48 protein-coding genes, 2 pseudogenes and 1 riboswitch (1 of these 51 running past the window's edge) are annotated in these 57671 nt (G+C 62.8%); of the genes and pseudogenes, 24 read left to right on the top strand and 26 right to left on the bottom strand.

Translation table 11 applies throughout. The annotated features are described in order from the left end of the window. Positions 1-166, top strand: the 3' end of a protein-coding gene (gene hutZ / locus PG896_RS00250) for a heme utilization protein HutZ (RefSeq protein ID WP_010673228.1). Its footprint begins 392 nt before the window's first position; the window shows 166 of its 558 coding nt (coding positions 393-558); its start codon lies beyond the left edge, outside the window; it ends in the stop codon at positions 164-166. Between the two features lie 65 nt (positions 167-231). Here hutZ and PG896_RS00245 read toward each other — a convergent pair whose 3' ends face one another. The 3 genes from PG896_RS00245 to PG896_RS00235 are packed head-to-tail and all read right to left on the bottom strand — an operon-like array spanning position 232 to position 2213. Continuing rightward, on the bottom strand, positions 232-639 hold the full coding sequence (locus PG896_RS00245) for a hypothetical protein (RefSeq protein ID WP_041211184.1): 408 nt from the start codon (positions 637-639) through the stop codon (positions 232-234). 39 nt (positions 640-678) lie between these two features. Next, on the bottom strand, positions 679-1230 hold the full coding sequence (locus tag PG896_RS00240; protein WP_039040040.1) for a cysteine hydrolase family protein: 552 nt from the start codon (positions 1228-1230) through the stop codon (positions 679-681). A gap of 14 nt (positions 1231-1244) precedes the next feature. Continuing rightward, positions 1245-2213: a ChaN family lipoprotein gene (locus PG896_RS00235; RefSeq protein WP_270835283.1), complete on the bottom strand. Its 969-nt coding sequence runs from the start codon at positions 2211-2213 to the stop codon at positions 1245-1247. Positions 2214-2408: 195 nt separating this feature from the next. Between PG896_RS00235 and PG896_RS00230 the strand changes: the two genes are divergently transcribed. From PG896_RS00230 to PG896_RS00215, 4 genes are all read left to right on the top strand, one after another. Next, the gene (locus PG896_RS00230) at positions 2409-4502 is read left to right on the top strand and encodes a TonB-dependent hemoglobin/transferrin/lactoferrin family receptor (RefSeq protein WP_043152608.1); all 2094 of its coding nucleotides are present in this window, start codon (positions 2409-2411) and stop codon (positions 4500-4502) included. Positions 4503-4763: 261 nt separating this feature from the next. Continuing rightward, a complete protein-coding gene (locus tag PG896_RS00225; RefSeq protein WP_010673233.1) occupies positions 4764-5906 on the top strand; it encodes a 3-phenylpropionate MFS transporter in 1143 nt (380 codons plus the stop codon). Between the two features lie 63 nt (positions 5907-5969). Further along, positions 5970-9431, top strand: a complete 3462-nt coding sequence (locus PG896_RS00220) for a hybrid sensor histidine kinase/response regulator (protein ID WP_270835282.1) — start codon at positions 5970-5972, stop codon at positions 9429-9431. Positions 9432-9632: 201 nt separating this feature from the next. Beyond that, positions 9633-9719, top strand: a riboswitch (cyclic di-GMP riboswitch). Positions 9720-9830: 111 nt separating this feature from the next. Further along, positions 9831-12428 carry a glycosyl hydrolase family 18 protein gene (locus tag PG896_RS00215; protein ID WP_270835281.1) on the top strand — a complete coding sequence of 866 codons (2598 nt, stop codon included), beginning with the start codon at positions 9831-9833 and terminating at the stop codon, positions 12426-12428. Between the two features lie 140 nt (positions 12429-12568). Here the strand turns inward: PG896_RS00215 and PG896_RS00210 are convergent, their stop codons facing one another. Beyond that, on the bottom strand, positions 12569-13369 hold the full coding sequence (locus PG896_RS00210) for a putative RNA methyltransferase (protein ID WP_041211190.1): 801 nt from the start codon (positions 13367-13369) through the stop codon (positions 12569-12571). Between the two features lie 127 nt (positions 13370-13496). After that, positions 13497-14135, bottom strand: a complete 639-nt coding sequence (crp, locus tag PG896_RS00205) for a cAMP-activated global transcriptional regulator CRP (protein WP_010673237.1) — start codon at positions 14133-14135, stop codon at positions 13497-13499. Positions 14136-14509: 374 nt separating this feature from the next. On the opposite strand from crp, the gene PG896_RS00200 reads away from it, so the two are divergent. Both PG896_RS00200 and PG896_RS00195 read left to right on the top strand, forming a co-directional pair. Beyond that, positions 14510-14914, top strand: coding sequence for an OsmC family protein (locus PG896_RS00200; RefSeq protein WP_041211191.1), 405 nt, complete (start codon positions 14510-14512; stop codon positions 14912-14914). A 48-nt stretch (positions 14915-14962) separates the two neighbouring features. Continuing rightward, on the top strand, positions 14963-15262 hold the full coding sequence (locus PG896_RS00195; RefSeq protein ID WP_010673239.1) for a hypothetical protein: 300 nt from the start codon (positions 14963-14965) through the stop codon (positions 15260-15262). Between the two features lie 69 nt (positions 15263-15331). Here PG896_RS00195 and PG896_RS00190 read toward each other — a convergent pair whose 3' ends face one another. The 3 genes from PG896_RS00190 to PG896_RS00180 all read right to left on the bottom strand — a co-directional run bounded on the left by PG896_RS00190 (position 15332) and on the right by PG896_RS00180 (position 17232). Further along, positions 15332-15865 (bottom strand): hypothetical protein, encoded by a 534-nt coding sequence (locus PG896_RS00190; protein ID WP_270835280.1) that lies wholly within the window; start codon positions 15863-15865, stop codon positions 15332-15334. Positions 15866-15881: 16 nt separating this feature from the next. Continuing rightward, a complete protein-coding gene (locus tag PG896_RS00185; protein ID WP_010673241.1) occupies positions 15882-16751 on the bottom strand; it encodes a phosphoribulokinase in 870 nt (289 codons plus the stop codon). Between the two features lie 235 nt (positions 16752-16986). Then, positions 16987-17232 carry a YheU family protein gene (locus PG896_RS00180; protein ID WP_010673242.1) on the bottom strand — a complete coding sequence of 82 codons (246 nt, stop codon included), beginning with the start codon at positions 17230-17232 and terminating at the stop codon, positions 16987-16989. A gap of 89 nt (positions 17233-17321) precedes the next feature. Here PG896_RS00180 and PG896_RS00175 point away from each other — a divergent pair, with 89 nt between their 5' ends. Next, positions 17322-18473 carry a GGDEF domain-containing protein gene (locus PG896_RS00175; protein ID WP_270835279.1) on the top strand — a complete coding sequence of 384 codons (1152 nt, stop codon included), beginning with the start codon at positions 17322-17324 and terminating at the stop codon, positions 18471-18473. On the opposite strand, the gene PG896_RS00170 is transcribed toward PG896_RS00175, so the two are convergent. The 3 genes from PG896_RS00170 to PG896_RS00160 form a co-directional block, all read right to left on the bottom strand. Beyond that, positions 18455-19438, bottom strand: a complete 984-nt coding sequence (locus PG896_RS00170; RefSeq protein ID WP_270835278.1) for a hydrolase — start codon at positions 19436-19438, stop codon at positions 18455-18457. The two genes, PG896_RS00175 and PG896_RS00170, sit on opposite strands and share 19 nt — an antisense overlap. Before the next feature lie 60 nt (positions 19439-19498). After that, a complete protein-coding gene (locus PG896_RS00165; RefSeq protein ID WP_045523724.1) occupies positions 19499-20398 on the bottom strand; it encodes a chemotaxis protein in 900 nt (299 codons plus the stop codon). Positions 20399-20536: 138 nt separating this feature from the next. Next, positions 20537-21223, bottom strand: coding sequence for a hypothetical protein (locus tag PG896_RS00160; RefSeq protein ID WP_270835276.1), 687 nt, complete (start codon positions 21221-21223; stop codon positions 20537-20539). A 39-nt stretch (positions 21224-21262) separates the two neighbouring features. Between PG896_RS00160 and PG896_RS00155 the strand changes: the two genes are divergently transcribed. Together PG896_RS00155 and PG896_RS00150 are read left to right on the top strand one after the other, a co-directional pair. After that, the gene (locus PG896_RS00155; protein ID WP_010673247.1) at positions 21263-21469 is read left to right on the top strand and encodes a YheV family putative zinc ribbon protein; all 207 of its coding nucleotides are present in this window, start codon (positions 21263-21265) and stop codon (positions 21467-21469) included. A gap of 146 nt (positions 21470-21615) precedes the next feature. After that, positions 21616-22242, top strand: a complete 627-nt coding sequence (locus PG896_RS00150; protein ID WP_268451790.1) for an FKBP-type peptidyl-prolyl cis-trans isomerase — start codon at positions 21616-21618, stop codon at positions 22240-22242. Between the two features lie 62 nt (positions 22243-22304). On the opposite strand, the gene PG896_RS00145 is transcribed toward PG896_RS00150, so the two are convergent. Further along, positions 22305-22520 carry a SlyX family protein gene (locus PG896_RS00145; protein ID WP_010673249.1) on the bottom strand — a complete coding sequence of 72 codons (216 nt, stop codon included), beginning with the start codon at positions 22518-22520 and terminating at the stop codon, positions 22305-22307. 14 nt (positions 22521-22534) lie between these two features. Next, entirely contained in the window at positions 22535-23503 is a 969-nt protein-coding gene (locus tag PG896_RS00140; protein WP_270835273.1) for a WD40 repeat domain-containing protein, read from the bottom strand. 119 nt (positions 23504-23622) lie between these two features. Between PG896_RS00140 and fkpA the strand changes: the two genes are divergently transcribed. Together fkpA and PG896_RS00130 are read left to right on the top strand one after the other, a co-directional pair. Further along, on the top strand, positions 23623-24432 hold the full coding sequence (gene fkpA, locus PG896_RS00135) for an FKBP-type peptidyl-prolyl cis-trans isomerase (protein WP_029313875.1): 810 nt from the start codon (positions 23623-23625) through the stop codon (positions 24430-24432). A gap of 148 nt (positions 24433-24580) precedes the next feature. Continuing rightward, positions 24581-25985 (top strand): annotated as a pseudogene (locus PG896_RS00130) (sigma-54-dependent transcriptional regulator). Between the two features lie 69 nt (positions 25986-26054). On the opposite strand, the gene PG896_RS00125 reads toward PG896_RS00130, so the two are convergent. From PG896_RS00125 to PG896_RS00115, 3 genes are all read right to left on the bottom strand, one after another. Continuing rightward, a complete protein-coding gene (locus PG896_RS00125; RefSeq protein WP_270835272.1) occupies positions 26055-26921 on the bottom strand; it encodes a tetratricopeptide repeat protein in 867 nt (288 codons plus the stop codon). 98 nt (positions 26922-27019) lie between these two features. Next, positions 27020-27355 carry a hypothetical protein gene (locus PG896_RS00120; protein WP_010673254.1) on the bottom strand — a complete coding sequence of 112 codons (336 nt, stop codon included), beginning with the start codon at positions 27353-27355 and terminating at the stop codon, positions 27020-27022. A 115-nt stretch (positions 27356-27470) separates the two neighbouring features. Continuing rightward, complete coding sequence (locus PG896_RS00115) at positions 27471-27809, bottom strand: DUF2956 domain-containing protein (RefSeq protein WP_010673255.1); 339 nt, start codon at positions 27807-27809, stop codon at positions 27471-27473. Positions 27810-28057: 248 nt separating this feature from the next. On the opposite strand from PG896_RS00115, the gene ushA reads away from it, so the two are divergent. Continuing rightward, a complete protein-coding gene (gene ushA / locus PG896_RS00110; protein ID WP_041211202.1) occupies positions 28058-29728 on the top strand; it encodes a bifunctional UDP-sugar hydrolase/5'-nucleotidase UshA in 1671 nt (556 codons plus the stop codon). Between the two features lie 193 nt (positions 29729-29921). Here ushA and PG896_RS00105 read toward each other — a convergent pair whose 3' ends face one another. Then, positions 29922-30776, bottom strand: a complete 855-nt coding sequence (locus PG896_RS00105) for a Tim44 domain-containing protein (RefSeq protein WP_270835269.1) — start codon at positions 30774-30776, stop codon at positions 29922-29924. A 421-nt stretch (positions 30777-31197) separates the two neighbouring features. Here PG896_RS00105 and dnaB point away from each other — a divergent pair, with 421 nt between their 5' ends. Together dnaB and alr are read left to right on the top strand one after the other, a co-directional pair. Beyond that, positions 31198-32592, top strand: coding sequence for a replicative DNA helicase (gene dnaB, locus PG896_RS00100; RefSeq protein WP_039040054.1), 1395 nt, complete (start codon positions 31198-31200; stop codon positions 32590-32592). 138 nt (positions 32593-32730) lie between these two features. Beyond that, a complete protein-coding gene (gene alr, locus PG896_RS00095) occupies positions 32731-33804 on the top strand; it encodes an alanine racemase (protein ID WP_069651807.1) in 1074 nt (357 codons plus the stop codon). Positions 33805-33954: 150 nt separating this feature from the next. Here alr and putA read toward each other — a convergent pair whose 3' ends face one another. Continuing rightward, complete coding sequence (putA, locus tag PG896_RS00090) at positions 33955-37902, bottom strand: trifunctional transcriptional regulator/proline dehydrogenase/L-glutamate gamma-semialdehyde dehydrogenase (RefSeq protein ID WP_270835266.1); 3948 nt, start codon at positions 37900-37902, stop codon at positions 33955-33957. A gap of 399 nt (positions 37903-38301) precedes the next feature. On the opposite strand from putA, the gene PG896_RS00085 reads away from it, so the two are divergent. After that, entirely contained in the window at positions 38302-38739 is a 438-nt protein-coding gene (locus PG896_RS00085; RefSeq protein WP_270835264.1) for a VOC family protein, read from the top strand. A 131-nt stretch (positions 38740-38870) separates the two neighbouring features. Here the strand turns inward: PG896_RS00085 and fumC are convergent, their stop codons facing one another. Then, a complete protein-coding gene (fumC, locus tag PG896_RS00080) occupies positions 38871-40262 on the bottom strand; it encodes a class II fumarate hydratase (RefSeq protein WP_270835262.1) in 1392 nt (463 codons plus the stop codon). A 362-nt stretch (positions 40263-40624) separates the two neighbouring features. Between fumC and nosR the strand changes: the two genes are divergently transcribed. The 8 genes from nosR to PG896_RS00040 all read left to right on the top strand — a co-directional run bounded on the left by nosR (position 40625) and on the right by PG896_RS00040 (position 49067). After that, a complete protein-coding gene (gene nosR / locus PG896_RS00075; protein WP_234823639.1) occupies positions 40625-42733 on the top strand; it encodes a transcriptional regulator NosR in 2109 nt (702 codons plus the stop codon). A 65-nt stretch (positions 42734-42798) separates the two neighbouring features. After that, complete coding sequence (gene nosZ / locus PG896_RS00070; RefSeq protein ID WP_202211617.1) at positions 42799-44706, top strand: TAT-dependent nitrous-oxide reductase; 1908 nt, start codon at positions 42799-42801, stop codon at positions 44704-44706. Between the two features lie 55 nt (positions 44707-44761). Beyond that, positions 44762-46096 carry a nitrous oxide reductase family maturation protein NosD gene (locus PG896_RS00065; protein WP_223930485.1) on the top strand — a complete coding sequence of 445 codons (1335 nt, stop codon included), beginning with the start codon at positions 44762-44764 and terminating at the stop codon, positions 46094-46096. Next, positions 46093-47019: an ABC transporter ATP-binding protein gene (locus tag PG896_RS00060; RefSeq protein WP_111896409.1), complete on the top strand. Its 927-nt coding sequence runs from the start codon at positions 46093-46095 to the stop codon at positions 47017-47019. Before PG896_RS00065 ends, PG896_RS00060 begins: the two co-directional genes overlap by 4 nt. Next, positions 47016-47846 (top strand): ABC transporter permease, encoded by an 831-nt coding sequence (locus PG896_RS00055; protein WP_111896408.1) that lies wholly within the window; start codon positions 47016-47018, stop codon positions 47844-47846. The genes PG896_RS00060 and PG896_RS00055 overlap by 4 nt, the downstream gene beginning before the upstream one ends. A gap of 24 nt (positions 47847-47870) precedes the next feature. Continuing rightward, positions 47871-48410, top strand: a complete 540-nt coding sequence (locus PG896_RS00050; RefSeq protein WP_111896407.1) for a nitrous oxide reductase accessory protein NosL — start codon at positions 47871-47873, stop codon at positions 48408-48410. Positions 48411-48473: 63 nt separating this feature from the next. Beyond that, positions 48474-48623, top strand: a complete 150-nt coding sequence (gene tatA / locus PG896_RS00045; RefSeq protein ID WP_042074916.1) for a twin-arginine translocase TatA/TatE family subunit — start codon at positions 48474-48476, stop codon at positions 48621-48623. A gap of 126 nt (positions 48624-48749) precedes the next feature. Next, positions 48750-49067 (top strand): c-type cytochrome, encoded by a 318-nt coding sequence (locus PG896_RS00040; protein ID WP_042074913.1) that lies wholly within the window; start codon positions 48750-48752, stop codon positions 49065-49067. Between the two features lie 379 nt (positions 49068-49446). On the opposite strand, the gene pepE is transcribed toward PG896_RS00040, so the two are convergent. The 7 genes and pseudogenes from pepE to PG896_RS00005 all read right to left on the bottom strand — a co-directional run bounded on the left by pepE (position 49447) and on the right by PG896_RS00005 (position 57460). Next, positions 49447-50175: a dipeptidase PepE gene (gene pepE, locus PG896_RS00035; protein ID WP_042074906.1), complete on the bottom strand. Its 729-nt coding sequence runs from the start codon at positions 50173-50175 to the stop codon at positions 49447-49449. A gap of 216 nt (positions 50176-50391) precedes the next feature. After that, positions 50392-52200 (bottom strand): carbon starvation CstA family protein, encoded by a 1809-nt coding sequence (locus PG896_RS00030; protein ID WP_104454666.1) that lies wholly within the window; start codon positions 52198-52200, stop codon positions 50392-50394. A gap of 187 nt (positions 52201-52387) precedes the next feature. After that, complete coding sequence (gene btsR / locus PG896_RS00025; RefSeq protein ID WP_111896406.1) at positions 52388-53125, bottom strand: two-component system response regulator BtsR; 738 nt, start codon at positions 53123-53125, stop codon at positions 52388-52390. Next, complete coding sequence (locus PG896_RS00020) at positions 53119-54813, bottom strand: sensor histidine kinase (protein WP_111896405.1); 1695 nt, start codon at positions 54811-54813, stop codon at positions 53119-53121. The genes btsR and PG896_RS00020 overlap by 7 nt, the downstream gene beginning before the upstream one ends. Positions 54814-54967: 154 nt before the next feature. Continuing rightward, positions 54968-56273 (bottom strand): annotated as a pseudogene (locus PG896_RS00015) (endonuclease/exonuclease/phosphatase family protein). 82 nt (positions 56274-56355) lie between these two features. Next, a complete protein-coding gene (locus tag PG896_RS00010) occupies positions 56356-57087 on the bottom strand; it encodes an EAL domain-containing protein (protein ID WP_111896420.1) in 732 nt (243 codons plus the stop codon). 100 nt (positions 57088-57187) lie between these two features. Beyond that, a complete protein-coding gene (locus PG896_RS00005; RefSeq protein ID WP_010673275.1) occupies positions 57188-57460 on the bottom strand; it encodes a hypothetical protein in 273 nt (90 codons plus the stop codon). Positions 57461-57671 lie beyond the last annotated feature (211 nt).

Genomic DNA, 57671 nt, shown 5'->3' with positions numbered 1-57671 from the left:
CGTGCTGTTTAGGCTCAAGCCCGAGCAGGGACTGTTCGTCAAGGGATTCGGTCAGGCGTTCCGTGTCTCCGGCGACGAACTGGTGGACTTCGTTCACCTGGTGGAAGGGCACAAACGCATCGACAATGGCGCCGAGCTGACCAGCCCGGCGGATGAACCCGTTTGAGGGAACAATTAGCGAGATGAGAAAACGGGCAGCCTGGGCTGCCCATTTTGTTGTTATGTCCCGGGTTACTCTTGCCAGCCTGCCTGGTTGGGGAAGGCATCGCGATCGGCCTGGGTGGCGCTCTCGTTGCATTCCCCGCGGATCTTCCAGGAGGTCTGGCTGAGGACGATATAGCCGCTTCGGCAATACTTGCGCGTGGCCAGCATCTGGGTGAGCTGCTCGTCCTGCAGGGCTTCCCGGCGTTCCAGCAGGCTCTTGTCGCGGCGGCTCAGCCGGTTGTCATCTCCCTCCTGCAACCGGGTGGGCAGGACGTCGAGAGGGGCGGCCTCGAAGGTGAAGCGCTTGCTCCCGTCGTCGCTGATATGGGTGTGGAACAGGGGGGCCGGGCCATCGGGTGCTGCCCCCGGCAAGCCGGAGCAGGCGGTGAGCGCCGGTAACAGCAGCGTGAGGGCAACGGCAGAGAGTAGACGCACACAAGACTCCAATCGGGTGTTCACATCAGGACGGGCAGCTTAACACGCCCGCTCGGGTTGAATGGTGGCCAGCAGCTCATCCGTCGTGAGCAGGGTCACGCTTCTGCCTTGAGGCAGGCTCAGATGCCGCCACATGAAGTGGTGGTGCTGGATGATCTGCTCCGCACTCAGGTGCGGCCTGTCCGCCGTGGTATGGGCGTCGGTCACCGCAAAGGCGTCAAAGCCCCTGGCGGCGGCGCTGCGCAACGTGGTATCGACGCAAAAGTCGGTGGCACAGCCGCAGATGAGCAGTCTGTCTACCGACTGCTCTGCCAGCAGGAAGCCGAGCTCGGTGTCGAGGAAGCTGTCACAGGCGGTCTTGCGCACCCGGCTGTCGTGGGGAGACGGGGCCAGATCGGCGTGCAGTTGCCAGCCCGCACTGCCAGGTTCCAGCTCGGAACCCGGTTCGTCGTGTTGCACATAGATGACCCGTCCGTGTTGGCCCCGCACGCGATCGGCCAGACGATTGATGTTGGCGATGACCTGGGCATCCTGATGGCGGGGGTTATCGAACAACCCCTGTTGCATGTCGATGACGAGTAACACATCCATATGAAATCCTTGGGCTATTTTGAGGGTTGCAACCATTGGCTGCAGTCACGGCTTCGGGATTGATGCAGTGCGCCCATATCTTGCTTCATTTCCTTTGCATTTAGCCAGCGTTCCGGCAGGGGAGCGATGTGGACCCTGACGTCTGCGTCTCTCCCGGGGGCTGTCTCGTCACTGGTTTGCGGCACGATGAGTGCCACCTTGAGTGCCGGATTGCGGCTGGCGATGCGACTGGCGATCCCGAGTCCCCCCTCCACGTGGAAGTTGCCTGCGATATGCATGATGCGCCTGCCGGGATGCTTGCCCAGATAATCCACCATGCTTTCGGCCATGGTGTCGTCCCAGCTGGTCTGGGCGGCGAAGCGACGGGCGTTGCCGTCCGCATCCCCATGGTGCATGGAAGCCATGAACTTCTGGCGGTAGCCGTCATCCCCCAGAGTCAGCTCGCGGGCAAGCTGGCTGCGGCGATTGGCCGGCAGTTTGTCGAGCCAGGCCGGTCCCTCCTGACCGACGCAGCTCACCAGGGGTTTGGGGGCATTGGCGGCGATCACTGGCAGGTGCTGCGCCTTGGCAAACTCCACCAGAGGGCGGTAATCACTCTGGTAGTTGGGCCAGGCATGGCCATCTCGAATGAGGGCCGATTCGCCGATGCGTCCGGCCAGGTAGGCATCCAGCACCGGCTGATCGGCGCGGCTGAACTGCTCCATGGAGAGTACCAGGGCCCGGCCATCGGCTTGCGACATCTCGTCAAGCCCCGCCAGCAGACGTGCCTGCAACAGATGGATGGCCGGGTGAGTGTGAAGCTCCCCCACCAGCACGATGTCGGCATCCGCCACCCGCGCCACCGCCTGCTCGAAGGTCAACGCCTGCCCCTGGGCCGTATCGAGCCGTGCGTCATAGAGGGTCTCGGGTGGGGTGTTCTGCGGCGTGGTGGCACAGGCGACCAGCAGCAGGGGCAGGGCGAGCAGGGGGAGTCGTCGGATCATGGTTACTCACTCACGAAACAGGGGATGGGAAAAGGCTGCACCATGGGATGGCGGCATGGCGAGCAAAAAGTGGCGCCAGTGTAAGGGGGAATGACGATAAAGTGAAATGAGAATGATTCACTTTATTATTGATCTTTGTCTCTGGCGGGGTAATATGCCTTCCGCTTGATAATAATTCTCAATAAGGACTTTGCAGTGGCGCACAACAACACCCCCTCCCTGATAGCCCTCGCCGTGGCGGCCGGGCTGATCTCCCCCACTTTCGCCGCAGACAAGAAAGCCGATGAAGTCATGGTCGTCAGCGGCTCCCGGATGGAACAGAAGCTGGAAGATGTTTCCGGTCCCATCGCCGTCATTACCTCGGAGCAGATTGAAGAGCAGGTCGTCAGCAACGTCGCCGATCTGTTCCGCTATGAGCCCGGGGTGAGCGTGCAGGGAGGAGCAGGAGATGCCCAAACCTTCACCATTCGCGGCATGAGCGAAAACCGGGTCAAGGTGGTGCAGGACGGTGTGCGCCAGAACGATGCCTACAAGAATGGCGGCGTGGGTCAGACCTACTTCGACACCGACATGATCAAGCAGGTGGAAGTGGCCAAAGGGCCGGCCTCGGCCGCTTACGGTTCCGATGCTCTGGGAGGCGTCATTGCCATCACCACCAAGGATGCAGGCGACTTCCTCAAGGGCCGCGACAGCTATCTGGATGCGACCACGGGTTATGCCTCCAGCAGCCACCAGAGAATGGCCGGCATCACGGGGGCGCTGCGCACCGGGGAAGTCGAGAACCTGCTGCGCTACACCTGGCGCGATGGCGGTGTCACCCAGAATTATGACGGCGACAAGAACGAGTTCGACATCGTCAGCCAGGCCGTGCTGTTCAAGAGCAAGTGGAATCTCTCCGATGATCAGTTCCTGAAACTGACGGTGGATTACTTCACCGAGGGGCAGGATCCGGATGCCATCGATCTGACCAAGGCGGGCTCCGTCTTCAACCAGCCCATTACCGACAAGGAGACCGACAACCTCTCCCTGGTACTGGATCATGGCCTCGCCCTGAACGCCCCCTGGGCGGATCGCGTGGACAGCAAGATCTACTACAGCCGCGCCAAGCAGACCCTGGATCAGTACGCTTCGTCCAAGTATCCGGTCATGCCGGGCAACCCCTATGTGACCAAGAACTCCCTGGATCACAACGGTTTCGAGCAGGAGAGCCTGGGCGCCCAGGTGAAGTTCAACAAGGCGCTCGCCAGCCAGCGTCTGGCCTGGGGCCTGGAATACGAGCACACCGACAACGAGCGCACCCGCTTCAAGGGGCCGACCGTTCCGGGTGACTTCGTCGGCTACAACGAGCTGAGCTTCCCCTCCACCACCAGCGAGCGCAGTGCGCTCTGGGCCTTTGACGAGATCAAGTTCGGCGAGCGCTGGGTGCTGACCCCGGGCGTGCGTTACGACTACTACAAGATGACCCCGGACGAGGATCCCGCCTACACGGGCGAGAACATGAAGAAGATCTCCGAAGGGGAGTTCTCTCCCAAGCTGGGGCTGGTGTTCAAGGCGCACGAGGCGGCGAACCTGTTCGCCCAGTACAGCCACGGCTTCAAGGCGCCCATGTATGACAACGCCTTCTCCACCCTGAACCACCAGGCGTATGGCTATCGCATCGAGCCCAACCCGAACCTCAAGCCAGAGAGCAGCGACGGCATCGATCTGGGGGTGCGCGGCAGCCGTGGCGGGTTCAGCTATGAAGTGGCCACCTTCTACAACAAGTTCGACGACTTCATCGAGCTGACGGCCGTGGGCACCGAAGGCCGTACCGCCCTCTATCAGTACCAGAACCTGGACAAGGCGACCACCAAGGGGGCCGAGGCCAAGGCGGACTACTGGTTGAACGAGCTGGTCAACGTCTGGGGCAACCTGGCCTACATCGAGGGCAAGGATGGCGAGGGCAACTACATCAACAGCCTGAGCCCCCTGAACGGCAGCGTCGGAGTGCGTCTGGAGCAGCCGAACTGGAACATCAACACCGCATTGCGCTTTGCCGACGACATGGACAAGGTGGGCAAGGATGCGCGAGGCAACGACAACATCAAGAGCGCAGGCTGGGGCGTGGTGGATCTCTATGCCCAGTTCAAGCCGGTGCAGGACCTGCAGCTCAACGTGGGGGTGTTCAACCTGTTTGACAAGGAGTACGTGAGCTACGAGAGCATCACCGGCCTTGCCGCCACCGCAGATACCAGCAAGCAGACCAAGCCTGGCCGCAACCTCAGTGCACGGGTCAAGTACGTGTTCTGATGGTCGTGGACCAGCATGAAGGAAAAGGGGCCCTCAGGCCCCTTTTGTCATGAAGGTCGGCGTCTGCAAAAAAGAAACCCGCCAGGGGCGGGTGGAAGGATTGCAACACTCATCAGGAAGCGGTGTTACCCAATAGACAGGGGGATGTGACAAAGGTTCAACTTTATTGATATTTATGGTTTTTATCTGTCATGCCGCCTGGGGATCCCCGCCCCGAAATCGGTTATCATTTGTGCCCCTTGTCATGCAGCCCGAGCCTCTATGCCCGCGTTCTCCTGGTTAGCCCTGTTTTTTGGTGCCTTCTACTTCGTTTATGGCGCCTACCTGCCGTTCTGGTCGCTCTGGCTGGAAGGCATCGGGGTGAGTACTGAACAGATAGGGCTATTGCTAGGGGTGGGCATGGCCATCCGCTTTGCCGGCAACCTGATGGTGATGGGGCGAGTCAAGGGAGCCGGCCAGTTGCTGCCCGTCACCCGGCTGCTCTGTCTGCTGAGTCTGCTGGCCTTCCTCGGTTTCTATCTGGGCCACAGCCTCTGGTGGCTGGTGGTGCTGACCCTGGCGGCCAACTTCATCTACCCGACCCTGATGCCCATGGGAGAGGCGCTTGCCACCCGTATGGTGGTGCAGACCCACCTCGACTACGGCAAGGTGCGGCTGTGCGGCTCCTTTGCCTTTATCGTCGCCTCCACCCTGGTGGGGGCCCTGGTGGGCAACTTTGGCAGCGACTGGGTGCTGCACACCATGGTGGCCGGGCTGCTGATCATGCTGGGGCTCAGCCTGCTGCCGCTGCGACCCGCCCCCCGGGAGCTGCAAGGGGAGCGGGCCAAGGCCTCGCTGCTCGTCACGCTCAGGTCGGCCCCGGTGCGCCGCTTCCTGCTCATCACCGCCCTGCTGCAGGGGAGCCACGCGGCCTACTACGGTTTCAGCGCCATCTACTGGAAGAGCGCCGGCTACAGCGGCACCCTGATCGGGTATCTCTGGGCTCTGGGAGTGGTGGCGGAGATCGCCATGTTCGCCGCGGACAAGCGCTTCCTCCAGCGCTTCGGCGCCCAGACGCTGTTTCTGGTGGGGGCCCTTGGCTGCGTGGTGCGCTGGGTGCTGCTCGGCAGTTCTACCGACCTGGCGGTGCTGGTGCTCGGCCAGCTGCTGCACGGGGTCACCTTCTGCGTCAGCCACCTCGGCGCCATCCGCTTCATGACCCGCCAGTTGCCCGCGGAGCAGCAGATCCCCACCCAGGCGCTCTATGCGGCCCTGGGCCTCGGCATGACGGTGGCGGCCCTGATGGCGATCTGCGGCGTGCTGTTCGAGCCGCTGGGGGGCGGCATCTTCTTTATCATGGTGCTGGTAGTGCTGCCGGTCTTCGTGTTGCGGCTGCGTGAAGAGAGCCCTGAACAGGGCCGATGACACAGGTCTGCCGGTCTCTGGCGCGGCAGGCCTCCGACTTATCTGGAAAAGGGAAGTAGAGAGATGCACCAAGGATGGCTGCTGATCGGGTTGTCGCTCGCCTATCTGGGCTTGCTGTTCCTCATCGCCTATGTGGCGGACAAGAACAAGCGCCGTCGCCCCAAGGGGCAGCCTCTGCTCTACAGCCTGTCGCTGGCGGTCTATTGCACCTCCTGGACCTTCTTCGGCACCGTGGGCCAGGCCAGCGAATCCCCCTGGTCGCCGGTGCCCATCTACCTGGGCCCCATGCTGGTGTTCCTGTTTGGCTGGCGCCTGCTGGCCCGCCTCATCCTGGTGGCCAAGCGCGAGCACATCACCTCCATCGCCGATTTCATCGCCGCTCGTTATGGCAAGTCCCAGCGCCTGGCCATGGTGATCAGCCTCATCGCCGTCATGGGGATACTTCCCTATCTGGTGCTGCAGCTCAAGGCGATCGTCACCGGGCTCGATCTGCTGATGGCCAACAGCACGGGGGTCAGCCCCACCAGCAACATGGCGGAGCTGGCGCTGGGGGTCACCCTGCTGCTGGCCCTGTTCAGCATTCTGTTCGGCACCCGCAACCTGGATGCCACCGAGCACCACAGGGGCATGGTGGTGGCCATCGCCTTCGAGTCCGTGGTCAAGCTGCTCGCCTTCATGGCGGTGGGGGGCTTTGCGCTCTGGCTCATCATCGCTAGACCGAGCGAGGCGCGTACCCTGGTGGCGGGCGACTTCCTCGATGCGGTGGTGGCGGTGACGCCGGGCAGTCTGCTGGAGCTCGCCATCTACACCCTGATCGCCATGTGTGCCGTCATCTGCCTGCCGCGCCAGTTTCACGTGACCGTGGTGGAGAACAACCAGGGGCAGGATCTGCACTGGGCCCGCTGGATCTTCCCCCTCTATCTCTTCCTGATGGGGCTCTTCATCTGGCCGCTGGCGCTGGCAGGCAAGCAGTGGGTCGGGGCAGACATGGCCTCGGACACCTATGTGATAAGCCTCCCCATGTCGCTCGGCTACGACGGCATGGCGATGCTGGCATTTCTCGGCGGTACCTCGGCGGCCACCGGCATGGTGATCGTCTGCACCATCGCCCTGGCCATCATGGTGAGCAACGATCTGGTGTTGCCGGTCCTGCTGCGCCGGGTCTGGCAACAGGGGCGGGACGAGCGCCTGATGCGGTTGCTGCTGCAGGTGCGTCGGGGCGCCATCTTGCTGATTTTGCTGGCGGCCTGGGCGCTCTATCTCTGGCTCGGGGATCTCACCAGTCTGTCGCGCATCGGTTACCTTTCGTTCGGGGCCGTGGCCCAGTTCTCGCCAGCCCTGCTGCTCGGCCTGTACTGGCGTCATGGCAATCGCAAGGGCGTCTATCTCGGGCTCGCCCTCGGGGTCAGCCTCTGGTTCGTGACCCTGCTGGCGGAGAGCGGACTGCTGGCTGGCTCCCCTCTCGAAGCCCTGCTGGCGCCCCCAGACTGGCCGGCGGTGCGGGATCTGAGTCTGGGGGCCTGGTGCCTCTTCCTGAGTCTTCTGCTCAACCTCGCCGGCTATGTGGCGGGCTCCCTGCTGTCACGGGCGGCGGTGAGCGAGCGGCTGCAGGCAGCCAACTTCGTCGGCAAGACGAGCCGGGACACCTCGGCGCTTTATCATGCGCGGGTCTCGGTGAAGGAGCTGGAGATGCTGGCGGCCCGCTTCGTCGGTTCCAGCCGCGTCAAGCGGGCCTTCGGTCGCTTCGCCGGCGAGCGGGGAGGCACCCTGGCGCCCCAGATGCAGGCCTCCGCCGAGCTCATCGCCCACACGGAGCGACTGCTGGCGGGGGTATTCGGTACCTCGTCCGCCCGCCTGGTGCTGGCCTCTGCCCTGCAGGGACGCAACATGCAGCTCGAGGAGATCGCCACCATAGTGGACGAGGCCTCCGACATGTTCCGCTTCAACCGCGGCCTGTTGCAGGGGGCAATCGAACACATGGGCCAGGGGATCTCCGTGGTGGACAGGGAGCTCAGGCTGGTGGCCTGGAACCGACGCTACATCGAGCTGTTCTCCTATCCCCCCGGTCTCATTCAGGTGGGCCGTTCCATCGAGGAGATCATCCGCTACAACGCCGGACAGGGGTTGTGCGGTCAGGGAGACATCGAGGCCCAGGTGGCGCGGCGGGTTGCCTTCATGAAGCGTGGCAGCCCCCATGTCTCGGCGCGGGAGCGTCCCGATGGCCGGGTCATCGAGATGCAGGGCAACCCCATGCCTGCGGGGGGCTTTGTCATGACCTTCACCGATATCACCCCGTTCAGGGCGGCGGAGCGGGTGCTGCGGGAAGCGAACGAGCACCTGGAGGCGCGGGTGGCCGAGCGCACCCACGAGCTCTCCGAACTCAACCGTCAACTGCTGCTGGTAAACCAGCAGGTGGAGCGGGCCAACCAGTCCAAGAGCCGGTTCCTTGCGGCGGTGAGCCACGACCTGACCCAGCCGCTGAACGCGGCCAAGCTCTTTACCTCCTCCTTGCTGGAGATGCTGCCCCCGGAGGACGAACCGGCCCGCATCGCTCGCCACATCGACGACGCCCTGGGGGCGACCGAGGATCTCATCACGGATCTGCTGGACATCTCGCGCCTCGAGGCGGGCAAGTTCAAGGCGAAGAAGCTCGATTTCGCCCTGAGCGATGTGCTGGACAATCTCAAGGCGGAATTCGGCGTGCTGGCCCAGGCCGGTGGGATCCAGTTCTCCGTGGTGGAGAGCCGCCTTGCGGTCTACAGCGATGTGCGCTTGCTGCGGCGGGTGTTGCAGAACTTCCTCACCAACGCATTTCGCTACAACCCCGGCGGTCGGGTGCTGCTCGGCTGTCGCCGCATGGGGGAGAAGGTGCGCATCGAGGTGTGGGACAACGGCCCCGGCATCCCGGAGGGCAAGCAGGAGGCGATCTTCGACGAGTTTTCCCGCCTCGATCACTCCCGCACCGCCAGGGAGCAGGGGCTTGGCCTCGGGCTCGCCATCGCCCGCGGCATTTCGCTGGTGCTGGGTCATCAGCTCTCCCTGCGCAGCTGGCCCGGAGCGGGGTCCGTCTTTGCCATCACCCTGAACCTCGCGACCCGGCCCGTCATCCCCAGCCAGGTGACGACCCCGGCCCTGCGAGACAGTCAGCTGGAAGGGGTCAGGATCCTCTGCATCGACAACGAGGAGGATATCCTCATCGCCATGGCCTCGCTGCTGGGACGCTGGGGCTGCGAGGTGCGCTGTGCCCAGAGCCAGGAGCAGGCGGAAGAGATCATCGGCGGCGGCTTCCTGCCTGCGCTGGTGCTGTCGGATTATCACCTGGATGACGGCAAGACAGGGTTGCAGGCGCTGCACATGATCAGGCTGGCCCACGGCAACGGTATCGGCGGCATCATCATCAGTGCGGATCGCAAGAGCGAGTTGCAGGCACAGATCCGTGAGCACGGCTTCGGCTACGTGAGCAAACCGGTCAAACCTCTCAAGCTGCGCGCCCTGATGAACAGCCTGCTGATGCCGGTTCAGTGACTGGTCTCACAGAATCGAGCATTGGCTGAACATTTTCTGGATGCCATCCAGACGTCATGATCGACGATGATGATGCCTATTTCGTCGCCATTTTCCAGATTTGGTGATAATTGAGTCTTGTTGGGTGTCACTTTTGGCAGGTGGCACCCGGGCGACTCTCCTCTATAGTCATTCGGCGATTATTTTTGTCGCAAATCAAGTTGTGCAAAAAGGCAAACCGGATGAAAGTCCGGGACGCAAAGCTTCCGGTCTAAGGGTCTGCGTACCTAGGATAGCGGGGCCACCACAGGTTGTATCGTCCATGGGCCAAGCCATGGTTGCGATGTTGTCTGCGTTACCTGGCAGGTTGCGTTGCCTTTTTCGTTGTTAATTCCAATAACGAAATAAGGAAGTTCAAATATGTTAAGTCCAAAACTTTCCCTGCTGGCGCTTCTGGTCGGGGGGCTTTGCACTACCTCCGCCTTCGCCGCTGCCCCGGGCAAACCCACCATTGGCTCCGGCCCCACCAAGTTTGCCATCGTTGAAGTCAATCAGGCCGCTTCGGCCTACAACCAGCTGGTGACCGTCCACAAGGATGGCGCTCCCGTCAGCGTGGCCTGGAACCTCTGGTCCGGTGACGTCGGACAGACCGCCAAGGTACTGCTCGACGGCAAGGAGGTGTGGTCAGGCCCGGCCTCCGCCGCGGGTACCGCCAACTTCAAGGTCACCAAGGGGGGGCGTTACCAGATGCAGGTGGCCCTGTGCAACGCCGACGGCTGCACCCTCTCCGACAAGAAGGAGCTGATGGTCGCCGATACCGACGGCAGCCACCTGGCGCCGCTCAATGCGCCCCTCAAGGAGAACAACAAGCCCTACGCCAACAAGTCCGGCAAGGTGGTGGGGGCCTACTACGTGGAGTGGGGTGTCTATGGTCGCAAGTTCACCGTGGACAAGATCCCGGCCCAGAACCTGACCCATATTCTCTACGGCTTCACCCCCATCTGCGGTGGCAACGGCATCAACGACAGCCTCAAAGAGATCTCCGGCAGCTTCGAGGCGTTGCAGCGCTCCTGTGCGGGCCGCGAAGACTTCAAGGTCTCCATCCATGATCCCTGGGCGGCGATCCAGATGTCCCAGGGCAACCTCAGCGCCTGGGATGAGCCCTACAAGGGCAACTTCGGCAACCTGATGGCTCTCAAACAGGCCCACCCGGACCTCAAGATCCTGCCGTCTGTCGGCGGATGGACCCTCTCCGATCCCTTTTACTTCCTGGGTGACAAGACCAAGCGCGATACCTTCGTCGCCTCGGTCAAAGAGTTCCTGCAGACCTGGAAATTCTTCGACGGCGTGGACATCGACTGGGAGTTCCCGGGCGGACAGGGGGCCAACCCCAGCCTGGGCGGCCCGAATGACGGCGCCACCTATGTGGTGCTGATGAAGGAGTTGCGAGCCATGCTCGATGAACTGGAAGCCGAGACCGGCCGCCAGTATGAGCTGACCTCGGCCATCAGCGCCGGCGGTGACAAGATTGCCAAGGTGGATTATCAGGCGGCCCAGCAGTACATGGACCACATCTTCCTGATGAGCTACGACTTCAGCGGCGCCTTCGACCTGACGAATCTGGCCCACCAGACCAACCTCTTTGCCTCCAGCTGGGATCCGGCCACCAAGTACACCACCGACAAGGGCGTCAAGGCGCTGCTGGGTCAGGGGGTGACACCGGGCAAGATAGTGGTGGGGGCAGCCATGTATGGTCGTGGCTGGACCGGAGTGAAGAACTATCAGGCCGGCAACCCCTTCACCGGCACCGCCACCGGACCGGTGAGCGGTACCTGGGAAAATGGCGTGGTGGATTACCGTGACATCGTCAACAACCGCATGGGCGCAGGCTGGGAGCAGGGCTATGACGAGTCGGCCGAGGCCCCCTATGTCTTCAAGGCCAGCAGTGGCGACCTCATTACCTTCGACAACGACCGCTCGGTCAAGGCCAAGGGGCAGTACGTGCTGGCGAACCAGCTCGGCGGTCTGTTCGCCTGGGAAATTGATGCGGACAACGGCGACATCCTCAACGCCATGCACGAGGGGCTGGGCCACGGCGAGGGTACGCTACCGCCGGTCAACAAGCCGCCGGTTGCCAATGCCGGCAGCGATCTGAGTGCCACCGGTCCGGCCGAGGTGACCCTCAACGGCAGCGCCTCCCATGATCCGGAAAACGGGGCGCTGACCTACAGCTGGAAACAGGTCTCCGGACCCCAGGCCAGCCTGCTGGATGCCACCCAGGCCAAGGCCCGTGTGGTACTGGATGCCGTCAGCAGCGACATCAATCTGGTGTTCGAGCTGACCGTGATCGACGATCAGGGGCTCTCGGCCAAGGATCAGGTGGTGGTCACCAACAAGGCGCCGCAGCCGAACCTGCCCCCCGTGGTCAGCGTACCGTCCAGTGCGACCGTCGAGGCCGGCAAGCAGGTGAGCATCAAGGCCACCGCTTCCGACCCCAATGGTGATGCCCTGAGCTATCAGTGGACAGTGCCGGCCGGGCTCAGCGCCACCGGACTGGACAGCGCGACCCTGGTGGTCACGGGCTCGAACGTGACCAGTGATACGGCCTACGATCTGACCCTGGTGGTCACCGACGGGGCGCTGGATGCCACAGGCGTTACCCGCCTGACCGTCAAGCCGGCCAGTACAGGTGGTGGCTGCGAGGCCAGCGATCCGGATGCGGCCAACCATCCTGCCTGGAGTGCTGGTACCGTCTACAACACCAATGACAAGGTGAGCCACAAGCAACTGGTGTGGCAGGCCAAGTATTGGACCCAGGGCAACGAGCCGAGCCGCACCGCCGATCAGTGGAAACTGGTGAGCCAGGTGCAACTGGGTTGGGATGCCGGAGTGGTCTACAACGGCGGTGATGTCACCAGCCACAACGGCCGCAAGTGGAAGGCCCAGTACTGGACCAAGGGCGATGAGCCCGGCAAGGCCGCTGTCTGGGTCGATCAGGGCGCGGCGAGCTGCAACTGATCTGCCGTGATGAGAAATGGGGCCGAGGGCCCCATTTTTGTCTTGCTGCGTGGTCGGGTGTCTCTTCCCTGTCAGAGGAAAGGCGCACTCGCTTTGTCAAAAAGGCCCGTCAGGGCCTTTTTTCATGGTATGTCACCGGTTCACAGCGGTTTTTGCCACAGGCTGAGCAGCAGATCCTGCTCGAGGGCGTCGGGCCCCTGGTGGGTGAAGGCGTGGCGCTGCTCACCGCTGGCACGCCAGCCGAGGCGACTGGTCTCCAGAATGTGCTCGCGCAGGCCCTGATCCAGCGCCGTACTGAACTGGGCGCGTTGCTGGGCAACATTGACGAGCCCGGTGAGGGCGGGCCAACTCAGGGGATGTTCCATGCTCACCGGATTGAGGCTGACGCGCAATTGCCACTGATGACGAGGGCCTGGCTGCACGTGGAGCAGATAGCCGCCCGGCGCCAGCCAGCTGACCAGGAGTTCCGTCTTGACCTTGAGGTCGTTGACCAGCAGCACCTGGGCCGTGCCAGGCAGCAGCGGGGCGCGCGCCGGGTCGGCGATGACGAACTGGCCTTCCGGTTGCGCCTTGTTGGCGGCGAAGATGGCATTCTTGGCCAGATCGAAACCGCCGACCTGCCAGCCGGGCAGCCGCTCAGCCAGGGCACGGCAGTAGTACCCCTCGCCACAGCCGAGGTGGACAAGCTCGCGCTCGCCAAGAGGAGCGAGCAGGTTCGCCATGGCGTCCACCAGAGGCAGCTGGTGGCCTTGTTCCAGGAAGCGGCGCTTGGCGCGCAGCAGGGCCCGGCTGTCGCTGTCCTTGGGGTTCTTCTTGCCGGGGATGAGGTCCAGATAGCCTTCCGGTGCGGGATCGAAGTGGTGCTTGTTGTCGCAATAGACCCCGCGGGAGGCGGCATGAAGGTGCAGGGGGCTGCGGCAAAGGGGGCATTGAAGGTGCATAGGAGTTCTCTTGGCGAAGGCCATGACGGCGGGGCGTTCGGGATTATAGGGGAGAGGATCGGAAAAGGCTGCCATGGGCAGCCTTTTTATCCAACGGCGCTGTGCGGGCGCCGTCGGCGGAACCCGGTCAGCGGGTACCAAACACCACTATGGTCTTGCCGTGGGCGGAGATGAGCTCCTGCTCTTCCAGCATCTTGAGGATGCGGCCGACGGTTTCACGGGAGCAGCCGACGATCTGGCCGATCTCCTGGCGGGTGATCTTGATCTGCATGCCATCCGGGTGGGTCATGGCATCCGGCTGTTTGGCCAGGTTGAGCAGGGTCTGGGCAATGCGGCCGGTCACGTCCAGGAAGGCGAGGTTGCCGACCTTCTGGCTGGTGTGCTGCAGGCGCTTGGCCATTTGACCAGATAGACGCATCAGGATGTCCGGGTTGACCTGGATCAGCTGGCGGAACTTCTTGTAGGAGATCTCGGCGACTTCGCAGGCGCCTTTGGCACGTACCCAGGCGGAACGCTCCGGATTCTCGTTCTCTTCGAACATCCCCATCTCGCCCAGGAAATCCCCCTGATTCAGGTAGGAAAGGATCATCTCCTTGCCTTCGTCATCCTTGATCAGGACGGCGACGGTGCCCTTGACGATGTAGTAGAGGGTTTCCGCTTTTTCACCGGCGTGGATCAGGGTGCTCTTGGCGGGATACTTATGAATGTGGCAATGCGACAAGAACCACTCAAGGGTGGGATCGCTTTGCGGTTTGCCAATGATCATGAGACTTCCTCTGTAGTGTCATTTTTATGGACTGTGCGTCCAGGCAAGTTGCCAAGCTTGCCATTCCTTACTCTTTGGTCGCAGTAGAATAAGAGCCTTTGCCTGTGCTGACAAGGCTTTGGGGTTTTGCCGTCCACCGGTGAGCCGCCATCTGCTGCGTCGTCCGGGGCATTCTAGGCAAGAAGAGGAGGTCGGATGTTGATTTCGATCTATTTCCCTTTGGGTCGTCGTCCGTTTCGCAGGAGAGGCTGCTGTCGCCACAAACGGGGCTTTATCGTCGGGAACGGGCAAGATCCTGGCGCATGTGCCACTCGACCCCGGCTTGAGGTATGCTATGGGCGTTAGAACCGTCGTCATTGAGAGGAAAGTGAGAGATGAAAGCCAAGGTCAGCTGGGTGGAAGGCATGAAGTTTGTGGGGGAGAGCGAGTCCGGTCATCAGGTGACCCTGGATGGCGCCAACCCGGGTGAAGGTGCCAGCCCGATGGAGATGATCCTGCTGGCTGTCGGCGGTTGCAGCTCCATCGATGTGGTCTCCATCCTGGAGAAGGCCCGTCAATCCGTGACTGCCTGCCATGTCGAACTGGAAGGGACCCGCGCCGATACCGTTCCCCGGGTATTTGAGCAGATCCACCTCAAGTTCGTGGTGACCGGCAAGAGTCTGGCGGAGAAGCAGGTCGCCCGTGCGGTGGATCTGTCCATGGAAAAATATTGTTCAGTTTCCCTGATGTTGGAAAAAGCGGTAGAAATTACCCATAGTTATCAAATTCTTGAGGGTTGACCGCTATAGTTTGTCCCGTCGATAACGCCATGACATAAGGAAAGTGCGATGAAAAAAATGATGATGTTGCTTCCCCTGTTCGGTCTGGCCGCCTGCAGCATGCCGCAGCCGACCCAGTATCAATACAGCCAGTATCAGTGCGGGGAAGAGTTGCTGGCCATCACCTATGATGCCCAGGCCGACATGGTGCAGTTCCCTTATGCCGGTGTCTATCACAAGCTGGGGCGCATCGAGTCGCCCAAAGAGACTGCCAGCTATTCCGACGGGGTGACTACCTTCTCCCGTCAGGACAAGCAGGCTACCCTGGTCAAGAGCGGTGTGACCCAGCTGACCTGCGAGTTGAAGTGACCCTGATGCCGTCACGGCGTGCATGGAAAACGGCCTGCGTGAAGCAGGCCGTTTTTGTTGAAAGAGACATCACTCTGACGGTAGCGAGCCCAGCAGCTGGGCGGCCAGTTGCTGGCTAAGCTGGCCACGGGCTTCCTCTGCGACAGGCGCGTCGCTGGCGAGCTGGATGGCGCTGCTCCACACAGCTTTCTGGCTATGCCCGTCGAGCAGCACGACGGCCAGGGTCCCCTTGCGGGCATTGGCGGCGGCGTTCAGGCCCGGTGTCATGCCGAGGCGGGAGAAGATCTCGCCATCGCTCATGTCCTGGCTGCCAGCTACCCCGATGGCGACCCAGACGTCGGCCTCATCCAGGGGAACGCTGCGCCAGCCTTTGCCGTCCAGTTGCCGGATGACGGCCTGCTGTACCGGCTCGAGCCAGGACGCGGCGCTGTTGCCCGCATACTGGAACTGTTCGGCCAGCGCATAGCGTGGTGTCGTCCCGTAGGTCCAATGCTCCGCCGGGCGAACCACCATGGTGCCCGTTTCGACCGTGGGTGCGGCGGGGCCGGAGCTGCAACCGCCCAGCAGGGTTGCCAGCGTGAATGAGAGAAGTACAGCGCGCATCATTAAGCTCCTTGGCTCAGGTGATCTTGCCCGTTTCGATCAGTTGCTGGATCAGGGGGCGCAGGATCAGTTCCATTGCGAAGCCCATCTTGCCACCCGGCACGACGATGGTGTTCATCCTGGACATGAAGGCGCCGTCTATCATCGACAGCAGGTAGGGGAAGTCCACCTGCTTGATGCCCCGAAACCTGATCACCAGCATACTCTCGTCCAGGCTGGGTATCACCTTGGCGCTGAAGGGGTTGGAAGTATCGACGGTCGGCACCCGCTGGAAGTTGATGTGGGTGCGGGAGAACTGCGGCGTGATGAAGTTGATGTAGTCGTCCATGGAACGCACGATGGAGTCGGTCACCGCCTCGCGGGAGTGGCCGCGTTCCGAGGTGTCGCGAATGAGCTTCTGGATCCACTCCAGGTTGACGATGGGCACCACGCCGATGAGAAAGTCCACGTGCCGCGCCACGTTGTGCTCCCCCGTGACCACGCCGCCATGCAGTCCTTCGTAGAACAGCAGATCCGTCTCGCCGGGCAGATCCTGCCAGGGGGTGAAGGTGCCAGGCATCTGGTTGAAAGGCACTGCCTCGTCGAAGCTGTGCAGATAGCGCCGGTACTGGCCGGTGCCGCTCTGGCCATACTCCTGGAAAAAGGACTCCAGCAGACCGAAGTCGTTGGCCTCCGGGCCGAAGTAGCTGATATGCCGCCCCTGCTCCCGGGCCTTGCGGATCGCCACGTCCATCTCGGGCCTGGTATAGCGGTGAAAACTGTCCCCCTCGACCACGGCCGCCTTGTATCCAAGCTGGTGGAACATGGAGCGAAAGGCGTTGGTGGAGGTGGAAGTACCGGCACCGGACGAACCGGTGACCGCGATGATGGGATGCTTGGCGGACATAGAATTCTCTCTTCCTTGGGAGTTCCGTTATAAGGGGTGGCCCAAAGTGCGGTCAAGTGCGCCGTCATCCTCCCGCGGCCCCCACGCTTCCCGGCAACAGCTGTGAACAAGGGCTGCCCTGTGCTCTGGGTACGTTGGAATAGGCGCTGCTGGGGGGCGAACTGGCCATGCGGCCTGATGATGTGAGCTGGATAGGGGGAGGGCGGGGTGAGCCGCCCGATAAGCCGTGACCGCGTTACGCTTGGGGGAAGTCGTCAGTGGGTGACTTGCTTAAATGAGTCTTTGGGACGACATTGACACTTTCGTGCAGCTCGCTGTAGACAAGCACGGCGCTACCTTGTAGCAATTGTTGCCTGACTGCTTCGACCTTGTCGGTCAGGCTGACATCCTGTTCACCGTATTCGGTGCCTTCTTGCAGCACAAAGTGTTCGAGCAGGTTGGTGAGGGTGTCCGGCTCCAGTTCTTGCCAGGGGATAATCATGATTTCATCTTCACTCAGTGGGTTGCGAATATTGTCGGTGTCTGGTCGGCAAGCGCAAGGGATTTGTCTCGTTTTGGACGAGGGGTGCCATGCAATCCATTGACGCACGCCGACCCTCCAGTCAATTCGAACAGCACCTGTTCGATGCCCGTCGCCGCGCCCTGAGCGCCGGTTTGCGCTGGTACTGGGTCATCAATCTCATCGCCCTCGTATTTCTGCTGACCCGCTTTTACATCTACCGGGATGCACACCTGGTACTGGTTGACAACCTGCCCTGGTCTTACAAATGGCAGCTCATCACCATGATAGGAGTCGGCCTGCTGCTGCCGCTCGGGTGGGGCTGGCTCTCCCGTCAATCCCATGCCATCTGGCTGGTGTCCCTGTGCGTCTGTGCCCTGGCCTGGGGGCTAGCCTGGGCCATGGTGGGTTACACCATCTCGATCGTCGACTTGAAGGGGGGCTTCAGCTTCATTTTCAACATGGTCAGTCTGTTGCTGCTGACCGGTCTCGTCGCCGCATATTGCGATGTGCGGCTGTTTTACGCACTGGTTTCTGTCCCCTTGCTGTTCTTGTTGGTGAGAGCCTCCTGGAGTCCTGAGCCCTTTGTTCTGGTCAACACCATCGTGGTCGGGGTCTTGCTGGTGGTGCTGGAGACGGGTCGGCGCATGCTCAACGGCTGGTTCGAGCTTGCGGTGTCAAGGGAACACGACAACCTGATGCTGGCGAACAAGATGAATGCCATGGCCAACCGGGATCCCCTGACCGGCATTGCCAACCGTCGCCACTTCGATCAGGCGTGCAAGCGTGCCATTGCGCAAGGCACGACTCTGGATGTGCCGCTCACCGTGATCCTGCTCGATGTGGATTTCTTCAAGCGCTACAACGATCGCTATGGTCATCAGGCGGGGGATGAGTGCCTGATCCTGGTGGCCGAGTGCCTGGAGGAGAGTGTGCGGGAGCCCGGCGAGCTGGTGGCGCGCTACGGGGGAGAGGAGTTCGTGGTGCTGCTGCAGGAGACGACGCTGGCCGGTGGCCAGGAGGTGGCGGAGCGCATTCGCGCCACTCTGGCGGCCAGGGCTTTGCCCCATGAGGATTCCGATGTTTCCCCCCACCTCACCCTGAGCCAGGGGATAGCCCAGTGGCGAGCCGGGGAGAGCCTCGTCATGCTGCTCGAGCGGGTCGATGGCGCCCTCTATCAGGCCAAGGAAGAGGGGCGCAACGGTTACCGGTTCGCGCCCTGAGTCTGTTCCCGCAACCACTGGCTGATGCGCTCATCCAGCCAGAAGCGGGGGCGCCAGGGAGAGCCGTGCAGGAAGCCCACGTGGCCGCCCTGGCGGCTCAGCTCGTAGCGCACCAGAGGGGAGAGCTGCTCCGCCGCCGGAATGACGGCATCGGTCATGAAGGGATCGTCGGCGGCGTGAATGACGAGGGTCGGGATGGGAATGCGGGCCAGCAGGCTCAGGCCGGAGCAGGTCTGGTAGTAGTGATCGGCGCTCTCGAAACCATGGAGCGGTGCCGTCACCAGCTCGTCGAACTCCCTCAGTGTGGCGATGCGGGTGATCTGGGCCGGCTGCCAGCGCGCCCGTGCCGCGCTCTGGCGCCGGATCTTGCTTTGCAGGTTGGTTCGCATGGTCCGCAGCAGGTAGTTCTGATAGACCCGTGAGAAGCCCTGATTGACCCGATCGGCACAGCTTGCCAGTTGCAGCGGGGCCGACACTACCACCGCCGCCTTCAATGGTGCCGGGCAGGCCCGCGCCAGCAGATTGACCAGCATGTTGCCCCCCAAGGAATAGCCGATGGCGACCAGGGGGCGGCCAGGAAAACGCCGCCCCAGCTCGGCAATCACCGTCTGGGCGTCCTCGATGGCGCCTGAGTGATAGGCCTGCAGCAGCCGGTTCGGCTCGCCACTGCACCCCCGAAAATGCATCAGCACCGCCTCGTTCCCTTGTCGCTGCAGGTGGGCAAAGAGCCCCTTGGCATAGTGGGAGTGAATGCTCCCCTCCAGTCCGTGGAACACCACCACCAGGGGTTGTTCATCCTGGCCGGATTCGCCGCTCCAGGCCAGATCGACGAAATCGCCGTCCGGGAGTTCGAAGCGCTCCTGGATGAAGCGGGCAGGCGAGCGGCGCAGCCACTTGGGCAAAATGGTTTGCAGATGGGGGTTGCGCGCCCACCAGGGGGCGTGGAAGTGGCTTTCTGTCAACATGCAGCGACTCGGAAGAGCAGGGAGGAAAAGGGGGCGGCGAGCCCTTGGCTCGCCGCGACATCAGGCCAGCAGACGATCGTGGTGCTCGGCGCCGCGCAGCATGGCCTGGATCAGTTCGTTGGCTTCAAACTTGGTGAGCGCCTCGTGGGCGCCGACCTGATGGGCCCGCTCCACGCTGATCTCGCTGGAGAGGGAGGTGTGCAGGATGATGTAGGCTCCCGCCAGCTTGGCATCGCTCTGCACCTCGAAGGCCAGCTCGTAACCATCCAGCCCCGGCATCTCGATATCGCTCACCAGGATGTCTATCCGCGTGCCCTGGGAGACCCGTGTCTGCATCAGGGTGAGGGCGTCACGTCCGTTGGTGCAGACCTCGTAGGGGATGTTGATGTAATCGAGCGCCGCCATGAGCTGGCGACGGGCGACGGAGGAGTCGTCCACCAGCAGGATCCGCATCGGCTTGAGCCGCTCGCGCTGCACGTCGGTCAGCACGGGGTAGAGATGGCTGGGATCGTCCGGATAGACCCGCGACAGGATGAGCTCCACATCCAGCAACTGTATCAACTGATCTCCCACCCGGGTCACGCCGGTGACGAAGACGTTCTGTCCCAAGGAGGGAGGGGGCGGCTCGATGTCACGCCAGTTGCACTCGGTGATCTTGTCGATGCCCCGCACCAGAAAGCCCACCAGGGTGCGGCGGCAATCGGTGATGATGATGAAGCAGTGGGGCATCTCCTCCCGGCTGATGGGGCGGTAGCCCACGGCCATTGCCATGTCGATCACCGGGATGGTGGTGCCGCGCATGCTGGCGGCCCCGAGCACGGTGGGATGGGATTGTGGCAGGGCGGTGAGCTGGGTGTAGGGCACGATCTCCTTCACCTTGAGGGTACCGATGGCGAAGGATTGTCTGGCAGAGAGGTGGAACAGCAACATGCCCTGGGATTGGTTGGCCTTGCTCGTCATGGCGGATGTCCTGTTGATCTAGTCGGTGACGGTCAATCGGGTGTTCAGCATAAAGGATGGTGACATGAATGACTCCTTTGTTGTTAGCGGCGGTGAGCCGCAAAACTGGATTTCTTTTGCCATCCTTTTATGCCTCTCTTATCGGGTCGCGGACGGCTGAGGGGAGAGGGGCGCCCCGAGCCATTGCAGATGAGCCTCGGCCAGCGCGCTTTCATCCCGATAACCCAGCCTGCTCACCACCTGTGACGGCGTGCTGCCGCTTCGCAGCAGGCGAATCCCCTGCAACAGTTGCCACTGATCCTTCAGTGCCCGGGCGTCCGGGCCCTCGAGACCGCGAGTGCCCAGCAGGGTCTGCCAGGCAGCCACGCTATCCGGCTGCGCTCTGGCCAGGGCTTGCCAGGCATCTTGCAATGCCTGATCTCCCAGTGACGAGATGGTGCAGCCATGCAACTCATCCCCCACCACTTGCAGCCGCTGCCCATAGGGGCCTTGCCAGTCGCGGGGGCGTGACCAGGCCGCCAGGCTGTCCAGCAGTACGTCCATCAACGGGCTTGCCTGCAACCAGCCAGCCTGGGCGGGCTGGGGCACCCGCACGGAGCAGGCCAGCAGATCATGCTGGCAGCCAGCCAGAGGGGTGAAGGCGGCGAGGGCATCGGCACAGAGCCAGAAGTGGCTGCCAGGTGTCAGCAGCAGCTCATGGGCACCCAATTTCAGCAGCGCCGCCCCCTGGGTGACGCGCAGCAATTGGCCCATGGGGGAGCGCTTGCGGGGGCCGACCTGAAGGGTGGAAGTGGAAAAATGCTGATATTCGATGGCGTGATGCATGTAAAAACCCTGATATGATGCTGCCTGGAGGTAACAAAAATGGAAACCAGACGTAAAAAACGCTTCATTGCCGGGGCGGTTTGCCCGGCGTGCGGCAAGATGGACACCATGATGCTGTATATGGAGCATGGAGTCGAGAAGGTGACCTGTGTCGAGTGCGGGGATACCCAGGTGCAGACCCAGGAGCAGGTGGACAAGGCGACGCGCGAGGCGGAGCAGGTGATAGGGGTGTTTCGTCCCGAGTGAGGGCCATGCCTCAAGGTGATGGTACGCCGGTCAGGCTGGTCGCTGTTGATTGCTTTTTCATCACACTGAAGCCGGGCCAACCATATGCTTGTCTGCCTTTTTGAGGTATTCTGAGCCCGTTTTTTTCTATCCGCAGGATCCCTGACATGAAAGTAGCTCCCCTGAGCGTGGTTACGCTGGAATACACGGTCACCGACGAACACGGTGAAGTCATCGACACCACTGTCGGTAAAGAGCCGCTGGTGTATCTGCACGGTACCCGTTACCTGGTCTCCGGCCTCGAAGCCGAGCTGGAAGGTCGCAGCGTGGGCGAGGCGTTCGACGTCACCCTGACGCCGAACCAGGCCTATGGCGAGTACGACGAGAATCTGGTGCAGGAAGTGCCCGGCGAGCTGTTCGACGGTATGGAAGTGTCTGAAGGGGATACTTTTGTGGCCGAGACCGACGACGGCCACCGCCCGGTGACCGTCATCGAGGTGTCCGAGGAGTTCATCAAGGTGGACGGCAATCATCCCCTGGCTGGCGTGACCCTGGGCTTCAAGGTCGAGATCAAGGACGTACGTGCCGCGACCGCCGAAGAGCTGGCCCATGGTCATGTGCACGGCGCCGGTGGCTGCGGTCACGATCATGGTCATGACCATGATCACGGCCATGATCACGATCATGACCACGGTGGCTGCTGTGGCGGCCATGGTCACAACCATGCACACGATCACGGTCACGGTGGTTGCTGCGGTGGTGGCGGTTGTGGTGGCAAGGGCCATCAGCACTGATCACGGCCTGGCCGATGATAAAAAACCCGCGCATGGCGCGGGTTTTTTATGGCTGGCACTCATCAGTAGTGCGGTGGCGGCGTCTCTTCGGCCATGCTGGCGATCTGGCTCGGCTGTACGCTCTGCAATTTATCCACCAGTAGATGGATCTGGTGTTTGAGCCGGTCCAGCTCGCGACCCTGGGTGGTGACCTCGTCGTTGAGCTGCTCCACCGTGTATTCGGCAAAGGCGAGGCGGCTTTCCAGGGTTTCGAGGCGTTCGTTTAGTTGCTGACTCATGGGCCTTTTGGTCCTTACTTGATAGTCCAGATTTCAGCCAGGCCACTGGAGCTGGCACTGACGAGGTGGTCATTGTCGCGCAAAGCCACGCCATAGACCACAGCGCTAGGCGGTTTCACCTTGGGATGGGGCGAGACGCGCCAGCTCTGCAACGGCTGGCCGTCACTCACCTGCCACAGAGTGAGCTGGCGGGAGGGGGCGCCGGTGATGAGCCAGTTGCCGCCGTTGGCAAAGCGGGCGCTGGTGTAGACCTCGAAGCGGTGATCGTATTGCAACCGGCTGTGCTCCTTGCCGGTTTTGAGATCCCAGATGCTGGCCTGGCGACTGTCTGCGGTGAAGGCGAAGCGTCCGGACGGATCCAGTCTCGCCATCACGACTCGCCCGGCGTGGTTGAAGCGCCACACCACCTGGCCCGTGCGGGTATCCCACAGATAGGCGCTGTAATCGTTGCAGCCGGTGAGGGCATAGCGACCGTTGGGGGAGAGATCCACCGTATTGACCTGTTCGGTGTGGCCGAGAAATTGCAGCCGGCGTCCGGTCTGGGTGTCGACCACTTCCGCCTTGCCGTCTTCACGGCCGATGAGCACCTGGCGGCCATCCGCCGAGATCGCCGCATCGCGCAGGGGGGATTCTGGCAGGGAGTAGTAGCCCTGGGAGCGGCCATCCAGCAAGCGCCAGATGGCGAAGGTGTGCTGGGTGGCGGTGATGGCATGGCTGTCATCGGGGGAGAAGCGGGTCAGGGTGACGAACTCCTCCTGGTCATCGCTCTGGCGCCAGCGCCAGCGCTCCTTGCCCTGTTCCAGATCCCACACCACAGTGCCCTGACCCAGGCTGGAGACGAGCGCGAGCTTGCCGGAACTGGCGAGATCCGCACTCAGCAGACCCTGGTTGGCGAGGCGGATCTGCTGGCTGGGAAGTGAGCGTTGTTCGCACCCCGTCAGCATCAGGCAAATACCGATGAGATAAATGGCACTTTTGATCATTTTTCCTGTCTCATGCTTTCGTTACCTGCGATCACGGCGTTAGTATAAGGCGCTTATCACGATAAACCTCTCATTTCACGAAGGAACCGAGAGCGGTATTTAGAGTTTTGGAGAAACTGATGAACAATTTTCTGAAGGTGTCCCTGTTGGCTGCGGCGGTTGCCGTCGGTCTGACTGCTTGCCAAAAAGATGAGAAACCTGCTGCGACCAACACCGCAGAGGTCAAGGCAGAAGCCAGCAAGCCGGCAGAGGCCCCCAAGGCTGAGGCCAAGAGCTTTGAAGAGCAATCCGGCTATGCGATCGGCCTCTCCATGGGTCGTTATATCGCCAATACCCTGGAGCGCCAGCAGGAGCTCGGCATCAAGCTGGACAACACCGTGATCCTGAAGGGTGTCACCGACGGTCTGGGCAAAGAAGCCAAGATGACCGACGAGGAGATCCAGAAGGTTCTGCAGGAATACGACGCCAAGATCAACGAGCTGACCAAGGCTAAGGCCGACAAGGATGCCGTGGAAAACCTGAAGAAGGGTGAAGAGTTCCTGGCTGCCAACGCCAAGAAAGAGGGCGTGAAGAGCACTGAGTCCGGCCTGCAATATCAGGTCGAGAAGATGGGTGACGGCGCCAAGCCGAAGGCCACCGACATCGTCAAGGTGCACTACACCGGTACCCTGACCGATGGCACCAAGTTTGACAGCTCCGTCGATCGCGGTGAGCCGGCTACCTTCCCGCTCAACCAGGTGATCCCGGGCTGGACCGAAGGGGTGCAACTGATGCCGGTCGGCTCCAAGTTCAAGTTCTTCCTGCCGTCCAAGCTGGCCTATGGCGAGCACGGTGCAGGTTCCATCCCGGCCAACGCCGTGCTGGTATTTGACGTAGAGCTGCTGGCCATCGAAAAACCGGCTGCCGATGGCGACAACGCCAAGAAATAAGCTCAAAGCACCATAAAAACGGCTCCCCAGGGAGCCGTTTTTGCTTGTGTATTGTCGCAATCCCCCGGATAAAGCGATGAGGCCGTCTTGAGTGTGTGGCGGCTAGCCCCCAGAATAGACAACAAAATCAAGCGCAAGGATGGATCTCGTGGCTGAAAGCAAACCCCGTGTCCTGTTGGTGGAAGATACCCGCAGTCTGGCGGTCGTCTATGAGCAGTATCTGGCCCAGGATGGCTACGAGGTGCAGCTGGCAGATTGTGGCCAGCAGGCTTTGGCACAATTGCTGGCAAGCCCGCCCCCCGTGGTGCTGCTCGACCTGGAATTGCCCGACATGTCCGGCATGGACATCTTGCAGCAGATCACGGAGCGGCAACTGCCCTGCTCCGTGGTGGTGATCACCGCTCACGGCTCGGTGGATGTGGCGGTGGAGGCGATGCGGTTCGGGGCCTTCGATTTTCTCACCAAGCCGTTCGATGGCAAGCGCCTGTGCGCCACGGCGCGCAATGCCCTGAAGCACCAGCAGCTCAGCTCGCTGGTGGCCCAGTATCGGGAAAACTTCGAGCGCAGCTCCTTTGCCGGTTTCATCGGCGCCTCCATGGCGATGCAGGCGGTCTATCGCATCATCGAGAGCGCGGCGCCGAGCAAGGCCACCGTCTTCATCACTGGCGAGAGCGGCACCGGCAAGGAGGTGTGCGCCGAGGCCATTCACCAGTGCAGCCCGCGTCGGGATCAGCCCTTCATCGCCCTCAACTGCGCCGCCATTCCCCATGACCTGATGGAGAGCGAGATCTTCGGCCACGTGAAGGGGTCGTTTACCGGTGCCCAGGGGGATCGCAAGGGGGCGGCCAGTCTGGCGGACGGCGGCACCCTCTTCCTCGACGAGATCTGCGAGATGGATCTCGACCTGCAGAGCAAGCTGCTGCGTTTCATCCAGACCGGCACCCTGCAGCGGGTCGGCAGCGGCAAGCTGGAGACGGTGGATGTGCGCTTTGTCTGCGCCACCAACCGGGATCCCTTGGTGGAGGTCAAGGCCGGACGGTTTCGTGAAGACCTTTACTACCGCCTGCACGTGATCCCGCTGGCGCTGCCCCCCCCTGAGGGAGCGGGGAGAGGACATCCTGCTGCTGGCCCGGGAATTGCTGCTGCGTTATGCCGGTGAGGAGAACAAGCGGTTCAGGGACTTTGATGCGGACGCAGTGCAGGTGCTGCTCGACTACCCCTGGCCCGGCAACGTGCGCGAGTTGCAAAACGTGGTGCGCAACATAGTGGTGCTCAACGATGGCGAGCTGGTGAGCCCGGATATCCTGCCACCTCCCCTCAACGGGGGGCGAACCCTGGCCCCGGAGCCTGCGGTCGGGATCGCGGATCCCCAGTCAGAATCCGTCGTCGTTCGCAGGCAGGTCCGTCCGCTCTGGCAGGTGGAGAAGGAGGCCATCGAGCAGGCCATCGCCAGTTGTGACGGCAACATCCCCAAGGCGGCGGCCCTGCTGGAAATAAGCCCTTCCACGATTTATCGCAAGAAGCAGAGCTGGGAAGAGGCGAGTCCGGCCTGAGCCGTCACCTCTGCTCCCGGGCAGACATGCTGATGTGCGGGGCGGCCAATTGGTCGCCCCGCACGCTTATCAGAGTTTGGCGAGCAGCTTGAGCCTGGCCAGTCGTTCTGCCTCGTTGGCGGTGAACCAGCCATCCTGTGACAGCAGAAACCAGGCGCGGGCAAAGTACTCGGTCGCCGCGGGATCATTGAGCACGAGTGCATTCTCCCCCAGCTCCTCGAACACATAGCCATCCTCGGGGGCGCCTGCGGCAGTCATGTCGTCGCGCAACTGCGCCAGTTCGGCCATGGCCTGTTCATGGCGATCCTGGGCCCGGCTCAGGCGCGCCAGACTCCAGCGGGCGATAAAGGCTTTGCCCTGGTTGTTGTGCTGCTCGTGCCAGGCCAGGCACTTTTGCTGACAGGCGATGGCCTCGTCGAGGCGACCCAGCTCGAACAGGGTCCAGCCCTGATTGTTATAGAGGGTGGCGAGCCAGCCTCGCGCCCGCTTGTCGTGACTGCGCTCGGCCAGGGTCATCGCCAGCTGGTGCCAGTGGCTCTGCTCCTCCAGGGGGGCGGCGATGGCCACCATGTGGGCCGCATCGATGGCCAGATAGTGCTCTTCGTACTGCTCTCCCAGTTGCCAGGCCTGTTCAAACAGGGCTCTGGCGCTGGCCTTGTCACCGGCGGAGTTGAAGGTGCGGCCACGCTCCAGCAAGGCGCGCAGGCGGGCCCGTGGAGTCGCCTCTGTGAGGCGGGGTTCTATCTCGTCGAGCAGCTGGTGCGCCTGTGCAAACTGGCGTTGCAGTGAATGGGTGCGGGCTATCTGGGTGAGGAGCTCCAGCTCCCATTGCAGGTTGGTGGCACGCGCCTCGGGCAGCAGTGCTTGAAAACGCTGGGCGCTGGCAACGGGATCCTGATAATCCCACAGCGCCATGAAATCGGGCGGATTGTTCATCTGGCCTCCATGCCGGTTATCCGCCCACCAAGATGCCTGAAGGCCATTCTTTGTACAAGAAGGGGGGCTGGCGCCATCGTGACGCCAGCGTTTGCCGATCAGTAGACCATGGCAAGGCTCATCAGCATCAGACCCAGGGCAGCAAAGGCTCCCTCCTTGATAGCCAGGCGCGGTACCAGTGCCTTGGGCAGGGCAGGGAACAGGCTCAGGGCAAAGCCGAACCCCGGCATCAGCCAGTGGAAAGCAGGGCTTCGCAGGGCGGGATCCGCAGCGCCATTGATGACGATGAGCAGGATAAAGAGAGTGAAGGCGGGCAGGATAAACCAGCGGGCATGGCCGGCGGCAACCGCCCGCAGTGGCGAGATGCGATAGAGCACCAGGGTCACGAGGAAGAGGGCGAGGGGAGCCAGCAGATAGAGCGGGGCCGGGTTCATGATGAGTGTCTCCTGACAAGGGGGGCAGAGTGTAGGCAGTCCGGGTGGGGAATGACCAGTCCCCCGCGCCCGGGCTGTGAAGCGGATCGCAGGGCAAAGGTTTGCCTGGGCAGGATCAGCGGAACCAGAACCAGAGCACGGCAAATACCAGCCAGCTCAGCACCAGCAGGATCCAGGGCAGCGGGTGCTGGCGGGTGAGCTCGATGACCTCGGCTTCGCTCTCCTCTTCTGGCGTCTCTTGGGAAGAGTGCCTGGCTTTGGCTTGCAGCTTCTTCTGGCGGCTGGCTTCGCGGGCCTTCGCCTTCATCTGTTTCTTGTATTCGTCTATGCCCTTCTGGATCCCCTGGGCGATGAGCTGGGTCTGCTCCTTGGTCTGCCCCGGCTTCTGGTTGGCACGGGCGATCTTCATCGCCTCCTGCTGGGTTTCGGGGGAAATTTTGTCGTACTTGGCCATTCCAGGCACTCCTTGGCATTGATTGGCGGGCAGTATGCCATAACCGTTACCGGCGGGCTGCCATCATGGGGGAAATTGCTCTGTGAGTGGGGGGCCTCTGTTCCAAATAGGGGAAACAGGTTGCGTGGATGATCACATTTGGCGGAATTTGTGAGTCGCCGATGAAAAACCGTCACATGTTGTTTGTTATATTACCGCCCGATCCTGGATAGGGTCGTCCAATAACAAAATAACAAGGTGATATGGAAATGAATTATAAATTTGTCAAAGGAAGTATCGCACTGGCAGTGCTTGCCGCATTGAGCGGCTGCAATACCTCAAGCAACGACAGCGTCGCCCCCTGCACCGAAAATGTCTGCAAGCTGACCATTTTGCATACCAATGATACCCACGGTCGTTTCTGGCACAACGACAAGGGCGAATATGGCATGGCGGCCCAGAAGACCCTGGTCGAGCGGCTGCGTGCCGAGGCGAAAGCGGCGGGCAGCGAAGTGCTGGTGCTCTCCGGCGGTGACGTCAACACCGGGGTGCCAGAGTCGGATCTGCAGGATGCAGAGCCGGACTTCATGGCCATGAACAGCATCCGTTACGATGCCATGGCGGTGGGCAACCATGAGTTCGACAACCCCCTGACCATCCTCGAGAAACAGCGCCAGTGGGCCCAGTTCCCGATGATCTCCGCCAACATCTATGACAAGACGAGCGGCAAGCGCTACTTCGACCCCTACAAGGTGTTCAAGCTGGAGAGCGGCCTCAAGGTCGCCGTTCTGGGTCTGACCACAGAGGACACCGCCCAGCTGGTGGATCCCAACAACGTCCAGACCCTCGAGTTCCGCGATCCGACCACGGAAGCCGCCAATCTCGGCAAGCAAATCCGCGACAACAAAGAGGCGAACCTGGTTCTTGCCATCACCCACATGGGCCATTACGAGAATGGTCAGCACGGCAGCAACGCACCGGGTGACGTGGAGATGGCCCGTGCGCTGCCGGCAGGTACTCTGGACGCCATCATCGGTGGTCACTCCCAGAACCCGGTCTGCATGGAGCCGGGCACCCCGGACAAGTACGCTGACTTCAAGCCGGGCGACGACTGCCAGCCGGATCAGCAGAACGGCACCTGGATCATGCAGGCTCACGAGTGGGGCAAGTATGTGGGTCGTGCCCAGTTTGACTATCAGAATGGCAAGCTGACCCTGACCCAGTACGATCTGATCCCGGTCAACCTGAAGAATGCGGACGGTGATTTCATCCAAGAAGAGATCGTCAAGGATCCCGAGCTCTACAACACCCTGCTCACTTATCAGGAGAAGGGACAGCAGGAGTTGGGTGTGGTCATCGGTGCCACCGATGGCGTACTGGACGGTGAGCGCGCCAACGTGCGCAACAAGCAGACCAACCTGGGTCGTCTCATCACCACCGCGACCGCCGAGAAGCTGAGCACCGACTTTGGCATCGTCAACTCCGGCGGGGTGCGAGCCTCCATCGCGGCAGGGGACATCAGCTACCGTGACGTGCTGACCGTGCATCCGTTCGGCAACACCGTCAACAAGGCGACCATGAGCGGCAACGAGCTGCTGACCTACCTGGGTCAGGTCGCGACCAAGACCGCCAATACCGGTGGCTATGCCCAGTTCGGCGGCATCAAGATGACGGTGGATTGCCAGGCCAAGAGCGTGGACATCGCCACCATCGGCGGCAAGGCCTTCGATCCGGCGGCAACCTACAGCTTCTCCATCCCGAGCTTCAGCGCGGCCGGTGGTGACGGTTATCCGAAGATCGACACCATCAATGCCGGTCTGGTGGATGCCGGTGTGCTGAAGGATTATATCGCAGCGAAGAAGACCATTCAGGTCGCCGATTATCAGCCAGCAGGCGAGGTCAGCTATATCAACTCCACCTCGGTAGAGGGTTGCAAATAATCCCTGCACCCCGAGCCAATAAAAAAGAGAGGCAGCCATGGCTGCCTCTCTTTTTATTTTCAATGTCATCAGCAGTGTCTCTCGGGAAATATATCCGGCTACGGGAAGCTGCCCCGAAATAGGGCATGACACGATCTGATGGCAATAAAAAGGCGACCCTGAGGTCGCCTTGATGAAATGGGTCGGTTGAGCCTTAGAGCTGCTCGATGCCGACGATATGCCAGGGGGCATTGTCCTTGGCGAGATCACGCTCGAGGTGCCACACCTCCTTGATGTCCTCCTCGACCTGCTCCTGACGGTCCATGTAGCGGCCGCTGAAGCGCACGCTCACCTGGGCCCAGTCGCTGCCGTAGTCGGCACGGACCAGCTGGGTGTCCACGTACATCACCTCGGTGTGCTGCTCACCGGAGAGCTCGGCGCGTTCGGCCTTGAGGTGCTCGAACAGCTCGGGGCTCACGTACTCGCGGATCTTCTCCAGGTCGTTCTTGTTCCAGGCCTCTTGCAGGGTGCGGTAGTGATCGCGGGCGCCGGCCAGGAAGCCGTTCATGTCAAAGCCCGGGGGCAGACGGAAGGGCACGTCGCTGTCGGCAAAACCGGTGGCCTGCGGGGCGCTGTGGTTTTGCTCGAACTGCTGGGGGGCCGCGCTCTGGGGCGGTTGATAGCCCGCATAGGCCGTCTGTGGCTGGGCCGCTGCTGCCTTGTTCCTGCGCAGGGCTCGGAACAGGAAGACACCGCCCAGTGCCAGCAGGGCGATCAGCAGGAAGTCCATCCCTTGCAGACCTTCGAAAGCACCGCTGCCCAGCAGGTAGGCAAACAGGCCGCCGGCCAGCAGACCACCCAGCAGGCCGCCCATCATGCCGCCTTTCTTGGGTGCCTGGGCGCCGACGGTCGGGTTCTTGGTGTCAACCGGCTTGGCCGCAGGTTGGGCCGGAGCCGTCTTGTAGCTCTTGCCAAAGGATTTGCCGCCACCAAGTTTCTTGGCCTCGGCGATGGGTGCCCCAAGGCCAATGGCCAGGATCAGGGCAAACAGGGTCAGCATCTTTTTCATTTTGACTCTTTCACTCTCATGTAGGTGGGGGCATGCTCTGCTTGTGCAAGCTCAGCGAGGCGCATGGCAGGCTGCCAGTCCCTTTTTGTGTTGCAGCTTGCGGGTATGATTATCACGGATGGCATGAATTATTCATGAACAGATTGAGTCGTCCGACAGGGGAGGCGCCCATGAAACACAGACGGCCGAGTCGCTCGGTGCGCAGGCTGCGCAACAAACAAAGAGCAAGAACGAAGGATCAGACCCTGGTCTGGCCCTTTCTCGTACTGTGAGGCAGGTCTGCGGCGCACAAGTGGATGACGCTGACGAGGCCTGGGTCCCGTCTTGTCGCCGGATGCGATGACGGGACGTATTAGCACTCGCGATGGCGGGGTTTCTTTTGTAAAATTCCCGTCCCCTTCCCGCTGCGGTTTTTATGTGTATGGCAGAGCAAGTGACGGCGAAAAAAGACGCCAAGACACAACAGCTGAAAGTACCTCCCCACTCTTTTGAGGCCGAACAGTCCGTACTGGGCGGCCTGATGCTGGACAACGAGGCCTGGGATCGGGTCGCCGAACGGGTGATCGACAAGGATTTCTACAGCCGCCCGCACCGCCTGATCTTCCAGGCCATGACCCGCCTCTCTAACGCGGGCAACCCCATCGACCTCATCACTCTGCAGGAGGAGCTCGAGCGCTCCGAGCAACTGGAAGAGGCCGGTGGCTTCGCCTATCTGGTGGAGATCGCCAAGAACACCCCGAGTGCCGCCAACATCAGTGCCTACGCCGAGATCGTGCGTGAGCGGGCGGTGGTGCGGGAAATGATCTCGGTCGCCAACGAGATAGTCGAAGCGGGCTACGAGCCCCAGGGCCGTACCTCCAACGATCTGCTGGATCTTGCCGAGAGCAAGGTGTTCCAGATCGCCGAGCAGCGCACCAGCGCCAACGAGGGCCCCCAGCCCCTGAAGCTCATCCTCGAGCAGACCGTCGACAAGATTGAAGAGCTGTTCAAGACCCCCCACAACGGGGTGACCGGCGTGTCGTCCGGCTACAACGATCTGGACAAGATGACCGCCGGCCTGCAGCGTTCGGATCTGGTCATCGTCGCCGCCCGTCCCTCCATGGGCAAGACCACCTTTGCCATGAACCTGTGCGAGCACGCGGCCCTCACCGCCGACAAGCCGGTGCTGATCTTCTCCCTCGAGATGCCCTCCGAGCAGATCATCATGCGTATGCTCGCCTCGGTGGGGCGCATCGACCAGACCAAGGTGCGGACCGGCCAGCTCGACGACGAGGATTGGGCGCGGCTCTCCTCCACCATGGGGCTGCTGCTGGAGAAGGGGAAGATGTACATCGACGACTCCTCCGGCCTGACCCCGACCGAAGTGCGCTCCCGTGCCCGTCGGGTGGCGCGGGACAACGGCGGCATCAGCATGATCATGGTGGACTACCTGCAGCTGATGCGGGTGCCGGCGCTGTCTGACAACCGTACGCTGGAAATCGGTGAAATCTCCCGCTCCCTCAAGGCGCTGGCGAAAGAGCTGCAGTGCCCCGTGGTGGCGCTCTCCCAGCTGAACCGAAGCCTGGAACAGCGTGCCGACAAGCGCCCGGTCAACTCGGATCTGCGGGAATCCGGCTCCATCGAGCAGGACGCGGACTTGATCATGTTCATCTACCGCGACGAGGTCTATCACGACGACAGCCCCGACAAGGGGATCGCCGAGATCATCATCGGCAAGCAGCGTAACGGCCCCATAGGACGAGTGCGGCTCACCTTCCAGGGTCAGTTCTCGCGCTTTGACAACTACGCGGGCCCGGCGTTTGATGATGACTACTAAGTAAGCCGGGAGCCTGCTCCCGGCATCCATAAACAGTTTTCCCGGTTCGACAATTCTGCCGGTCCGGCCTTAGACGATGAGATTTGAGGGCTGACACCACCCGGTGCCTGATTATCATGCCCTCGTAAGGGAAAACAGATGAAAGCGGCTATCGCCCAGATCAATACAGCGGCCCTGCGCCACAACCTCGCTGTGGTCAAACGCCACGCCCCCCAATGCAAGATCATTGCCGTGGTCAAGGCCAACGCCTATGGCCACGGCCTGCTGCCGGTCGCCCGCACCCTGGTGGATGCGGACGCCTACGCGGTGGCCCGCATCGAAGAGGCGCTGATGCTGCGCTCCTGCGCCGTGGTCAAGCCCATCGTGCTGCTGGAGGGCTTCTTCAGCGCCGCCGACCTGCCGGTGCTGGCGGCCAACAACCTGCAGACCGCGGTGCACACCTGGGAGCAGCTCGAAGCGCTGGAGCAGGCGGAGCTGCCTGCCCCCGTGGTGGCCTGGCTCAAGCTCGACACCGGCATGCACCGCCTCGGGGTACGGGCCGAGGAGATGCCCGTCTTTATCGAGCGCCTCGGCAAGTGCAAGAACGTGGTGCAGCCGTTCAACGTCATGACCCACTTCAGCCGCTCCGATGAGCTGGAACAGCCCACCACCCGCGAGCAGATCGACTTGTTCAGCCAGCTGACTGCGCCGCTGTCGGGCGAGCGCGCCATGGCCAACTCGGCAGGCATCCTGGCCTGGCCGGATTCCCACTGCGACTGGGTGCGCCCCGGCGTCATCCTCTATGGCGTCTCGCCTTTCCCCAATACGGTGGCGGCGGATTATGACCTCCAGCCGGTGATGACCCTCAAGACCCAGCTCATCGCGGTGCGCGATCACAAGGCGGGCGAGCCGGTAGGCTATGGCGCCAACTGGGTGTCGGATCGCGATACCCGGCTCGGGGTGATTGCCATCGGCTATGGCGACGGTTATCCGCGCATGGCCCCCAACGGCACGCCAGTGCTGGTCAATGGCCGCATCGTGCCCCTGGTGGGCCGCGTCTCCATGGACATGACCACGGTGGATCTCGGCCCCGGCGCCACCGACAAGGCCGGCGACGAGGCGGTGCTCTGGGGGGAAGGGCTGCCGGTGGAGCGGGTGGCCGACCAGATCGGCACCATTCCCTATGAGCTCATCACCAAGCTCACCTCCCGCGTCTTTATGGAGTACGTGTAGGCGAGTCGCCCCTCATCCCCCACCCTTCTCCCGCGAGGGGAGAACAAAAAGGCCGCCCCGACAAGGGCGGCCTTTTTCATGGGCGTGTCCCATAGACGAAAGAACAAGCCCCGCATCTGCGGGGCTTGAGTCTCCGTCACTATGCGGCGCTTAGCCTATGGTCATCAGGCTGGCGTTGCCACCGGCGGCGGCGGTGTTGACCGAGAGGGCGTGCTCGATGAGCAGGCGCTCCAGCGGGATGTCGGTCTCGCCGCGATGCAGGCCGTGCACACCGATGATGGCGCCGTTACGGGCTGCCTGGCGCGCGGCGGCGAGCTTGCCCACCTCCCGCAACTGATCCGAGTCGCCGTGGTGCAGCAGGGCATCGAAGTCCGTCTCCCCCGTGGCCCAGTCCGCCACCAGCGCGATGGGATCCCGCGCCTCGGTCGGCAGGGAAGAGAGCAGGGCGCGTGTCTGGGCATCGTCCGGCAGCAGCACCTGGCTGCCGACCGCCAGACAGGCGGCCAGCTGGGCCAGCAGGTCGGCCTTCTCCTGGGCAAGACAGAGCACCCGTTCCCGGGGCAGCAGGCTGTAGCTGTTGCGCTCGCCGGTGGGGCCGGTCAGCAACTGGGTACGGCCGCTCTGGGAGAGCGCGGCGTAGTGATCGCACAGGGCGGCGAGGGCCGGATCCTGCTTGCTCGCCCAGTCGCGCAGGGCCACGAGGGGGGCTTTCGCCTCGGCATGCAGGGCACCGGACTCCTGGTGCAGCTGGTTGGCCACCGCCTCCTGGGGACGGGCGCCGAGCAGGCGATACATGTAGAGCGGGCCACCGGCCTTGGGACCAGTGCCGGAAAGCCCTTCCCCACCGAAGGGTTGCACCCCGACCACGGCGCCTACGATGTTGCGGTTGACGTAGAGGTTGCCCACCTTGGCCACATTCACCACCTGGGCGATGGTCTCGTCGATGCGGGTATGGACACCCAGGGTCAGGCCGTAACCGCTGCCGTTGATCTGCTCGAGCAGCTCCCCGAGCCGGGTGCGCGGGTAGCGGACCAGGTGCAGCACAGGGCCGAACACTTCGCGTCCCAGTTCGTCCAGGCTGTCGAGCTCGATCAGGGTCGGCAGCACGAAGGTGCCGCGGCTGCAGGCATCCCCCTGGGTGCGAGCGATCTGGTGCACCTTGCGCCCCTTGTCGCCCATGGCCTTGATGTGGCGTTCGATGTTGGTCTTGGCCTCGGCGTCGATGACGGGGCCGATGTCGGTGGAGAGGTGCTCGGGGCTGCCGACCTTGTACTCGGCCATGGCGCCCTTGAGCATCCGGATCACCCGATCCGCCACGTCATCCTGCACGCACAGCACTCGCAGGGCGGAGCAGCGCTGACCGGCGCTGTCGAACGCCGAGGAGATGACATCCATCACCACCTGTTCGGTCAAGGCGGAGGAGTCGACGATCATGGCGTTCTGGCCGCCGGTCTCGGCGATGAGGGGAATGGTGCGACCCTGGGCGTCGAGGCGACCGGCCAGGTTGCAGGAGATGATGCCCGCCACCTCGGTGGAGCCGGTGAACATGACGCCGCGCACCCGTTCGTCCGCGATGAGCGCCGCACCCACGGTCTCACCACGGCCCGGCAGCAGTTGCACCGCACCGGCGGGAACCCCCGCTTCCAGCAGGATGCGCACCGCTTGTGCCGCGATGAGGGGGGTCTGCTCGGCAGGCTTGGCCAGCACCGTATTGCCGGCGGCCAGGGCCGCGCACACCTGGCCGCTGAAGATGGCCAGGGGGAAGTTCCAGGGGCTGATGCAGACCACGGGGCCGAGCGGCCTGTGGGTGTCGTTGGCGAAGTGGTTGCGCGCCTGGGCGGCGTAGTAGCGCAAAAAGTCCACCGCCTCGCGCACCTCGGCGATGGCGTTGGCGAAGGTCTTGCCGGATTCGCGAACCAGCAGGCCCATCAGGGGTTGCAGTTCGGATTCCATCAGATCGGCTGCCCTGTCCAGCACGGCGGCCCGCTCGGCTGGCGGGGTGGACTGCCAGATCTGGCCGCTCGTGAGGGAGCAGGCGAGCGCCTTGTCCACCAGCGCTACCGTGGCTTCGCTCACCTGACCGACGACATCGCGGTGATCCGCCGGGTTGAGCACGGGCTGGAACTGGGTCGGCGCCTCGGTGTCGCAACCCAGCATGGGCACGGCCTGATAGGCGGTGTTGGTGCTGGCGAGCAGGGCGGCGGAGAGTGACCCCAGGCGGTGCTCGTTCGCGAGATCCAGACCTGCGGAGTTCGGGCGCGCCTCGCCGTAGAGATCCCGGGGCAGGGGGATGCGCGGATGGGGCAGACCCAGGGTCCCTTCACGGGCGGCCATCTGCTCGATCTGCTGCACCGGATCCTGCACCAGGTCCGAGAGGGAGATGTTGTTGTCCGCGATGCGGTTGACGAAGGAGGTGTTGGCCCCGTTCTCCAGCAGGCGGCGCACCAGGTAGGCGAGCAGGGTCTCGTGGCTGCCTACCGGTGCATAGATGCGGCAGGGGCGACCCAGCTTGCCGTCGGCCACCTTGCCGACCACCTGTTCGTAGAGCGGTTCACCCATGCCGTGCAGGCACTGGAACTCGTACTGACCCGGGTAGTAGTTCTGACCCGCCAGCTGATAGATGGCAGACAGGGAGTGGGCGTTGTGGGTGGCGAACTGGGGATAGATGGCCTCGGGCACCGCCAGCAGCTTGCGGGCGCAGGCGAGGTAGGAGACGTCCGTGTAGGGCTTGCGAGTATAGACCGGGTAGCCTTCCAGCCCTTCCTGCTGGGCGCGCTTGATCTCGCTGTCCCAGTAGGCGCCCTTCACCAGACGGATCATCAGGCGGTGACGGCTGCGCTTGGCGAGATCGATAACGTAGTCGATCACATAGGGGCAGCGCTTCTGGTAGGCCTGGATGACGAAGCCGATGCCGTTCCAGTCGGCGAGGGACGGATCGAAGCAGAGCTTCTCCAGCAGATCGAGGGAGATCTCCAGGCGATCGGCCTCCTCGGCGTCGATGTTGATACCGATGTCATACTGCCTGGCGAGCTGGGTGAGGCCCAGCAAGGTGGGGTAGAGCTCCTCCATGACGCGATCGTACTGGGCGCGGCTGTAGCGCGGATGCAGGGCGGAGAGCTTGATGGAGATGCCCGGCCCCTCGTAGATGCCGCGACCATGGGAGGCCTTGCCGATGGCGTGGATGGCCTGCTCGTAGGAGGCCAGATAGCGTTTGGCGTCCTCCTCGGTCAGGGCCGCTTCCCCCAGCATGTCGTAGGAGTAGCGGAACCCTTTGCTCTCCATGCCGCCTGCGTTCGCCAGCGCTTCGGCGATGGTCTCGCCGGTGACGAACTGCTCACCCATCAGGCGCATCGCCATGTCGACGCCCTTGCGGATGAGCGGCTCACCCCCCTTGCCGATGAGTCCCTTGAGGGAGCTGTTCATGCCCGCCTCGTTGTGGGTGGCCACCAGCTTGCCGGTGATGAGCAGACCCCAGGAGGCTGCGTTGACGAACAATGAGGTGCTCTGGCCCAGGTGCTGGCTCCAGTTGCCGCCGCTTATCTTGTCGCGGATGAGGGCATCCCGGGTCGCCTTGTCGGGGATGCGCAGCAGCGCCTCCGCTAGGCACATCAGGGCCACCCCTTCCTGGGAGGAGAGGGAGAACTCCTGAAGCAGCCCCTGGACCAGGCCCTGACGGCCGCTGGCGCTCTTCTGGTTGCGCAGCTTCTCGGCGATGCCCATGGCCAGCTTCTGGGTCGCGTCAGCCTTCTCCTTGGGCAGACGGGCCTGCTCCAGCAGCATGGGGACGGCTTCGGTCTCGGGGCGGCGATAAGCCCCCGTGATGGCGGCCCGCAGCACGGACTGGGGCAGAATGCTCTCGGCAAACTCGAGGAAGACCTGGATGCCCTGCTCGGTCAGGGTCTCGACGGCCTCTTCCCCGGCGGCGGCAGCCAGCCCGGAGTGCTCGGGCGGGGTCAGACCGCGATCCAGTTGCTCCAGATAGGTGAAGATGGCTTGCTTGATCAGCCAGTGGGGAGTGCGATCCAGGGTCTGCGCAGCCTGTTTGAGGCGGTCGCGGGTCGCTTCATCGAGTTTGACGCCGAGGGTGGTAGTGGCCATGGGACTTCCTGTATCTAGAAGGTAACAATATTACCGGACGGTTAAATTTCGCCGATGATGGTGCAACCAGGCGCAACCTTCAAGCAAGAAATTTTAATGTATTGGTTACATTGTTGAATTCTTCCATGAATCCGGTCTCCATCAGGCTCCTTTCAAGCCCGCCGCTTGTCCGCTTTTCACAGCATTATTAATGGGTTGGCAATGCATCTTATGAATGCCTACATGAGGTGCAACCCACTGCGAATCGGGTTGCACTTTTGCGTGTTCGACCGAACCTGGGCTGTGAGCGCGGCTCCCCCAGGCGGGGAGGGGGACCGGATCGCCACCTGACGGTGCCCCGTGCTCTTCTATGCTGTTAGCTGGCCACAGGGGCCAGCTATCGGTGACAAGGAGAAACCCATGGCGCGTGTCAGTACCTATCTCAATTTTGCCCGGGAGACGGAGGCTGCCTTCCTCTTCTATCGCGAGGTGTTCGGCGGCGACTTCGCCGGTCCCATCCACCGCTTCAAGGATTCCCCCGGCTGCCCGGACCAGCCCCCCCTGTCGGAGGAAGACGGGGAGCTGGTGATGCACGTGGCGCTGCCCATCCTCGGCGGCCACGTGCTGATGGGCACAGATGCCCCGGCCAGCATGGGCTTCACCCTGGTGCAGGGCAACAACAGCTACCTCAACCTGGAGCCGGACAGTCGGGCCGAGACCGATCGCCTGTTTGCGGCCCTGGCCGAAGGGGGTAAGGTGGAGATGCCGCTGGCGGAGATGTTCTGGGGGGCCTATTTCGGATCCCTGGTGGACAAGTTCGGCACCCACTGGATGTTCAACTGCCAGAGCAAGACCTGACGGCAGATCTGCAATGAAAAGGGCGCCATGGCACCCTTTTCATCTTTATTTCCCATCACTGTCCCTATTTGCTGCGCCTGCCACCTGCGCTGGTATGCCCCGGGCATGGGATTGCCGTGCGCTGCGCTGCCTTATGACGTGCGACCCACCATGTCAGCGGGGATCACCCAGGCATCGAACTGCTCCGCGCTGAGGTAGCCCGAGGCAATGGCCGCCTCCCGCAGACTCAGTCCCTGATGGTGCGCCCGCTTGGCGATCTCGGCCGCCTTGTCATAGCCGATATGGGGGTTAAGGGCCGTCACCAGCATCAGGGAGCGGGTCAGCAGCTCGTCGATGCGCGCCCGGTTCGCCGTGATGCCGAGGGCGCAGTGCTCGTGGAAGCTCTGCATGCCATCCGCCAGCAGCCGCACGCTCTGCAGGAAGTTGTAAGCGATCATCGGCCTGAACACGTTGAGCTCGAAGTTGCCGCTGGCGCCGCCGAGGTTGATGGCCACATCGTTGCCCATCACCTGGGCGCACAGCATGGTGAGCGCCTCGCACTGGGTCGGGTTGACCTTGCCGGGCATGATGGAGGAGCCTGGCTCGTTTTCCGGAATGATGAGCTCCCCCAGCCCGCTGCGGGGGCCGCTCGCGAGCCAGCGCACGTCGTTGGCGATCTTCATCAGGGAGGCCGCCAGGGTCTTGAGGGCGCCGTGGGCATGGACCTGGGCGTCGCTTGCCGCCAGGGCCTCGAACTTGTTGGGAGCGCTCACCAGCGGCAGACCGGTCTGCTCGGCCAGGGTCCTGGCCACCGCGTCGGCAAAACCTGGGGGACAGTTGAGGCCGGTACCCACCGCCGTGCCCCCCAGCGCCAGCTCGCACAGATGGGGCAGGGCGGCCCGGATGTGGCGCTCCCCCTGACTGAGCTGGGCGACCCAGCCGGAGATCTCCTGGCCCAGGGTGAGGGGAGTGGCATCCTGCAAATGGGTGCGGCCAATCTTGACGATGTGGTCGAAGGCGGCGGCCTTGCTCGCCAGGGTCTCTTTCAGGGGGACGAGCGCCGGCAGCAGCCGGCCCGTGATGGCGGTGACGGCGGCCAGGTTCATGGCGCTCGGGAAGACGTCGTTGCTGGACTGGCTCTTGTTCACCTCGTCGTTGGGGTGTACCAGCCGCCCCTCGCCACGGGGGCCGCCGAGCAGCTCGCTGGCCCGGTTCGCCAGCACCTCGTTGAGGTTCATGTTGGTCTGGGTGCCGGAGCCGGTCTGCCACACCATCAGGGGAAACTCGGCGTCGTGCTGGCCGCACAGGATCTCGTCGGCGGCCGCCATGATGGCCTGGGCCTTGCGCGCGGGCAGCAGTCCCAGGGCGTGATTGACCCGGGCGCAGGCGGACTTGATGCGGGCCAGGGCATGAATGATCTCCCTGGGCTGGCGCTCCCCCGAGATGTTGAAGTGGTGCAGGGAGCGCTGGGTCTGGGCGCCCCAGAGTCTGTCCGCCGGGACGGCTATCTCCCCCAGGCTGTCTCTTTCCATCCTGATGTTCATCTGCGCTCTCCTGCCGATTGGGTGTTCCCTAGCATGACCATAAAGCGTGGCCGAGGCCAGTATCCGTCCGACAAAGGGCATCAACCCGATCAATGACCAAAGGTTGCGCTCCGACATGAGATTCGCGGGCATAAGTGTGATGGTGCTTTCAATTATGCAACTCAGTTGTCTATTTAGGTTGATCTCCATTAGCCATGGGTTTTAAATGGTTACCATTGAGCGTTGTGAGCAGGGCATGGATTTTGGCAGCAACGCAGGTTGGCATCTCAAGGGACTCTGGCGGAAAGGGGCATATGAATATGATGATGCGATCAGGGCCTTACCCATTGCTCTCGTTATCCCGCCTCTGGGCATTGCTGTTGATGACCTTGCTGCTCCTCCCCAGCCTGAGTCTCACCGCCAAAACGTACCCGGTCGAGCAGACCCGCATCGAGCAGTTCTTTCCGGGCGCCATTATTTCCAAGGCCAGCGGTCCCTATCAGGTGCGCACCCTGACCAAAGGGGGCAAGCCGACGGGCTATGCCTTCCAGACCATCGATGTCGTCAACATCCCCGCCTATTCGGGCAAGCCGATCAACATGCAGATACTGCTCGACCCCAAGGGTGTGATCGTCGATGCCTATGTGCTCGAGCACCATGAGCCGATCCTGCTGGTGGGGATCCCGGAAGCGAAGCTGCACGACTTCAGCGCCGGATACAAAGGTGTCGGCGTCGGGCAACGGGTGGTGGTCGGCCACTCCAGCGACCCGGATGCGGTCACAATCGATGCCATCACCGGTGCGACCGTCACCGCCATGGTGGTCAACGAGATCGTCATGCACGGGGCGCACAAGGTCGCGCTGTCCCTGGGGCTGGTCAAGGAGGAGGGGGGGGCGAGACCCAAGCCCGCCCTGGTGCGTAGCGACCTCTATGAGCCCCTCGATTGGACCGGTCTCACCGGCAATGGTGCCATCCGTCGGCTGCACCTGACCCGTGGTCAGGTCGACGAGGCGTTCAAGGGGACGGAGGCAGAAGGTGTCGGCACCGCCCCGGCCGAGCGGGCCAAGGATACCTTCATCGATCTCTACGTCACTCATCTGAACCCACCGACCATAGGTCGCAACCTGCTGGGTGAAAAACAGTACCGGGCACTGATGGAGGGGCTCAAAACCGGCGAGCAGGCCATCGCCGTGCTGGGCAGCGGGGAGTACTCCTTCAAGGGATCGGGCTATGTGCGTGGCGGCATCTTCGATCGGGTGCAACTGCGCCAGTTCGGCGACACCATCAGCTTCCGCGATCTGGACTTCCAGCGCCTCGATGATGTCTACGCCGGGGGGATGCCGACGTTTGGCGAGATGGCCATCTTCACCATCCGCGCCCATACCGCCTTCGATCCTGGTTCACCCTGGAGTCTGGAGTTGCTGGTGCGGCGTCAGACCGGCCCCATCAAGAGTGTCTTCAGCAGCTTCGAGCTCCCCTACCAGTTGCCCGAGTCCTATCTGACAAGGCCCCTGCCGAGTGCCGAGGAGCTGGCCGCCGCCGAAGAGGCCGCGCGACCGATGTGGGCGAAGATCTGGTACCAGAAGAGCGTGCAGATCGGCATCATCGGGCTCGCGCTGCTGCTGCTCACCGCCATCCTGTTCTTCCAGGATCGCTTCACCCGGCGACCCCATTTCCTGCACTGGCTGCGCCGTGGCTACCTGCTGTTCACCCTGATCTACATCGGCTGGTATGCGCTGGGACAGCTCTCGGTGGTCAATGTGCTGACCTTCGTCCATGCGCTGTTCCAGGATTTTCGCTGGGAGCTGTTCCTCACCGATCCCGTCATCTTCATCCTCTGGACCTTCGCCGCCGCCACTATCCTGCTCTGGGGCCGCGGCGTCTTCTGTGGCTGGCTCTGCCCGTTTGGTGCCCTGCAGGAGCTGATCAACGAAGGGGCCCGCAAGCTGAAGGTCCGCCAGTTCGAGCTGCCCTTCGCCGTGCATGAACGGCTCTGGGCCATCAAATACATCATCCTGCTGGTGCTGTTCGGCATCTCGCTGGAGTCGATGCAGATGGCCGAGCAGGCCGCCGAAGTGGAGCCCTTCAAGACGGCCATCATCCTCGGCTTCGATCGGCAGTGGTGGTTCGTGCTGTACGCCGTGCTGCTGCTGGTGATCAACCTCTTCACCCGCAAGCTCTACTGCCGTTACATCTGCCCGCTGGGGGCCGCGCTGGCGATCCCCACCAAGCTGCGCCAGTTCGACTGGCTCAAGCGTCGCAAGGAGTGTGGCAGCCCCTGCCAGCTCTGCGCCAAGGAGTGCGAGATCCAGGCCATCCACCCGGATGGGCGGATCAATGCCAACGAATGCCACTATTGCCTCGATTGCCAGATGACCTATCACAACGAGCGCAAGTGCCTGCCACTGGTGATGAAAAACAAGCAGGCCAAGCGTGGCGCCCAAGGACAGGTGGGCACTGAACGGATACCTGTCACCTCCATTGAAACCTGAATAACCAATAACCATCGCGAGGCGAGTCCGTTCGCCCCGTCTGAAAATGATAAAGGAGTCGGTTTATGAGTGATAAGTATCCTGACAACACCGAGCAGGAGCTGAGTCAAGGCGGCCTCAGCCGTCGTAGCTTCTTCAAGGGGGCGAGTGCGCTGACGGGGGCCGCCTTGGCGACCACGGCCTTTGGTGGCGCGGTGATGAGCCGGGAGAGCTGGGCGGCGGCCGTCTCCGAGGCCAAGCAGAACATTCATGTCGCGCCGGGCGATCTGGATGACTACTACGGCTTCTGGAGTGGCGGTCACCAGGGCGAAGTGCGGGTCATGGGCATTCCCTCCATGCGCGAGCTGATGCGGATCCCGGTGTTCAACATCGATTCCGCCACCGGCTGGGGCCTGACCAACGAGAGCCGCCACATCATGGGGGAGAGCGCCAGGTTCCTGAATGGCGATTGCCATCACCCCCACATCTCCATGACCGACGGCAAGTACGACGGCAAGTACCTCTTCATCAACGACAAGGCCAATAGCCGGGTCGCCCGCATCCGGCTGGACATCATGAAGTGCGACAAGATGCTGACGGTGCCCAACGTCCAGGCCATTCACGGCCTGCGCCTGCAGAAGGTGCCCCACACCAAGTACGTGTTTGCCAACGCCGAATTCGTGATCCCCCATCCCAACGATGGCACCAGCTTCGATCTGCAGAGCAAGAACAGCTACACCCTGTTCAACGTCATCGACGCCGAGAAGATGGAGATGGCCTTCCAGGTGATTGTCGATGGCAACCTGGACAACACCGATGCCGACTACACCGGCACCTATGCGGCGTCCACCTGCTACAACTCGGAGAAGGCCTACGATCTGGGCGGCATGATGCGCAACGAGCGCGACTGGGTGGTGGTCTTCAACATCCCGCGCATCGAGGCGGCCGTCAAGGCGGGCAAGTTCGTGACGCTGGGTGACAGCAAGGTGCCGGTGGTGGATGGTCGGGAAGGTTCCGAGCTGACCCGCTACATCCCGGTGCCGAAAAACCCGCACGGCTGCAACACCTCGTCCGATGGCAAGTACTTCATCGCCAACGGCAAGCTGTCACCGACCGTGAGCATGATCGAGATCGCCAAGCTCGACGATCTGTTCGCCGGCAAGTTCAAGGATCCGCGCGAGGTGATCGCGGCCGAGCCGGAGCTGGGTCTGGGCCCGTTACACACCACCTTCGACGGTCGCGGCAACGCCTATACCACCCTGTTCATCGACAGTCAGGTCGTGAAGTGGAACATGGCCGACGCCGTGCGCGCCTACAACGGCGAGAAGGTGGACTACATCCGGCAGAAGCTCGACGTGCAGTACCAGCCCGGCCACATCCATGCGTCCCTGACCGAGACCAGCGAAGCCGATGGCAAGTGGCTGGTGGCGCTGTGCAAGTTCTCGAAGGATCGCTTCCTGCCCACCGGCCCGCTCCATCCGGAAAACGATCAGCTGATCGACATCTCCGGCGAGGAGATGAAGCTGGTGCATGACGGCCCCACCTTCGCCGAGCCCCACGACTGCATCCTGGCCCGCCGGGATCAGATCAAGACCCGCAAGCTGTGGGATCGCAAGGACCCCTTCTTCGCCCCGACCGTCGAGATGGCGACCAAGGACGGCATCAAGCTGGAGACCGACAACAAGGTGATCCGCGATGGCAACAAGGTGCGGGTCTATATGACCTCGTCGGCCCCGGCCTACGGCATCACCGAGTTCAAGGTCAAGCAGGGGGATGAGGTCACTGTGGTGATCACCAACATCGATCAGATCGAGGATGTCAGCCACGGCTTCGTCATGGTCAACCACGGCGTCAGCATGGAGATCAGCCCGCAGCAGACCTCCTCCATCACCTTCACCGCCGATAAGCCAGGCCTGCATTGGTACTATTGCAGCTGGTTCTGTCATGCGCTCCACATGGAGATGGTGGGTCGCATGCTGGTCGAACCGGCCTGACCATGGGTCAGGGTGGTGCCGAGCCGGCACCACCCGCATTTTCAGGATGTTGGACATGAACCCTCTCTCGGTCTTACCGGCTTTGCCAAGACGGCTTTGGCGCACCGTTGCGCTGTGGGTGCTGGGCTGTTCCTGCATCGGGGCCGCCTGTGCGGCACCTCAATCCATTCGCTCCCTGCCCCTGCAACCCGATGGTGAGGCGCACTGGCGTCTGCCTGCCGGCGAGTATCGGGGGCAGTTTCGTATCGAAGCATCCCTGACGCTCAGTTGCGAGGCGGGGGCGGTGCTCGATGCCGAGGGGGAGGGCAATGCCCTCACCATCGCCGCGCCGGACGTGACGGTGCAGGGTTGCACCCTGACGAACTGGGGTAACAACCTCACCCAACTCAATGCCGCCGTCTTCATCCAGCGGGAAGCCACCCGCGCCAGGGTGCAGGCGAACCGGATGCGGGGACCGGCCAGCGGGATCTGGGTGGATGGCACGAGCAACGTCAGCCTGCTGGAGAATGTCATCGAGGGAGATCCGCAGATCCGCTCCCAGGATCGCGGCAACGGCATCCATCTCTATGCGGTGCACGGGGCGCGGGTCATCGGCAATCGGGTACGCCACGCCCGCGATGGCATCTACATCGACACCTCCAACGGCAACAGCCTCGAAGGCAATCGGCTGGAAGATCTGCGCTACGGCATTCATTACATGTTTTCCAACGACAACAGGGTGGTGGGCAACCTGACCCGCCGTACCCGCACCGGTTACGCGCTCATGCAGAGTCGCAAGCTGACCGTGATCGGCAATCGCTCCGAGCAGGATCAAAATTACGGGATCCTGATGAATTACATCACTTATTCCACCCTCACGGACAACCTGGTCACGGGGGTGCGTGACGGCGGCTCGGGTGAGGACATGGCGATGACCGCGAGCTCCGGCTCCGAGGGCAAGGCACTGTTTATCTACAACTCGTTGTTCAACCGCATCGAGCGCAACCGGTTCGAGCACAGCACGCTCGGCATCCATCTCACGGCCGGGTCGGAGGATAACCGCATCAGCGACAACGCCTTCATCAACAACCGGCAGCAGGTCAAATATGTCGCCTCCCGGCGCCAGGAGTGGTCGGTGGAGGGGCGCGGCAACTACTGGAGCGATTATCTGGGCTGGGATCGCAACGACGATGGCCTGGGCGAGGTGGCCTACGAACCGAACGACAACGTGGACAGGCTGCTCTGGCTCTACCCGCAGGTTCGGCTGCTGATGAACAGCCCCGGCATCGAGGTGCTGCGTTGGGCCCAGCGCGCCTTCCCCATCATCAAGTCGCCCGGCGTGCAGGATAGCCACCCGCTGATGCGGCCTCCCGCCATCCAGGCGCATCAGAAACAGGAGGATCCCTCATGAAGGCGGTCGATATTCAGGGCGTGCACCAGCGCATCGCGGGCATGACCATATTGCAGGACTTGAACCTGAGTCTGCACGAAGGGGAGGTGCTGGGGCTGTTTGGCCATAACGGCGCGGGCAAGACCACCAGCATGAAGCTGATCCTCGGCCTGCTGACGCCCAGCGAGGGCAGGGTCGAGGTGCTCGGTGGCCAGCCGCAGGATCTCGAGGTGCGGCGTCAGCTCGGTTATCTGCCGGAGAACGTGACCTTCTATCCGCAGCTCACGGGGCGGGAAACCCTCGCCCATTTCGCCCGTCTGCGGGGGGCGGCCCCCCAACAGGTGGCGGTGTTGCTGGATCAGGTCGGGCTCGGCCACGCGGCGGATCGCCGGGTGAAGACCTATTCCAAGGGGATGCGCCAGCGGCTCGGCCTGGCCCAGGCACTGCTCGGCGAGCCGCGCCTGCTGTTGCTCGATGAACCCACGGTGGGGCTGGATCCCATCGCCACCCATGAGCTCTATCAGCTGATCGATCGCCTGCGCCAGGGGGGCACCAGCATCATCCTCTGCTCCCACGCGCTCGCCGGGGTGGAGGCCCACCTCAATCGCGTCGCCATTCTGGCCGGCGGCCGCTTGCAAGCCGTGGGCGACCTCGCCCAGCTGCGCGCCGACACCGGCTTGCCGGTACGGATGCGCGTTCACGGGCTGGCGGACGGCAACCATTGGCGTGACCGCTGGCAGGGGGCTGGCCACCAGACGCGCCTGCTCGATACACAGAGCCTGGAAGTGGTGGTGCACAACGGCCACAAGCTGGCGCTGCTGCGCGAGTTATTGCGTGAATGCGAACCGGGCGATATCGAGGTGCATCAACCCTCGCTGGAAGATCTCTATTGCCACTACATGGCGCGCGCCGATCAGGCGAACCGCAAGGAGGTTCAGCCATGAATCAGGTCTGGAACATTGCCCGCAAGGAGTTCAGCGATGGATTGCGCAACCGCTGGCTGCTGGCCATCACCCTGCTGTTTGCGGTGCTGGCGGTCGGCATCGCCTGGCTCGGCGCCGCTGCCTCCGGCCAGTTGGGCTTTACCTCCATCCCCGCCACCATTGCGAGTCTGGCGAGCCTCGCCACCTTCCTGATGCCCCTGATCGCCCTGCTGCTGGCCTATGATGCCATCGTCGGTGAGGAGGAGAGCGGCACCCTGATGCTACTGCTGACATACCCCCTCGGTCACGGCCAGATCCTGATGGGCAAATTTGTCGGCCATGGCCTGATCCTGGCGCTGGCGACGCTGCTCGGCTTTGGCTGCGCCGCCCTGGCCATCGCCGTGCTGGTGGAGGATATCTCCCTCTCCACCCTGGTCTGGGCGTTCGGCCGTTTCATGGTGTCGTCGACCCTGCTGGGCTGGGTCTTCCTCGCCATGGCCTATGTACTGAGCAGCAAGGTCAGCGAGAAGTCCCGGGCCGCCGGGCTGGCGCTGGGCGTCTGGTTCCTGTTCGTGCTGGTGTTCGATCTGCTGCTGCTGGCCTTGCTGGTGCTGAGCGAGGGGCACTTCAGCGCCACCCTCCTGCCCTGGCTGCTGTTGCTCAATCCGGCGGACATCTACCGGCTGATCAACCTCTCCGGCTTCGAGGGGGAGAGTGGCGGGCTGGGGGTTCTTTCTTTGGGGAGCGAATTGCCCTTTCCCAGCGAGCTGCTCGGGCTCTGCCTGCTGTTGTGGGTCGGCGTGTCGCTGTGGCTGGCTTATGCCGTGTTTCGTCGTCGCTCGCTCTGAGCCGGGTATAACAAGGATATTAATATGCTGAATTCAAATGGTTTTTATCTCAAAGGCAGCCTGATGGCCCTGCTGCTTGCGCTGGCCGGTTGCAACGATGCCGGCTCGGATCGACAGGTTTATGAGCCGGTCGCCTTTCACTCCGGCGACGAGTGTCACGTCTGCGGCATGGCGATCGGTGACTTTCCCGGCCCCAAGGGGGAGGCGGTGGGCAAACAGGGGGCGATGAAGTTCTGCTCCACGGCCGAGCTGTTCGGTTGGTGGTTGCAACCGGAAAACCGGGGACAAGATATCACCCTCTATGTGCACGACATGGCGCGCTCGACCTGGGAGAAACCTCATGATGACGCCCTGATCGACGCCCGCCAGGCCTTTTATGTCGTCGGCGCAAACCTGAAGGGGGCCATGGGGGCCGCACTGGCCTCGTTCGCCCGCGAAGAGGATGCCAAGGCGTTCGCCGCCAAACAGGGCGGCAGGCTGGTGCGATTCGGGCAGATAGATCTCGCCTTGCTGCAACCCGAGTCCCATCAGGCCGAGTCGCACGGCGGCCCGGCGGCCCATTGATCGGCTGGCATCGACCACATTTTTTCACCCTTATCACTCATTAGATCGCAAGAGGATGCTCCCATGATGGGGATCAGTGTTTGGAAGCTTTTGATCATTCTCGCCATTGTCATCATGTTGTTTGGCACTGGACGCCTGCGTGGCATCGGTTCGGATCTGGGCAATGCCGTGCGGGGATTTCGCAACATGCTGGGCGATAAAGAGAGCCAGTAAGAGAACATTATCCGCGCCCGATATCTGATGCCGTTGGTCGCGCCGGGCCGCCAGCGTGACCGGGATTGGGAGGCCGGATACCAAGCGGGGGCGTTGCCGCCTCCATCAACAAAAGGAAATACCAACATGAAAAAAAGCGTGCTTTCACTGTTAGTACTGGGTTCTGTGTTCGGCCTGCAACCGGCGATGGCGCAAGATGGCGAGGCGCTGTTCAGGAGCAAGCCTTGCGTGGGCTGCCACATGGTGGACTCCAAGCTGGTCGGCCCCGCCTTCACGGATGTAGCCGCCAAGTATGCAGGGCAGAAGGACGCCGCCACCCTGCTGGCCGGTCGCATCAAGAATGGCACCCAGGGCACCTGGGGTGCCGTGCCCATGCCGGCCAACGCCGTCACGGAAGACGAGGCCAAGACCTTGGCCGAATGGGTGCTCAGTCAGAAAAAATGAGTCGTGTCGGCTCGCACTTGGGCCGATGTTGAGTCAGGGGGGATCCGGGACCTTGCCGCTAGGATCACCCTCTGACCATCGGGTCCCGCTCTCTTTCCACCTCAAGAGACGATGCCGGTGCTCCACATGATGAGTGTCCGGCGCCCGTCATCTCTCCCGACGCGCACCCAGGTTCCCCGCCCCCTGTCTATGCCGATGCCCGGCAGTCCCGACGACCCTCTCGTGAACCAGGCCGCCGATGATCGTCGCCTCCCTGACTTCCTCTATGCGGAGGCCACACAGGGTGGGGTCTGTCGTTGGCGAGCCGAAGAAAACGGGAGGGATGGCGTGGGCCATCCCTCTTTTCATTGATGCATCAGATCTGGCGATGCCAGTCGCGTCAGATCCTGGGGGTGAAGGGGGTCAGCTTGGCCAGCGGGGCGGCGTCCATAAACTCCTGGGACGCTTCACCGTGTTTGAAGATCTTGAAGCCCTCGCCCCGAGCGCTCCAGTACTCGATGGTGTCGCCGCTGATCTGCAGCAGGCTGGCCTCGCGCAGGGCCACCACATGCTCGCTCGGGTTGATGGCGCAGAACTCGGCGAGGCGCTCGTCCCGGGTCTCCCCCATGTGGCCGCTGATGCCGGCATCCAGGTAGTGGGGGTTGATCTGCAGGGGGAACAGGCCCAGCGCCGGTAGCACGGCGGCGCTGCACACCGGCATGTCGTTGGTGGTGCGGATGCTGGGGGTAGCCACGTTGCAGCCGGCGCTCCAGCCCACATAGGGCACGCCTCGCTCGCGCACGGCACGCTGGATGGGCACCACCAGGCCGTATTCGTGCAGCAGCTGGTTCAGGCGCCAGGTGTTGCCGCCGCTGATGAAGATGGCGTCGGCCCGCTGGATGGCATCCACCGGATCGTCGAACTGGTGGATGCTGATGGCCTTCACCCCCAGGCTCTCGCTGAGTTCGAAGGCGCGGGCGTCCCAGTCGCTGCGGATCACCGCGTAGGGGATGAGCAGGATGCGCTTGACCTGTTTGCGGGCGAGCAGGGTTCGTACCCGCTCCCGGGCCCAGCCGAGCAGGCCGGGGTGTTCTGTGGTTTTGCCGTTGCTGAGCAGAAGCAGTTCCATGAAAGCTGTCCTCAAAGGGTGAAAGCGGAGGAGGGAGGATCACTTGGGCCGGTGCGGCCAAGTGGCCGTCGGGGCATGCTAGCACCCCGGGCTGGGCGGTTCTGTGATCCGGGGACCCATTCAACCACTGCGAAGGGGCGGGTCAATGCCAATGGATGAATGCGCAGCGCCAATGAAAGACCCCGCCGAGGCGGGGTCCGAGGAGGGCTGGACGGATCAGGAGGCGGTCGCCTCGGCCACCCGGAACTCGGGCTGCTGGCGCAGCTTCCACAGCTCGCTCCACTTGCGCAGGGCGGAGATCAGGATCAGCGCCCCCAGCACCAGCATGATGAGGGAGATGGCGCCGTTCATCGGGTTGTAGCCCTTGGCGGCCGAGTTGAAGTAGACGTTGCGCATCATCCAGTAACCGGCGTAGTTGACGGTCACGAACAGGTAGGCCAGCGGGATCAGGCAGGTCAGCATATAGCGGCGCTTGCTGGCGAGGCGCAGGATGATGGTGGCACCTATGATGAGGCCCACCGAGGCCATCAGCTGGTTCGATACCCCGAACAGGGCCCATACCGAGCCGATATCGCCGGACATCAGCAGATACCCCCACATGACGCAGGCGAGCACGCTGGCCCCGATGGCGCCCGGCATCCAGTCGATGCGCTTGAGGGGCGGGTAGAACTCGCCGAAGAAGTCCTGAATGAGGTAGCGGGAGACCCGGGTGCCGGAGTCGACGGCGGTCAGGATGAACACCGCTTCAAACATCACCACGAACTGGAAGAAGTAGGAGGCGAGGTTACTGAACCAGGGCACCTTGGTGAAGATGTAGGACATGCCCACCGCCAGGGTGACGGCGCCGCCGGTGCGGCCGTTCAGATCCATGCCGATCTCCTGGGAGAGGAAGGGCAAATCCACCACCTGCATCCCCAGCTTGGCGAAGGCCTCCGGAGTGGCGTTGATGGCGAAGTAATCCGCCGGGTGCAGGGCGGTGGCGGCGATCAGCGCCATCACGCCCACCACGCACTCGGCCAGCATGGCACCGAAGGCGACCGGCAGGATGTCGTTCCACTTGTCCACCAGTTTCGGGGTGGTGCCTGAGCCGATGAAGGCGTGGAAGCCGGAGATGGCGCCGCAGGCGATGGTGATGGAGATGAAGGGCCAGACCGGGCCGCCCAGTACCGGGCCACCGCCGTGGACGAACTGGGTCATGGCGGGGAACTGGATCTCGGGGTTGATGCAGATGACGCCGATCACCAGGGCACCGAACACGCCGATCTTCATGAAGCTGGAGATGTAGCCGCGCGGGGTGAGCAGCAACCAGACCGGCAGTGCAGTGGCGAAGAAGGCGTAAATCGGCAGCGCCAGACTGATAGTCTCGGCACGCAGGGTCAGCCAGGCACCAAAGGCGCTCTCCTGCACGTAGGGGCCGAAGAAGACGCAGGCCAGCACGGCGATGAAGCCCACCCAGGAGGCGGCTTGCAGGTTGCCGGTCAGCTTGTGCCAGATCCCCACCACCATGGAGATGGGGATGGTCATGAAGACCGCGAACACGCCCCAGGCGTTACGTTCCAGCGCGTGCACCACCACCATGGAGAGACCCGCCATGGTGATGGTGATGATGAACAGCATGGCGAGACCCGTGCACCAGCCTGCGATGGGGCCGAGCTCGGCCTTGGCCACCTCGGAGAGAGACTTGCCCTGATGCTTCATGGAGGCGAACAGCACCACGGTGTCGTGCACCGCGCCGCCGATGACGCAGCCGATCAGCAGCCAGAGAAAGCTCGGCAGGTAGCCGTACTGGGCCGCCAGTACGGGGCCCACCAGGGGGCCGGCGGCGGCGATGGCCGCGAAGTGCTGGCCGAAGTTGACCCACTTGTTGGTCGGCACATAGTTCTTGCCATCTTCCAGCTCGTGGGAGGGGGTGACCAGTTTGTCGTCGGCCCGCAGCACCTTGCGCACAAAGAACACGCCGTAGAGGCGATAGGCGATGGCGAGGATGCAGAGGGCCGCAATGACGAAAGTGATTGCGTGTTGCATGATGGGAGTTTCCTTTTCCAACGGCCACTCTGGCCGGGCTCAGGCTGCACTCTACGCAAGCGGTGGGGAAAGGGGAGCGCAGAAAAGGTCAGTGGCGGGGTGTTGCCTGCGAGTGGCAGAAAAGGGGCGCCGAGCGGTTTGGCGGGTGGGCAGGCGGGCGAGGGAAGCGGGAGAGTGGTCCGCCCCATCAGGGGATATCCAGCAGCTCCTTGAGGGGTTTCAGGTAGCGCCGGCTCACCGGCACCCTGTGGCCGCCCTGAGTCACGACCTCCGCCAGGCCACCGTCCAGCAGCAGGATCTCGCGGATCTGGCCTGGGTTGAGCAGATACTGGCGGTGACAGCGCACGAAGCCGGTCTTCTCCTCCAGGGTGCGCAGGGTCAGCTCCGTGGTGCCCTGCTGCTGGGCGCTCACCACCTTATTGCCGGCCAGATCGCTGTGAACGAACTCCACCTCGCCCAGGGGCAGCAGCAGGATGCGGTTGTGGCCGGTGCAGGGGATGCTGCGCAGGGGCTGGGCGATGCGAGTCGGGTCCGGCAGCGGCTGGCCAGTTAACTCACCTTTGGGGGAGAGCAGCCGGTGGATGCGCTCCAGCGCCTTGTTCAGCCGCTGTGCCGTGACCGGTTTGAGCAGGTAGTCGAGGGCGTTCTCCTCGAAGGCGCGCAGGGCAAACTCGTCGTAGGCGGTGATGAAAACGATGTGGGGGCGCAGATCCGGATCCAGCATGCTCACCAGCTCCAGCCCGCTGATGCGCGGCATCTGGATGTCGAGAAACAGCAGATCCGGCTTGAGGCGATGGATGGCGGGCAGCGCCTCCATGGCATGGGCACACTCCCCCAGCAGACGGATGTTGCCCGCCTGCTCCAGCAGCAGTCTCAGCTCCTCGCGGGCGAGGGGTTCATCGTCGACGATCAGGGCAGTCAGCATGGGCTCTCCTGCAGGGGAAGGGTGATCCTCACCCGGGTGGATTGATGGGGCTCGCAGTGAATGGTGACCCCGTACTCGGCGCCGTAACGGGCCTTGATGCGCCGGTCCACTATGTTCATGCCAAGGCCGCTCTCCTCCCGTTTGGCCTGATAGAGGCCGGCGTTGTCCTCGACTTCCAGCACCAGCTGCTCGTCCTCCTGCCGCGCCGTCAGGGTCAGCCTGCCCGGCTCGAACATCTGGGAGATACCGTGCTTGATGGCGTTCTCGACGATGGGCTGCAGGGAGAAGGTGGGCAGCCGGTACTCCAGCAGCGGCTCGGGAATCTGGATCTGCACGCTCAGGTGCTCGGCGAAGCGGGCCTGCTCGATGTGCAGGTAGGCGTTCACGTGCTCCAGCTCGTCGGCCAGGGTCACCTCGTCACCCTGGCGCTTGAGGTTCTTGCGAAAGAAGGTGGAGAGGTGGTGCACCAGGGTGCGGGCATCCTCGGGGTCGCGCCGGATCACCGCCGCCAGGGTGTTGAGGGCGTTGAACAGAAAGTGCGGGTTGATCTGCGCCTGCAACAGCTTGATCTCCGACTGGGCCAGCAGCCGCTTCTGCTCGTTGTACTTGCTGGCCAGGATCTGGCCGGAGAGCAGCCGGGCGATCCCCTCTCCCAGGGTGCGGTTGATGGAGGAGAAGAACTTGCGCTTGGGCTCGTAGAGCTTGATGGTGCCCACCACCGACCCCTCTTCCCCACGCAGCGGAATGACCAGCGAGGAGCCGAGCCGGCACTGGGGATGCAGGTTGCAGCTGTAGGGGATGAGGTTGCCGTCGGCATAGACCACCTCGTTGTGCTGGATCGCCTTGAAGGTGTGGGCCGAGTTGATGGCGGTGCCCGGCAGGTGGTGATCCTCGCCGATGCCGATGAAGGCGAGCAGCTTCTCCCGATCGGTGATGGCCACCGCGCCCACCCCGGTCTCTTCGTAGAGGATGCGCGCCATCTGTTGGCACGCCTCCTGGGTGAACCCCTTGTCCAGCACCCGCATCGCCCGCTCGGCGATCTTGAGGGCGCGGGCGGAGAAGGCGACCGAGTACTTCTCCAGCATGGCGCGGTGATCGAGGATCATCCGCATGAACATGGCGGCCCCCAGGGTATTGGCCACCAGCATGGGGGCGATGATGTTCTCGATGAGGTGGACGGCGTCGTCATACGGACGGGCCACCAGCAAGATGATGCCCATCTGCATCAGCTCGGCGATGAGGGCCACAGATCCCACCACCCAGGGGCTGAACAGCAGATCGAGCCGGTGGCGGGCGACGAAGTGGCGGTGCACCAGGCCGCCGAGCAGCCCTTCGGCGATGGTGGAGAAGGTGCAGGCCAGGGCGGTAAAGCCCCCCAGCGAGTAGCGATGGATGCCGCCGGTGAGCCCCACCAGCAGCCCCACCACAGGGCCGCCGACGATGCCGCCGAGCACGGCGCCGATGGCGCGGGTATTGGCGATGGAGTCCTCGATCCTGAGGCCAAAGTAGGTGCCCATCACGCAGAAGCCGGAGAAGATGAGGTAGCAGAGGATCTTGTGGGGCCAGCTCAGTGTCACCTGAGTCAGTGGCATGAAGAGCGGCGTCTTGGAGAGCAGCCAGGCGATCACCAGATAGACGCAGAGCTGCTGGAAGAGAGATATCACGAGCGCGAATTGTTCGAAAGCCACGGCACACTATCTCGAAAGGGGATGCTCATCCAATGGACGCGGAGTATTAGCAAACCCCGATTTGCGCTGCAAGCCGCGGGCGCCGGAATAGTGCGCCTGCGCACAGATTTGCCGGCACCCTGAGCCAAAGGCATCCCTTCGCCCTGTCTGCCGGTCAATCGAGTGCGACGTCGACCCATACCAGGCGGTGATCCGAGCTGACTCCCTTGGCGATGCCGAGCTTGGGGTCATACACCAGGTGGTAGCCAGGTTCGAAGCTGGCCGGCCAGAACACGCCGGAGGCGACCGCGTTCAGGTTGGCGGAGGGCAGCACGTGGTCGAGCTGCAGGCCGCTGCTGCTGGTGATGCGCTCCGGGGTGGGGCGGTTGTTGTTGCGCTTGCACTGATCCGGATGGCTGGCGAGGCACTCGGGGCCGCCCTGGCTGACCGGGATCAGGGCGCCGTTGGTGACGGCCTGGTTGACCAGCACATGGTTGTGCAGCGCCTGAATGGCGGTGAGATCCCCATCGCCAATCTGGGGATCGGCGTTGAGATCCCCGGCGATGACGAACCTGGCGCCCTCGGGCAGGCCACCCGCCTTGCCGGCGTCATCCACCATGTAGCTAGCCCCTGCCACATAGTCCTGCCAAAAGGCGATCTCCGCACGGTTGCGTTTGACGTTGTGGCGCGCCGCGTTGCCGAAGATGGGCGGGGTCGGGTGGGAGATAAGGAAGTGGAGCACCTCCTCCCTGTCTCCCTGCCTGATGCGCACCGGCACGTCGGCGTGGTTCTTTGAGGAGAGGGGGAGCGCCTGCCAGGCGGCGTCGTCATACCAGGCATCGCCGCACTGGCGGCCGTTCGGGATCGGTACCCTGGGGTTGTGGCAGTCGTCGATGACGGGGTTCGCTTCGCCCGGCATCTCCTTCCACTTGAATGTCTGGAAGGTGCGGATCTGTTTGGTATCGATGGGGTACTGGGACATCACGGCGAAGGCGTACTGGCCGTGATAGTTGCCAAAGCCCCAGGCGTCGTCCGGCCCGCTCACTCTGCCATCCAGGTTGAGGTCGTGGCCGCTCATCAGGCCGGTGTTGGTGGCGAAGTTCTGCAGCACCGGGTAGCTGATGGCGGTCACCTCGTCGTGCTGGGCGTGGGCCAGGTAGTTGTCGTTGAAGGCGTTGAGGTCCGTGGTGTCGCGGCCCTTGCCGTCATTGTCGAATTCGCTCAGCAGCAACACGTCCGGCCAGGTGCGCTGGAGGATTTCGGCGATGTTGCGGATCTGCTGCACGTCGAGGGCCTTGGTCTTCTCGGCGCCGCTCAAGGTGCCGTCGGCGAGGCGGGCCAGCAGGGCATCCTGCTCGGTGCGGGTCAGGGCGAGCTCTTCCCCCAGCATGCCGGGTGCAGTGCGATCGAAGGCGAGATTGAAGGTGGCAAAGCGAACCATGGCGGGCCTCGGCGTCAGTGTGGCCGGGACAGCCTGCCATCTTTGGCAGGAAAATGGCAGCACCCTGCCGAATTTCATGGGAAAGGTGCCCGGGTTTCCCCCGTGACACGCAAGCGCTCGGCTCAGGCCCAGCGGGAGAGAGGGGAGGGCATGGCGTAGGCGTAGCCCTGCTGGTAGTCGCAGCCCAGCCGGTTCGCCACCTCGATATGGGCCTGGGTCTCCACCCCCTCGCACACCACGGCCATGCCGAGTCGTTGCAGGTATTTCACCAGACCTGTCAGCATGTTGAGGGCGTGGGTGCTGCGTACAGCCTGGAGCAGCAGGGAACGATCCAGCTTCACGATCTCGTAGGGGAGCATCATCAGGCGCTGGAAATTGCACGCCAGGGAGCCGAAGTCGTCACAGGCGATGTGGGCGCCATGGGCCCGCAACACCTCGATCATCTCCCTGTGCTGGTGTTTGATCCTGACGTGCTCCAGCACCTCGAACCAGATGTCGATCCCCAGCTTGCGGGCCTGGAGCAGCACCAGCAACAGCAGATTGCGGTAGGTGGGGCTGGAGAGCGCCGGATTGAGGTTGATGGAGAGCGCATAGGGACCTTTTTGGGCGAGCACGGGCAGATCGCGCATGATGGCCCTGAGCATGACGATATCCAGGTGCAGAGCGTCATCTTCGCCGAGGGCGGCAAAATCGATGCCCTGATAACCCTGGCTGCCGGCATCCCAGCGTCTGGCCAGCACCTCATACCCCTTGACCTGACGATCCTGGCCGATGATGGGCTGGTAAAAGGGGACGACGATATCCGCCATGCTGACCATGGCACTCACGGGATACTCTTCTTTGAACGCAAACATGGCTCTCACCTGACGGAACATGGCTGCGCATCATACAGGGAGGGTCTAAAGGGAGGCTGTAGGAAGAGTCTGATAATGGGCGTGGGCAGGAAGGAGGGGGTCAGGGAAGGGCATGGCCCTGTGCAGGTGCGGCGCCAGCCAGGGGGGCTGCGTGCATGGCCTGGGCAAGCCAGGACCAGTCGAGCATGGGGGAGCCCGCCTTGAAGCGCTGATAGGCGCATCCCTGACGGATGGTCAGGAAGAGGGTGCTCGGCAGGCCGAGGCGGTTGAGGTAGCGCACCATCACGTCTCCCTGATAATCCCGCAGCCGCAGTTGCAGCTCGGGCAGTGTCAGCCCGTGCTCGCGACCCGTTTCATCCCAGATTTCAAACATCTGTGTGCACTCCTTGCGACATGAGGCTCCACTGTTGCTAAAAAGTGCGGGAAGGGCAATTGTCAGATCTGACAGCGCCATATGGATTCTATCCAGAAAAGCGAAAGCCCGGCGCGAGGCCGGGTTGTCTGAAGGATGGTGGAGGGAGAAGGATTCGAACCTTCGAAGGCAGAGCCGTCAGATTTACAGTCTGATCCCTTTGGCCGCTCGG

Source organism: Aeromonas sp. QDB30 (genome assembly GCF_027707645.1).
Lineage (GTDB): Bacteria > Pseudomonadota > Gammaproteobacteria > Enterobacterales > Aeromonadaceae > Aeromonas > Aeromonas caviae.
The sequence above is the reverse complement of the archived record's forward strand: the minus strand, read 5'-3'. Positions and strand labels throughout refer to the sequence as shown.

Excerpts from the sequence above, each read along its gene's own strand:
- PG896_RS00060 (WP_111896409.1), top strand. The coding sequence starts at position 46,093 with ATGAAGGCGGTCGATATTCAGGGCGTGCACCAGCGCATCGCGGGCATG.
- PG896_RS00065 (WP_223930485.1), top strand. The coding sequence starts at position 44,762 with ATGAACCCTCTCTCGGTCTTACCGGCTTTGCCAAGACGGCTTTGGCGC.
- PG896_RS00050 (WP_111896407.1), top strand. The coding sequence starts at position 47,871 with ATGCTGAATTCAAATGGTTTTTATCTCAAAGGCAGCCTGATGGCCCTG.
- PG896_RS00215 (WP_270835281.1), top strand. The coding sequence starts at position 9,831 with ATGTTAAGTCCAAAACTTTCCCTGCTGGCGCTTCTGGTCGGGGGGCTT.
- PG896_RS00085 (WP_270835264.1), top strand. The coding sequence starts at position 38,302 with ATGGCGCGTGTCAGTACCTATCTCAATTTTGCCCGGGAGACGGAGGCT.
- PG896_RS00155 (WP_010673247.1), top strand. The coding sequence starts at position 21,263 with ATGGAAACCAGACGTAAAAAACGCTTCATTGCCGGGGCGGTTTGCCCG.
- PG896_RS00120 (WP_010673254.1), bottom strand. The coding sequence starts at position 27,355 with ATGAACCCGGCCCCGCTCTATCTGCTGGCTCCCCTCGCCCTCTTCCTC.
- tatA (WP_042074916.1), top strand. The coding sequence starts at position 48,474 with ATGATGGGGATCAGTGTTTGGAAGCTTTTGATCATTCTCGCCATTGTC.
- ushA (WP_041211202.1), top strand. The coding sequence starts at position 28,058 with ATGAATTATAAATTTGTCAAAGGAAGTATCGCACTGGCAGTGCTTGCC.
- PG896_RS00150 (WP_268451790.1), top strand. The coding sequence starts at position 21,616 with ATGAAAGTAGCTCCCCTGAGCGTGGTTACGCTGGAATACACGGTCACC.
- PG896_RS00225 (WP_010673233.1), top strand. The coding sequence starts at position 4,764 with ATGCCCGCGTTCTCCTGGTTAGCCCTGTTTTTTGGTGCCTTCTACTTC.
- nosZ (WP_202211617.1), top strand. The coding sequence starts at position 42,799 with ATGAGTGATAAGTATCCTGACAACACCGAGCAGGAGCTGAGTCAAGGC.
- PG896_RS00165 (WP_045523724.1), bottom strand. The coding sequence starts at position 20,398 with ATGACGAGCAAGGCCAACCAATCCCAGGGCATGTTGCTGTTCCACCTC.
- nosR (WP_234823639.1), top strand. The coding sequence starts at position 40,625 with ATGACCTTGCTGCTCCTCCCCAGCCTGAGTCTCACCGCCAAAACGTAC.
- PG896_RS00040 (WP_042074913.1), top strand. The coding sequence starts at position 48,750 with ATGAAAAAAAGCGTGCTTTCACTGTTAGTACTGGGTTCTGTGTTCGGC.
- PG896_RS00185 (WP_010673241.1), bottom strand. The coding sequence starts at position 16,751 with ATGTCCGCCAAGCATCCCATCATCGCGGTCACCGGTTCGTCCGGTGCC.
- putA (WP_270835266.1), bottom strand. The coding sequence starts at position 37,902 with ATGGCCACTACCACCCTCGGCGTCAAACTCGATGAAGCGACCCGCGAC.
- dnaB (WP_039040054.1), top strand. The coding sequence starts at position 31,198 with ATGGCAGAGCAAGTGACGGCGAAAAAAGACGCCAAGACACAACAGCTG.
- PG896_RS00190 (WP_270835280.1), bottom strand. The coding sequence starts at position 15,865 with ATGCGCGCTGTACTTCTCTCATTCACGCTGGCAACCCTGCTGGGCGGT.
- PG896_RS00175 (WP_270835279.1), top strand. The coding sequence starts at position 17,322 with ATGCAATCCATTGACGCACGCCGACCCTCCAGTCAATTCGAACAGCAC.
- PG896_RS00170 (WP_270835278.1), bottom strand. The coding sequence starts at position 19,438 with ATGTTGACAGAAAGCCACTTCCACGCCCCCTGGTGGGCGCGCAACCCC.
- PG896_RS00220 (WP_270835282.1), top strand. The coding sequence starts at position 5,970 with ATGCACCAAGGATGGCTGCTGATCGGGTTGTCGCTCGCCTATCTGGGC.
- PG896_RS00200 (WP_041211191.1), top strand. The coding sequence starts at position 14,510 with ATGAAAGCCAAGGTCAGCTGGGTGGAAGGCATGAAGTTTGTGGGGGAG.
- PG896_RS00160 (WP_270835276.1), bottom strand. The coding sequence starts at position 21,223 with ATGCATCACGCCATCGAATATCAGCATTTTTCCACTTCCACCCTTCAG.
- pepE (WP_042074906.1), bottom strand. The coding sequence starts at position 50,175 with ATGGAACTGCTTCTGCTCAGCAACGGCAAAACCACAGAACACCCCGGC.
- PG896_RS00145 (WP_010673249.1), bottom strand. The coding sequence starts at position 22,520 with ATGAGTCAGCAACTAAACGAACGCCTCGAAACCCTGGAAAGCCGCCTC.
- PG896_RS00115 (WP_010673255.1), bottom strand. The coding sequence starts at position 27,809 with ATGGCCAAGTACGACAAAATTTCCCCCGAAACCCAGCAGGAGGCGATG.
- PG896_RS00210 (WP_041211190.1), bottom strand. The coding sequence starts at position 13,369 with ATGCACCTTCAATGCCCCCTTTGCCGCAGCCCCCTGCACCTTCATGCC.
- PG896_RS00055 (WP_111896408.1), top strand. The coding sequence starts at position 47,016 with ATGAATCAGGTCTGGAACATTGCCCGCAAGGAGTTCAGCGATGGATTG.
- PG896_RS00235 (WP_270835283.1), bottom strand. The coding sequence starts at position 2,213 with ATGATCCGACGACTCCCCCTGCTCGCCCTGCCCCTGCTGCTGGTCGCC.
- PG896_RS00105 (WP_270835269.1), bottom strand. The coding sequence starts at position 30,776 with ATGAAAAAGATGCTGACCCTGTTTGCCCTGATCCTGGCCATTGGCCTT.
- PG896_RS00125 (WP_270835272.1), bottom strand. The coding sequence starts at position 26,921 with ATGAACAATCCGCCCGATTTCATGGCGCTGTGGGATTATCAGGATCCC.
- PG896_RS00010 (WP_111896420.1), bottom strand. The coding sequence starts at position 57,087 with ATGTTTGCGTTCAAAGAAGAGTATCCCGTGAGTGCCATGGTCAGCATG.
- crp (WP_010673237.1), bottom strand. The coding sequence starts at position 14,135 with ATGATCATTGGCAAACCGCAAAGCGATCCCACCCTTGAGTGGTTCTTG.
- PG896_RS00030 (WP_104454666.1), bottom strand. The coding sequence starts at position 52,200 with ATGCAACACGCAATCACTTTCGTCATTGCGGCCCTCTGCATCCTCGCC.
- PG896_RS00005 (WP_010673275.1), bottom strand. The coding sequence starts at position 57,460 with ATGTTTGAAATCTGGGATGAAACGGGTCGCGAGCACGGGCTGACACTG.
- PG896_RS00240 (WP_039040040.1), bottom strand. The coding sequence starts at position 1,230 with ATGGATGTGTTACTCGTCATCGACATGCAACAGGGGTTGTTCGATAAC.
- PG896_RS00195 (WP_010673239.1), top strand. The coding sequence starts at position 14,963 with ATGAAAAAAATGATGATGTTGCTTCCCCTGTTCGGTCTGGCCGCCTGC.
- fkpA (WP_029313875.1), top strand. The coding sequence starts at position 23,623 with ATGAACAATTTTCTGAAGGTGTCCCTGTTGGCTGCGGCGGTTGCCGTC.
- PG896_RS00140 (WP_270835273.1), bottom strand. The coding sequence starts at position 23,503 with ATGATCAAAAGTGCCATTTATCTCATCGGTATTTGCCTGATGCTGACG.
- btsR (WP_111896406.1), bottom strand. The coding sequence starts at position 53,125 with ATGCTGACTGCCCTGATCGTCGACGATGAACCCCTCGCCCGCGAGGAG.
- PG896_RS00180 (WP_010673242.1), bottom strand. The coding sequence starts at position 17,232 with ATGATTATCCCCTGGCAAGAACTGGAGCCGGACACCCTCACCAACCTG.
- alr (WP_069651807.1), top strand. The coding sequence starts at position 32,731 with ATGAAAGCGGCTATCGCCCAGATCAATACAGCGGCCCTGCGCCACAAC.
- fumC (WP_270835262.1), bottom strand. The coding sequence starts at position 40,262 with ATGAACATCAGGATGGAAAGAGACAGCCTGGGGGAGATAGCCGTCCCG.